The following is a 55,474-nucleotide window of genomic DNA, read 5'->3' as shown; positions in this document are numbered from 1 at the left end:
CCGTTCTCTGGTTTGAACGCCGGAAAGCGGAACCAGGACGGCGGGTGAGTCTGGCCGAACGCCAGCACTGGATCAATGACTATCCGTCAGCGGTCAACGCACTCGGCCCGATGTGCCACTCGATCACTTTCTGGCGTCAACCTTCGTACCGACTTCGTGTCACACTGCGAGGCTCACAACTCGCCAACATCACCCGCATAGACAACGTGCTCAGCGATCGCGGATGGACGCGAGATCTCACCCCTCCGCCAGCAAGTTTCGACCAGCGGCCGCCGGAGACAGGGTTAACGCCATCATGAGCGACGACGAACACGACGCCTGGCAACTGCACCACCACGGAGCCAGCTGGGACGACATCGGCACCGAAATGGGATGCAGCCCCACCGCCGCACAAACCCTCGCAACCGCCTACGAGAAACGCACCGACAACGCCGCAGCACAAACCCAAAACACTCTGTTCTGAACACCCGTCCGTAGGTCCGTGTCGGACCTACCAGGCACAATCGCCGGAAACGACAGAAAGGAACGCCATGAACAACGAGATCGCCACCATCGTTGCCCCAGTCGCAAAAGCAGGAGCCGCGTCAGCAGTAGCCGGATTCGTACTCGGAACACTGATCGGCTGGCTGTTCTTTCCCGACGCAATGAAGCCGTGGCAATTCGGCATGATCCTCGCCCTGGTCACGCTGTTGCTGGTTCTCGTCGCCGCCACCCCCTACGTATGGCGCCGGTACAGCGGGCAAAGCTAGCAGTGCAACCCCTCGCAGACGCCCCCCTCGAGGAGCGCACCGACAAGGCCGCCGCACAAAACCGAAACACCCTGTTCAGGCACCGCTCCACAACCGTTGTTGACCGCAGGAAACAGGCAATGATCAGGTAGAATAGACAACGGTGCGCAGCTCCCCTGCGCACCACCACACTCGCCCGAGTCGACGAAGGAGCACCGGTGACCACTGCACGCAACGCACAGTCGCACATGACCGAAGCCCAGATCGACCGAGCCATCGCCGCCGCCACAGCCGGACACCGCATGGCCGGCATGGAACCCAGCGCCACCGACGTCGAAATCGGCCGCCGGCAACTACGCGGAGAAATCACCGGCGACAAAGCCGTTGAACTCGCAGTCGCCGCAGCACTCGCCGAATACGAGGCAGCACAGCCCGAGTGAACGACCCCTACGAGATCGCCCCAGGCGTCCTCAAAAACAAATACGGCATCACCGACCCCGCGAAACTCGCAGTAGTCGAACGCGCAGCCGCCTACCAGCGAATCCTGCAACTCGAAACACAGCCCATACCAGGCAATTTCGACTTCGACCACCTCAAAAAGATCCACCAATTCATCCTGCAAGACGTCTACGACTGGGCCGGCACCCTCCGCACCCGCGACACCGGCGCAGTCGGCATGAACCTCCCACACTGCCGACCCGAACACATCGAAAACCAAGCCGCATTCATCTTCCGCGGAATCGCCAAAGACAACTTCCCCCAAGGACTCCCGAAAGACCGCGCCGTCGACCGACTCGCTTACCACTGGGGTGAAACCACTACCGGTGGAAGTGGATTATTCGATAGGGAACTGTTCACTCTGATGTGAGCGAAGCGCGGGGTAGTCGCCGCGATTGGCGCCGGCGAGACGCGCATAGGTCTCGAACATCGTGACATTGAAGTCGAGCATGTCGGCCAGCACTTTGGCGGGGACGGCTCCGGCGAGGCGGAAGCGAGCGGTCTTTTGCAGCGCAGAGATACTTGTGCCGAGCATGCGCAACTGACCGGTGAGATAGAGCGGATGTCTCGGTCGGCCGGGTTGCCGCCCTGGGAACAGCCAGTCCTGCGGCCCCGCGTCGGGGTGCCGGGCGAGTTGGGTTCGAGCTAGATCCGTCAGCGGTTCGGGAAGCCGCAGCGGCCGGTCACCGACGTGCAGGTCGACGGCATCGCCGGTGTCGTGGAGGTGTGCGTGTTGCAGCGTGAGAATTCTGGCCGCGGTGAAGCCGTAGACGGCGATGAGCAGGCAGGGAAGGCGGACATCGACGGGGATGGTGTCATCACGGACGAGCGTGGCGATGGTCTGTTCGTGATCGCGTTCGGACGCGGTGATGTTAGGCAGTCCTGGTACGAGGGCGGGAACCTCCAGCCGTGGCGCGACACCACGCTCCTGCGCCCAGCCGAGGAACTGAGGCAGCCAGCGTTGCGCGGATCGGACCGCAAGGAACTGCTCGACCCGTCCTTGCGTGACAGCGTCGAGAGGAGTGTCGTGCTCGTCGAGCCAGGTGAGAAAGGCGATCAGTCCGCGGGTTGCGGCCTTGACATGGTTAGCCGCGCCGGGAGTGATATCGCCTGTGCCGCAGCCTTGTTGGGCGCGGCGTAGCAAAACCCACCGGGTATAGGTTGTCAGCACCCGGCGGTGCCCGGCGGGAGCGTCGCCGATGGTGCGGGCCGTCCAGGCTTCGAGGAGATCGGTGTTTGCCCGATCGCGGGGAATCGCTCCGGCGTCGACCAACAGGGCGTGGAGGTAGTCAAGGCCTTTCCCGCCGTGTGTCTGGACGAAGGACACGGCGATCAACGGTGTTCGCCCGGAGGCGATCTCACCCAGAAGGTCGATGTGCGGGCCGTGGCGGAGCCATTTGATGATCTGCGCCGGCCGGGGTCGTGCAAGCAGATGGTCGCGTAGGGCGCGCATCGGCTCACTCAACGTCCCGTCCGGGCCGGCCAGCAGTTCGGTGCAGCGGTCCTCGAGGGTGCAGCGGCCGCAGAGCCTGCCGTAGTAGTGCTCCTCGCCGCCGCAGCGGCGGCAGGCGTAACGGGCCGGCTGGCCCGCGCAGACCGCGCAGACCGCCTCAGCGGTGTCGTCGAGGAACGCGAGGATACGTACTTGGTCGCAGCCAGGACATGAGGCGGGGTTGCGCAGCACACGGTTGTGGCAGGCGAAGCAGTGTGGCCCGGACATGATCACTACGGCGATCTTCTTGTCCTTGCCGCAGGACACGCACCGCCGGGTGGGTGTGGGGTAGCAGTTCAGACAGTGCCACCGGCCGTCGACGTGGCTGGCGACGGTCACGTTCTTTCCGCAGGCGGTGCACTCGAAGGTCGGGACGCCCTCGGGGCCGCAGCGTTGGCAGACCGACCGCCCATCAGGTCCGGTGGCGATGAGCTTCTTTCTCCGCAGACAGCACGGACATTCTGCGTAGGCGGGCAGTTGAGTGCATCGGAAGCAGATCCGTCGGCCCTGCTCGTCCCGTGCCTTGACGACCTTGGCGGTGCGGCAACTGGGGCAGATCGGTAAGCCGATGCCGGTCGCACCGCGGTGAGCGAGGTGCGCCAGCAACTGTTGCACCACTGTCGGTGCGTCCGCGGGGATCCGGGACGGGGTGAACGTGTCGCAGGTCAGGAGCCGAAGCGTCCCGTTGCGTCGGGGCGCAGGGATGATGCGCTCAGCTGCCGCGACCACCATCGGCTCCGGCGCGTGCACCCCTTTGCTGGCCAGGGCCTCGGCGACCCGGACACCGAACTCGCCGTCCGGCTGCGGGGTTCCCCGTCGAATCGTCACGAGTGTTTCGGCCGGTGGATCCGGGCGGGGACTGGCCGCAGATCGCCGATCCTGTCGATCGGGCCGCCGGTGCCGGTGTCCTCGACGGGACGCTGATCTGTCTGTTCGAGGACGAGCAGATCGTTGGGGGTGCAGCCCAGGATCGTGCACAGGGCGGCGAGGACCTCCACGTTCAGTCGTTGCGGGGTCTGGGTCACCAGGCGGAACACCTGCTCCCGGGACAGGGGCACGCCCTCTGCCTTGAGCGGTTCGATCAGGTCGGTGGTCTTGAACATGCCGCGCTCTGCCATGAGGGTCCGCAGCCGCCAGGTGATCGTCTTCGTCGTCATGTCGGGTTCTCCTGAGCGAAGTAGAACTTGTCGATCGCGGCCGTCAGGACGCGGTTGCGGTAGTCGTCGGTGACGGAGGTGTAGATCGCGGTCGTGGAGGCGTAGGCGTGCCCGACCTGGCTCTGCACGAATTGTTCGGCATATCCGAACTCGATCAGGTGCGTCACATACGAGTGTCGCAGGCTGTGCAGCGTCAGCTCCGGGGCCAGGCCGGCCACCTCCCGCAGCTGCGCGAACCGTGTGTCCAGATACCGGTCCCCGACTCGGGTACCGCGTTCGGTCGGCCACAACCCCGGGTTCGTGCCGGGACGGAACCGCTCCCGGACCTGCTCGACATAGACTCGCAGGCCCTCGATCGCCCACTCGAACTCCGGCAGCGACAACACCGAGCGACGTTTGGGGATACTGCCTTTGGACGATTTTCCGTGCCGAACATGCACCAGCGCGAAGCTGCCCCATTGCGGCGCTTTCGCGTTCGAGCGCAGATCCGCCAGGTCCAAGCCCAGTACCTCGCGACGCCGCAGACCCCACGCATAGGTCGTCTTGAGCAGCTGGGCATCCCGCAACGCCGCCAACGCGCCTTTGCGTCCCTGCCGCACCAACTCGTCCACACGGCTGTCCGCGGCCGCGAACAATGCTTCCAACTCGCCGTAGTCCAGCGGCCGACGCCCTGGGCGGCCCTCGAAGTCGGCGGTGTGCGCGACCGTGTTCCACTCGAAACACACCTGTGTCGGCACCGACCCGAACCGTGACCGGCACTCCGCGACCCAGTCGTAACGCTGATCGGTCACGAAATTCAAGAAGGCGCGGATCGTCAGGTGATAGCTCCGCACCGTCGACCGCGCCAAGGGGCGACGGCCACTGAACAGGCTCGTGGTGAAGTCCTCCACGTCGCCCGGTAGCCATTGCCACGGATACGTATCGGTGAACCGCGCAAACCGCTCCACCTGCCACCGCCGGACCAGGATGGTCTGGGATGCCAGCCCCCGGCTCGTCTGCTGTCGCGCGAAACCGTCAAGCATCGCCCCGAACACCGCAGCTGGCTCGTTCAGCAGTGCGACGCCCCGTGGCCGCAGGCTCAAAACCTCATCCTCGGTGTCCACTGCAATATAATTGCATTAGATGCATCAGTTTGTCGAGGTTCGTTCGTTCTTCGATTGCCGAAAATGGCCGTTCTGCGCCCGTCCAGAGCTGCAATCGGTCCCCAATCCGGTCTCGTCTGCGGGTCTCGCTGGCCTCGGAAACTACACTGGAACCTGTTGGAAACCGGCTATACTCGCCTGAGCAGGCCTTCCGTGCTGTGTTGCATCGGATCGAAAAATTCGCAGTTCGTCCTGCACCCATTCCGAGACGGCAACTCCCGCACACAACGAGTCTTCTTCGACGAACTCCTCAAATCCTCCGGCTGGACCATCGACTGGCAAAAAGTCCACGCCTCCGCAGTACAAGCAGCCCGCTACGTCGCCATGGAAGCAACCCACACACCACTTCGCGACGTCCTCGCGGTCGGCGTACACCGCAACAACACCGAACCACCCACCCTCGCCAGCACCCAAGGCAACGTCATCCACCTCGAGGTGGCCGAGCACCACAAAGCGATGATCGAGCATCTACGCAGCGGAAACCGCGAACCGTACAACCCCAACGAACTCAGCGACCTCATGCGCAGCCGACTACTCGACTACCCGTCACAGCCACCGACGGGTTCACGGGAATCAGGGACGACCGAGCCGGAAACCTCGCGGACCCAGACACCGAAACGCGCCCACGACCTCGGCCGCGACTGAAACTCCAAACAAAAGCGGATTGACCAGCACAAATGCGGCCCGTGAATTGCTCCTACTGAAACTTTTCGGCGGGATCACTCAACAGCCGAGCAAGAGCCCGAACCGTTTTCGGGTCAGTCATATCGCCGCCCCGCGCGCAACCGATCCTCGCACCGGACGCCGCCTCCGCAGCCTGCAACTCCCGATATGCCTCAACAAGCTCAGCACTGGGATTCGCCATCAGCTCCGCTTGACGCTTCTGCTCAGCGTCGCGAGCAACGCGTATCCGCGCCGAAAACTGCTCCTCGCGCCAGATTCCGAAACGGCGACGTTTCCACAGCCCACGAACGTCCGCGCCGGCCATCCATGCCGCGAACTGCTCCTTTTCTCGCTCCCACTTCCGCGGCCGAAAATCCGGACTCCAACTATCCATCAACTTTTCCCCCACCTCGCTTCAACCTGTGGACACGCCCAAATTAGCAGCGTTCAACCACCAAGCGCCGCCGACGAAGATCCGAAACGCACGTCCGACCAGCCGAAACGCGACCAAGCCTCGACCCCCGACGGACAACCCCGGACAGAGAAATGGCCCGACTCAGGGTCGGACCATCCTCATCTCCATTTGCGATTAAGGGCCTACGAACAGCGCCTTCACGCTCTTCGTACCCATCGAACCAACCAGCCCACCAGAATCAGCGGCAACGCCAACGCCACAATCAACACCCGACGCACCAAACCTTTGAATCCAGGGATCCAAACTGCCGACTTCACAAATTCAAGCGCAGCGGGATCCCCAAAAGGAACCTCATACCCCAGCCAGCCTACGACGCGAATCAGCAGGAAAACCACGCTGATCAGACCCCAAACGGCATCCGCTGCCTTGCCGATCACCTGCATGGACCGATCGCCGCGCCACACCTGCGTTGCCAAAGACTCATCCGACCACCAACGAGATCGAGTCCTTTGTCCAGATGCATTCTCTCGACTAGATCCGTTTTCCTCATGTAACTCATTACTTCTATTCATGTGAGTGTCCTTTCGTATCAATTCACATATGTCCCCTTTGAATCAGAATTTCCACACACTTCTGGTGCACTTCCGTTCTTTCTGGGATTGCTGGCCTTCCCGATTTTTCGAGAAGGTAGAGCAATCGTACCAGGTCACACCGACAATCTGCGAGCTTCCCGGAGTCGCGAGACTGAATTGATACACCCGGCAAGAATTGGCTCTCAGCTGCCCGTACAGACACGATAATAATGCTCCGGCACTCCAAGCTGGGTGCATCGTGGCGTATTTACTAACAAGGGCTAAAAGATATCCCCTCTTAGAATACGAGCGAGTTTAAATAGGCCGTTCCTCTTCAGGGAACTCACCGCGAGAGCAGAGCTACCGCGACACCACACGTGGCCGGCCTCCGTCGCTCCCGCACAATCACCCCGCCAGCGCACCGAGTGGGAGGTGCGAACGCCAGGCCCGTTGCGGCGGTGTGTTGGCGCCTGCCCAGCGGCCGGCCACCTTCGGTGTCCTCCGAATTGAGCTCCGCTGCGCTCCGCACCAGCGAAAAGCGTTGATTTGTTTGTCCTTCTGGCCTTCCGATTCTCGTCGGCGGTGACCTGCGCGCAACCCCTGGCGGCGATGCCGGCCCGAGGGCTCCGAGAAATTTTCTCAACCCGCACTCGCACGCTCGCAGAGAAATTTTCCCGGCCCAGGGGTGGCACTCCGGCCCCCTCATGCCGACGCGATTCTCCTTTGCCAGCAGGGCAAAAAAATTGGCGGCCACCGAGCAGGGGGACGCCACCGGATCAGCGGAGGTTCCAGTTATGAGCGCACAGGCGAAGACCACGGCGGACAAGAGCGCAGCGCGCCGCGAGCAGGCCGCCGCACTGCACGAGAGCATCACCGCGAAGGTTGCCCAGCTCACCGACACCGATGCATGGGCCGCCTACCTGACCGCCGCAGCAGCGTTCCACGCGTACAGCTTCAACAACGTGATGTTGATTTTCTCGCAGGCGCCGGACGCGAGCCAGGTCGCCGGATTCCGCAAGTGGCAGGAACTCGGACGCCAGGTCCGCAAGGGCGAAAAGTCGATCAAGATTTTCGGCTACTCGACCAAGAAGATCACCGAAACCGACACCGAGACCGGCGAGGAAACCACTCGCCGAGCAGCACGGTTCCCGATCCTGTCCGTGTTCGACATCGCCCAGACCGATCCGATCGAAGGGCACCCCGCAGCAGCAGCCGAGACCATCACCACCCGACTGCAAGGCGAAGACCCGGCCGCCATCTACACCCGCATCGCACAGGTGATGACGGAACAGGGATGGACCGTCACCCGCGAGCACATCGCCGGAGAATCGAACGGCCGCACCAGCCTCGACGGATCACGCCGCATCATCGTCGACGACACGATCAGCGACGCACAAGCCGCGAAAACGATGATTCACGAAGCCGCTCACGCGCTCATGCACGCCAGCGGAGACATCGACCCCGCCGAGCTGCACCGAGGCCGCGCCGAAGTGGAAGCCGAATCCGTCGCCTACGTCCTGGCCGGATTACTCGGACTGGATACCACCGATTACAGCATCGGCTACATCGCCGGATGGGGAAACGGAGACCTCGAGGTCATCACCGACACAGCCCGCGCAGTCCTGGCGACCGTCCACACCCTCGCCGAGGCACTCGAACCCCGCGCCGACGACGCCGAGGACACCGCAGCCGCATAGACGGCAGCACCCCGCAAACGCAGTGCGACACCGGGCGGTAAGAGGCCGCCCGGTGTCGCACCCGAAAGTCTACGAAAGGGCAACGACATGAGCACCACCACCGACGAGCTGCGCGCCGACACGATGTACAGCAACACCATCGACGCCGCGTACCCCGCGATCACACCCTCAGGAATGACGGCCGCCGAGATCCTCGAGACACTGACCGCAAAGATCACCGCCGCCACGAGCGCGGTAGGGATGCAAGCCGAAATCGGGTGGCTCACCCTCGCGCACGAAGTGAGCGCCCGCGAAGCCGTCGCCCTGCTCGCCGTCGCGACCCGCCGCGCCTACGACGCCGGACAGATCGCACCCTCACGCGTGAATCGGGTTTACGGCCGAGTCGAGCGCGCCGCCGCACCGCACGGAATCCGGTTCCGGTGGTGAGCGCCCCGAAGGCAGAGGCGATGGTGGATCCGCAGATGTTCACCGGATGCGTTCTCGCGGGATGCTCGAACATCGTGGCCGAGGACGGAGAAATCTGCTCGCAGTGCCGTCGCATCTTCGGCGACATGATCAGGCCCGTATCCGAGCGAGAGCGCGCCGAGACCACCGAACCCCCACGGCCCGCCGCGACCGGACCGCAGCAGTTGACCCGACGCAATCAACGATGCTGGCTGTGCGAGCAACGCCGCACCTGTACCCGCGTCGGTGGTCAGTGGGAGTGCTGCGACTGCGCGCGGCCGGCGCAAAGGTGACGCCTGCCCGGCGGCCGGCCACCTTCGGCGTCCCCCGAAATGAACTCCGCTGCGCTACGTCCTGATGAAGAACATCTTTTTGTTCTCCTTCTGGCCTTCCGATTCTCGTCGGCGGTGACCTGCGCGCAACCCCTGGCGGCGCAAGCGCCGGCCGATGGCTCCGAGAAATTTTCGTCACTCGCAAGCTCCCGCCGAAATTTTCTCGGCCCAGGGGTGGCACTCCGGCCCCCTCATGCCGACGCGATTCTCCTTTGCCAGCAGGCGAAAAAAATTGGCGGGGCACCCGGCCCGGTCACTTTCATCAGCGAGGGGAACGACATGCAGCGCATCCGTTTGAACACCGCCACCGAGGTACTCGCCTCCATCCCCACCATGCTCGGATTCATCCCGACCGCATCGGTCATCGTGATCATGCTCAAAGACGAAATCGTCGACGGCCGAACCACCAAACAGATTGCCCTTGTCACGCGCACCGACGCCGCCACCGGCGAGGGTGCCGAATTCGATCCCGCACCGTACCTCCAAGCCGCCGCACGCGCCGAGACCACCGCCACGATCTGCGTTGCCGTCGCCGAAGACGCCGCCGCAGTCATCGCGCTCGACCAGATCGCGATCCTGCGCCAGGGATTCCGTGACGCCGGAATCCACGACATGCTCGCCCTGCACGTCACCGCGCTCGAAGCCGGAGCGTTGTGGACCGACCTCGACACGTACGCGACCGGACTCACCGAAGACCCGAACGCCTCAACGTTGAGCATTCACAACGCCGTCGAAGAGGGCCGCAGCACCGCAGCCTCACGCGAGGACATCGCCGCCCGCTACGCCGTCACCGTCGAAGCGGACACCGCACCCGCACACGCAGCGCTGCACGCACAGGGACCGGACTTCGTTCGCCACACCGTCACCGAACTCGTGACACTCATCCGCACACGCGGCAACCCGGACGCCGAGCTGGCCGGCCGTGTCGGACTGTGCGCCACGATCAGCCCCACCGCACGTGATGCCCTGCTGTTCACCGCCAACGGAAACGAGCACGCAGCCGCCCATGCGTTCGCGACCATCGCCCGCCAGGTACGCGGCAACGCTCGAATTCAGATTCTCACCGTCGCGGCGTACTGCTCATACATCAGCGGCGACGGACCCAGTACCGGTATCGCGCTGGAGGCTGCGCAAGCCGCAGTGATCGAAGGCAACGGCGAGCACGACACCCCGCTGCGTAACTTGCTCGACTTTGCACTCGAGCACGCGGTCTCGCCCGCCGCAGTCACCACGCAGCTGCACGCGATCAGCGCGGAGGCAGCGCGATCCTTCGGCGTCGGCGTCGACAACCTCGACAGCTGAAAAACGGCAGCGGCCCCGACTTCGCGAAGAAGTCGGGGCCGCTCCCGTATGCGGTGGCGCTTGTTCGGGCATCGAGCCCGAACAAGCGCTGCGCCAGTATCTCGGTACGCCACCATTGCAGCGCGGCGCACCGGATGTCAGTTGAACAAATGCTCCGTGTTCCCCGGTGGTGGAAACGCAATGTCGATCGGCACTGCCGATTCAGATTCAACGGTGTGACCGTCGACGACGGCCGCGAGATCCGCAGCAGTGATCACACGCAGATGCTTCGTTGCCTGATACAGCGTCGACTCCAATGCAGAGCGGGTACTGATGGTGTGCTCCTCAGCCATACTCAGATCCTTTCGATTCGTTTTCGGTCGTACATCAAACTCCACGTGAAGATCGGGCAGTAGTCACATCGTCAGATAGTTCCCGACCATGATGATCGCGTTGTAGACGCCGTGCGTTGCGATCGCCGGCCATAACGAGCGCGTGTAGAGCGCGATGGCCGTAAACGCTATTGCGTTCACACCAGCGTTGACGACGTTGCCGGTACCGAAGTCTGAATGAACGAGCGCAAAAGCCACCACGGTCAGCAGAGAGATCCCTGTCAGGAGGACCCAGTTCCGGGGTCGCGCACGCTGCACCGCCAACACGACTGACCGGAATATGACTTCCTCCGCGAGTGCCGCACCGATGAACGCTGTAGCCAGTGCTGTGAGGATTCCTCCTCGCAGGTACTGATCACGTCGCTGCTGTCTCGCCGCAATCTGTTCGGGATCGGTCACAGTGAACAGCTCAGGATCGAGGGACCCGATCGCGAACCACATCAGAAACAAGCCCAAACCGAGAAGCGAAGGGACGAGCACACCCCACACAGCTACTCGCACCCACACTGGAGAGCGCGAAGACGGTCGGGGAACCACGAACCCGAGCCACTTCAGAGATCTCCGAACCCCGACCCACATCCAGCGGCCTGTTCGAGACCATTCACCACGATCAAACTTCGGTCGTCGGGATCCAGACTTTCGCGACTCCCAGACGAGAACAGTGAATACGACGCCGCACAGGGGCAGCAGGATCATGATGTCGATCTTCGGATTGGCGACAGCGGTAGCGGACAGCGCAATCGTCACGCCGAGCGCGACACCAATAAAACAGCGATCGAAGACACGCCCGGGAAGTACTCGCTCCTGCCAGAGATGTAGCGCCATACGGCGCGACGGCCGCGGGGGCATCGAACTGCGAGAGCCAACCTCATCTTCGGCGACTCTCGGCAGTCCGCCTGTCACTCGTTGCTCTTCGGGCTGACTGCCGGTGCCGCGACCGCCGAATCGGCAGACTTCTTCGACGAAACCCTCTTCGTGCTCGACCGCCTTCCGGCAGTCTTACGGTCACCAGTGACACGCCACTGCTTAATCGAGGCTTCGGTGAATCCGACGCGCAGCGCTTCGGTCAAGGCCGCATCGAGTTTCCCGGTATTCGCGGCGTCCTTGCGGGCGAACTCCTCGCGCGTATCGAGCAGTTCCTTGTGTGCGGTCGCCACCACACGGATGATCTTCATCTTCTCTTCGGCTTCCGCCTTGATAGCTGCATCGAGTGCGTCGAAATCTGGTGTGTTCGGTGTCGTGTTCATGCGCTACATCGTAGGAGAAATCAGGCCCGCCCGTGCACCACTGAACGTGCGCTAAGCGCAACTCGCGGAGACTCGACCCGTTGTCCACGGGTGGGTGTCCGGGGCGGCGTTGTGTGCACACCAGACGCGGAGCGGAGGAATCTGGTGTGTGCCCAATGCCGAGAACGCCGGTGCCCGCCTGTGGGCAACATCAACCACCCGAAATGCGTATCGACGCGCTCCGCGCGGCGCATCTTCATTTTCTCCGAGATTCGACCACAGGTCGGGACTGCTCCGATCCTCATATGGATGCCCGAGATTTCCCTCTCCGCTCCGCTGCGTCTCAGGCACCCACAATCGGGACCAGCCCCCAAATGGGGACGAATTCGAGACCAGAGGAACTCGCAGGCTCGTCCTGGCGCTTTTGAGATTTCGGGGACGAGACTCAGAACGGAAGTGACCCCGAAATCTGAGCCCCGGCAGAGCAAGATAGTAACTTAGGTGCCCTAAGTTGGGTCAGGTCTTGCCGCTGCGCTCTGGACCTGAGACACTGGCGTGTAGCCCCACGTGGTGGGGGCGCTGCGCTGGGCCGAAGGGGGGCACGACGGACATGAGTGAAGACGAGGTCAGTCGACCCCGCCGGTTCCGTCGTGAACGCCGGGAGAATGTGCCGGGCGGTCGAGCTGCCCGGCACGTGGTGAAGGTGACTCCCGAGGAGGAGTCCGAGTTGCTGCGCCGTGCGCAGGAAGCGCGCATCACTGTGGCGCGGTTGATGGTCGAGTCCGCTCTTTCCGACTCCGGGGAAACTGCCACCGATCGGCGCGATCTTGCCGCGGAGTTGTTCTCCGCGTTTCGGTTGCTGTCGGCGATTTCGATCAACATCAACCAGATGGCGAAAGCTACCAATGCGACCGGTGAGGTCCCCGCCGAACTGAACGGCGCATTGGTCAGTGTGCGTCGGCTGGCGGACCGAATTCACGGCACGCTCGACGAGATGTCCGCGCCGTGATCGTCAAGATTTCCCGCGGCGCCAAAGTCACCGGCCTGATGTCGTACCTCGCCGGTCCGGGCAAGAGCAACGAGCACACTGACCCCCATCTTGTTGCCGGTGACTACGCGATCATGGCGTGGCACGACGACAACGAACTCAGCGGTGTCGACGCTCTCGCGATCGGCAAGCAGATCGACCAGCCCCGCAAAGTGTTCGGCACCGAAATCAAGATCCCGAACTACCTGCGCGACGATGCCGGCCAGGACGTCCGCGACAGTCACGGCAAGAAGGTCCGCGATCCGATCGACCCGTATCGCGACGGCAATGTCTGGCACTGCTCACTCTCGCTCAAGGCCGACGAAGGCGAGCTGACGGACCAGCAGTGGAACAAGATCGCCACCGAGTTCATGGACGAAATGGGTTTCACCGAAAACTCCGGCCGCAGCCCCTCCAGATGGGTCGCCGTCCGACACGGAGTGTCCGCGAAAGGCAACGACCACATCCACATCGCCGCATCCGCCGTGCGCGAAGACGGCACCAAGGTCAACCTCTACCGTGACTGGAAACGAGCAAGCGACGCGGCCGCACGCATCGAACGCGAACACGGCCTCGCTGTCATCGAATCCCGCCAGAGCAAGACCGGCGAACGCGGCTACCACCGAGCTGAAAATGCGCGCGCAGTACGCAACGGGCAGACCGAACTCGACCGCGATCTCCTCGCACGCCGCGTGCGCGCCTGCGCAACATCGTCGAAGTCCGAAGCGGAATTCGTACGTCGACTTCGCGGGCAAGGATTGATCGTCCGGCCTCGCTTCGCCTCCGGCCGAGATGACGTCGTAGTCGGCTACAAGGTCGCCGTCAGACCCGACCGCGATGCCACCGGAACCGATGCCAAGCCCATCTTCTACGGCGGCGGACACCTCGGTAAGGACCTCACACTCCCCCGCCTCCGAAAGGAATGGGAAGACACACCCACCAGCTCCGGTGAAGCCGTCGCAGAATGGCGCGCAGCACGGCGAGAGAAGCCCGCAGTGCGCAAGGGACGCGAGACCGTCGTCGCCGATCCCGAACTGTTGGCACGCGCCGCGCAAGACATCGAGCAGTGGAACAAATACCTCACCAGCCTTCCGGTCACCGACCGAGCACAATGGGCACGCGCCGCCGGCCGAACCGCAGGTGTCTTCGCCGCGTGGTCCTCCCAAGTCGAAGCCACACCAGGACCGCTCGCGAGAGCGTCCGTCCAACTCGCACGGTCCGCGCAAATCCCCGCACACCAACACGCCCCGAAGAAGGCCGGCATCGTCTCCGCGGGCGGCGCGGCGATGATCGTCATGCAGTGCAAGCCGGGACTCGACGCGGCCGCCGGCTACGCATTGCTGCTGCGGCAACTGATGAAGGCGACCGAAGCGATCGCTGCATCATCGCGCGCGGCCGGAGCCGCTGCCTATGCTGCCCAACTCGAGACCGTCAGCCGAGTGCAACTCGAATCGGTACACCGACGACTGAACGCCGCCGCACAACGATCTGCCGAGATTGGTTCCGTCGCGGTCATCGAACGCGACGAACCCGCCCACGAGGTCACCACCACGACACCGACGACGGCACCCGAGTCCGTCGAACGGACCTACACCGCCGAAGAGCAAGCCGAGATCGACGCCGCCCAGAAGTCCTTGCGCCTGTCGTACCCGAGCAGCCCGACCGAAGCAGTCCGCCCGTCACCGCTCCCCCCGAAGCTCGAACCCAAACCGCGCACCGCCGCACAACCCAACCAACGCCGGGACACCGGACGAGACGTGTAACCAGACATTGCCGCCGCCGCACAGAATGCGAACCGGTGTCGGGCTGTTGTGCTCAAATGTGCCGTGAAGAACTTCTGGTCGCAGATTTGGAACGCCGAGTGGATCGCGGACACCGGGCTTCCGTTGCTCCTTTCGCTCATCGCTTTGTACGTGGCGTACCGATTCCTCAAAGCGCAGTTCAAGCACGACCGGAACCTGATCGCCGAGCAGTTCGCACACGACCGCCTCCTGGTCGCAGAGGAACGCCGACGGGCATTCGCACGGAGATTTGTAGAGGACGCCCGCCAGGCGATGACAGAGCTTGTCGAGATCAATCGCTCGTACGGCCGAGATGGCACCGACGAAGCCAACTTCCGGGCGATCTTCACCCGATCCAAAGAAGTGTTCGAGAGGCTCTCACGGTCGGCCCGTGACCTCCAGATCGCACTCGGACAATCGCATCTGACTCTCGCCGCGAGGTCCGTTGCCACTTACCACCTACTTCGCATCTCCACCTACGCCGAAGCTCCCGAACTGCGGCGAGATTCCGTGCCGCTTTCTTTCGTAGGCCGCGAGGCGATTGCGCGGCAGACCCTGACCGAGCAGTGGACGTCGCACATACAAACTCTGGCAGCAATCCTTGATACCTGGGAAGGAACCGAGCCGTTGCCGCCGCTGGTCGGCACCCTCGCCGATGTGGAATTGCTTCCGCTGGGGCCGATTGACACCACTCCCGAAGCATTGGTCGGATATGTCGAAGCCGTTGCGCTTTGGAACGCCACATGTCGAGGCAAGTTCAACGACGAGATTGCAGGGCTCGTGCGGATGAGCCCATCCTGACGCTTGCCTCGACCAAAGGCGTAATTGAAAACCGGACGACCAGTAAGATCGTCGCGTGTCGACACCTTCACCCGCGAGCCCGGGCCACGTGTTCTTTTCCTACGTTCGTGAGGACTCTGCCGTCGCTGACGAGCTCATATCACTGTTGGAAGCGGAAGGGCTGACGGTGTGGCTGGATCGAACGTCCATATCTGTGGGTACACGGTGGAAAAGGACGATCGAGACAGCACTTCGAGATAGCGCCGTTGCCGTGATGTGTTTCTCCGAGAACGGCGAAAGCAAACGCTCCAATGGGCAAAATGAGGAGTTGAACCTCGCATCGATAGAACTGAGGAGACGCCGCCCGGAGGATCTGTGGCTGTTCAATGTTCGGTTCGACGAGTCGAAAATTCCGAGCTACGACATTGGAAGCGGCGACTATCTCGGTGCCATCCAGTTTGCAGACTTCTTTGGTGCAGACAAGATCAAAAACGGGCAGGAGCTTGCTAAAGCCATCGCGCGTCGAGTGGACGAACTGCACCAGCTAGACACTGCTCGGGCTGCTCGGCTCGCGGCCGCACCAGCAGGTATTGATTCGACTGCGACAGTCGGGGCGTTGTCAGTCCGTCCCGCTGAGTCGACGGCAACTGTCACTGCAACGCCGTCCGTTGAGTCTCGTATTCACGAGTTGGAGGACATGCTCAGTACAGGAGGCCCGCAACCGCGAGTCGATCGCGCCGTACGGGAAATCCTGCGACCGGTATTCGCCGGACTTCAGGACATCGACAAGTTCCCTCCCGCATTCGTTCCCGGAAGCGACTCCGCGAGTCGGGTAAGGCAGATGGTAGAGGGTGCCGAGACCTACCGCGACTTGGTCGATCCGGCAGTTGACCTCTTCATTCGAGGGGGCCTGTGGGGTGTGGACTATGTTCCGGTCTTCCGACGAGCGCTCGAGGACATCGCAGCGACTCGAGTCGACGCGTCGAAGCCTGGATCGATTATCCAGCCAATGCGCGCCGAATACTTGACGGGCTTGGCACTGTTTCCGACGACACTTTTGATGTACGCCGCCACGATCGCTGCCCTTCGCGAGGGAAACTATCGAATGATTCAGACCTTGAGCTGCGAGGCTCAGCTTGATGTGTCAGAGCAGTTCGGAGGAGTTACCTCCCATCGCCCCATGATCGTCGGTGCTTCTCCGTACTACTCTCTTCGCACCGCGGAGATCACTCAAACGCTGTTCGCGCATCAGCAAGGATTTCTGACGGATGAGATGCTCGGGGCGATTGTGTCAGGCCGGCTCCGCCAAGGAGTCCGGTTTCCCGCATCTCGGTACTTGCGAGAGACACTGCGGCGGAACTTCGACAGCGCTGGGGTTTCCTCGTCGGAGTACGAGAAGCTGTTCGATCAAGCAGAGGTGCTCTTCTCGATGATTACCGTCGACATCAAAGACAGCGGTCGTGTTCACGCCGATCCATGGCTGGGTACATTCGCGCAACGCACCGCCGCCTTCGATGAATCGAATTCCGTGTGGTCGAGATACCTCGATGAATGCGAGAGAGCCGGCGGCGACTGGTTGCCGTTGCACAGTGGGTTGTTCGGCGGTTCGCCAGACCGCGCAAAAGCCGCCTCGCAAGAGGTCAGACGATTGACCGAGGATCACCTGATGCGTAACCGCTAGCAGTCTCAGTACAGCCCGAGAAGCACGCCGACAACGCAGGGCCGAGGCAGCAAAGTCTACCTCGGCCCTGCGTCATCTCAGCTCTACAGCCAGTCAACGACCAGCATGTTGACGGTCGCGCCCCTGCGACTTGTTCGGCTTCCCCTTCCACGCGACCAGAGTCTTACCCGGCCCGGCCCCGGTTCGGACCGCATCGCAAGCGGGACGGCCTCGCGCCCGGGGCTGATGCCAAGCCGATCTTCTACGGCGGACGCCTCGGTAAGGACCTCACACTCCCCCGCCTGCGCAAGGAAAACGGGAAAACACCCCCACCAGTTCGGGAGAAGCCGTTGCGGAATGGCGCGCATCACGACCGTGAGATTGAACGCGATTTCTGACGCCGACCAGGTGTCAATGAAATGGGTTTCACCGTAGGAGCGTCGCTTAGTCTTTGTGCCATGGCGAACAGAGTTTGTTGGCATTGTGAAAAGTCCTCACACATGACGCTCGTTTACACGCAAGTGTTGAATCCCAACGGTGAGCGGGAGGGTGACCCCATTGCGGGTTTGTATACGTGCGATAACTGCAAATGGCCCAGTGCGGGTGTAGGCGGGACCGCAACGCGGGGTGTGTCCGCCTCTTCGGTCCACTCCACTGCGGACATATCGGTCTGGTACCCGGAACGTGCAAGTGGTCGAGACTTCCCTGATGTACCGACGCATATCGCCTCCGCGGCAGACGAGGCCTACCGGTGTCGAAGTTTCAATGCCCTCCGTGCCGCCGTACTGATGTCTCGATCAGTAATCGAAGCCACTTGCAAGGAGAAGGAAATCGTCAAGGGAAATCTGGCGACCAAGATCGACACCCTTGCTGAACATGGCCACATCCGGGCGAGCATTCAGGAAGCCGCACATGAGATTCGATTTCTGGGCAATGACATGGCCCACGGTGATTTCATCGACGATGTGATCGCGGAAGAGGCCGACGAGATCCTCAACATGATGTCCATCTTTCTCGACGAAGTGTTTCAGACGCCGAAACGCATCGAACGAGCCAAAAGTGCACGCGAGGCCAAGAAGGCTGCTTCGACATAAAATCCGGCCGACGGCCAGTGCCTGATCGGCAAGACGATAAGCGCCACCGCTAACGGACTACGCGGAGAGCAGGTCTCGTATCCGTTTCACCGAGGATGTTTGCTAGGTGGCGCTGAGTCCAGCACAGCTCTTCCGCGAGATCGGCACGTGAGAAACCCATCTGCCCCGTCAATTCCAGCGCTTCGTGTAGAAGGCTGGGCATCTCACCAGGATATGAGGTCAGCGGTTCTTCTCGCCGAAGGCCAGCCATCTCAGCGAGACGCTGATGGGCTCGGCGGATTGACGCGTCCCCTACTAGCTGAAGTTCCCCCATCCTGTAGATCAACGACTCAACGGATACGCCCCATGTTCCGCTTAGCTGTTCTAAGGACGCGATACGAGCAGTCCTAGGCAGCAGCGGCTCTATCTCCGTCCGTGGGGTGAGAAATTCGGCAGCGAATTGATCCGCTTCACGCTCCTGCTGACGATCCCCAGGAAGCGGGCTGGGGTGCATGAGTAGATGGCCGATCTCATGAGCGCATGTGAATCGGTATTCGTATACGGATTTGAAGCGCTCAGGAGTAACAATCACCAATGGGCGGCCCAGTGTTCTGGTGGAATATGCTTTGACGCGGCTGACTGATTCGTTGGTCAATGGGATGAGACATATTACGAGACCGCGTGATTCCATCGTGGCGGCGAGGTGGGGCACGGGGCCTCGCTGGACCCTCCAATGCTGACGTAAGAGTTGAGCGGCGTAGACCGGCGAAGTCCCTTCCTCGATTTCAGGAAGATCTAGATCGGGGAACTTCACACGCTTTTCGAGCGCATGTGTGAGCTCCCAGAGTTGTTCTGCGTGTGCGGCAGCTTTGGCTCGATCCTTCGCGCGGGTAGACCGTAGGCTCCGAAAATGCGCATCGGTTGTATCGAGATGCCCAAACGGGCGCCCTGTGGCGAAGAACTGCACCGGCACTGATAGGGATTTGGATAGGCCGGGTAACAGTTCCTGTCGCGGTTTGTTGATACCGGACTCGTACTGCCCAATCGCTGCCGCCGAAACGCCCACCGCATCTGCGAGCTCTGACTTGGTTAGTTCAGCCAATACCCGGGCTTGGGTGAGTCGCGCTGGCTCAAATGCGTCCGCTATGACAGCAAGCTCGGATTGGACATCCCGGCTAAAGAGTGAGAGTTCCGGTTCACGGTTGCCGGTGTCAGCCATCGTGTGATTCGCCTGACCTCTCTACTGGATTCCGAGGGAACTTTGGGGGCAATGCTCCTGACGTGAAAGTCCGTGTTGGTGTGATCGAGACTGGTTTCGTCTGCTGAACCGGTAGCAGACTTTCCGTGAAATCCATCCACTCAACGCAACGATTCGCGCGGAGCTGGACTTCCCCCCACTCAACTGAGAACAAGCCGCGGCTAGAACTGGATACTGCGACGACCACGAGGCGTCCCGAAGGTACGGAGCTGTCATCTGCGATTAGCTGGAACTCTTCGAGCATTGCCCTGTCTGATCCCGAAAGTCCGGCATCAGGCAGGTTCAAATCCAGCGCCCCTTGCGTTGCAGGAGTAGGCAATTCAGTCATTGCAATTCGAGCTTCAGAAGTGCCGAACGGAATCTCGCCGAGACCAGTGTCCTTGTTGTTGGAGAACCGCCATGGGAACAGTGCGACACCCTTGATCACTGGAATTTTGTATGGGGCCCGACCTGGTCGAACGAGTGCCGCGTCGGGCAACTTGCCGAAGGTCTCGAAACGCTCGAGAACGCCACTCCAGAACTCGCCGTAAACCCTCTTTGATCGGTGTCCGGATGCTTCCTGCGCATCCAATGAAGCCTCGTGTTCACTGCGAATGTGTTGGGCAACTTGCTCCCTAATATGGGGGCCGTACTCACCGAAAGTCTCCAGCGCCCACCTACGGCCAGCATCCACAGCTCCTCCTAAGTCTTAGTCCAGAAACCTATCATATGACTTTAGTTTTGAACCACATATGGCTACTTGACTTCAGGTTTGGGTAGTTGATTCCGAGTTGGTCCGCAGCCGGGATTACTCGAGAAGGTCTGCCAGGTGTCGCCCGTCATCGCCGCCGACCAACCGAAGGTTGAGTAGGGCGCGTGATGCTAAAGACAGTGGATCAACCCCATCGTTCAGTGAGGCGTGGATGATTCGGTCAAGTCCAGCGCCGACTAAAGGTGCAGCTGTTCGTAGGGTGGCTTGCAGGGCAACAGAGTTGGTGGAACCCCCGTGCATCAAGAGGTTGCGTTGTCTGTACAGCCGCCGAAGTGCTGTCGTGACATGTTTCGTTACGTCGCCAAGCGTGCTGCGCGGATTGTTTACCAGGCTCTGCATCCGTTGGGCTGCTGCGATGTCAGAGGGTCGTGTTAGCTCGAGTGAACGACCTGATTTAAGTGCATCAGCGACCAGTACGGCCCGCTCGCGATTGGTCGAAACATTCCCCAGTTCTAGCGCTAGGCGATCTGGCGTGTTGGGGGCATGTTTGTGAGAGAGCGATGTCAGTTCACCTCTTGGCCAGGAGCAGGACACCAAGGCGGCCATACGATCAGCCGCGACGGCTCCACGCCCTTCTTTGGTGTCCTCGTTATCCCCGGGCGCGATGAGGAGTGCCTCAATGGCGGCCCACCCTCCTGAGATCGCTGGCCCAGGGGATCCGTAGTTCAGTGGAGCGGCGAGTTCGAGTGCGTCATCCAGTGCGGTAGGACGAGAGACGTTGTAAACCTGTTTCTCGGTCTGTAGAGAGAGGACGAATGCGCCGCGCCCGGGCGGCTGCAATGCGACCTCATGGCATTCGCTGCCGTCCCAGACCCACACGTTCCCAAAAGGTTCGGGGATCTTGGCGCCGCGACCAGTCTTTCGGGTGTAGCTGCTGCGAGCGATGATCCTGTCGATAGTTTCGTTGGTGGCGTCACCGGCCCCAAAATGATCCCTGGCCTCGATCTTGTACAAAAATCCCCCGCACATAGGAGTGTTGGTCAGCTTGGCCGCTCTCTTATGGGCCCATTCATTCAATGCGCCTGCGTTGCGCCACTCGGGTAGGGCTTCGGCAAGTTGCATTCCCGGTAGGGAGATGAAAGGAACCATCACCTCGAATTCCCGAACTTCGTGTTCGGAAAGTGACCCAGCGGAGTCGAGCAGTTCGCCGAGGGAGTTGTTGGCGTACACATTGCCTGTGACCCATCGGTGTAGGAAACGCATGCTGTAGCCACAATCTAGGAGGTGGGATGCGAGAGCTCGGGAGAGTCGTTCCGGCGACGGTCGAGATGGGCCGCCCACGGCAGCGCCCCATCGGCCCACATAGCCCACCCGCACCATGTCAGTTATTTGCCTGAGAGTTCTATGGTTCCGGCTCCCATGGGGAACGCCAGATTTGAGGGTGCTGGTCAATTGTGACCGCAGCTCGCGATTGCCTACTCCAATGTCTTTGCCGGCTAGGCGAATGATGTCGGACGCCAGCCAATTCACTGCACCTGATGACAGCACGCTTTTGGCCCGCCAGCTCGATGCCTCGTCCAGCTCGCACAGTGCGGTGACGGTCCCGGTATCCCAGAGTCTCCGCTGCCATGGAGAGGTATCGCCAAAGAAGTCCAGGAGTCGAGTGGTGATGTGCTGGGCGTATGGATCGGTTGTGAGATCCAGCGTTGCGGGATCGATTTCAGGTTTGCTCACTTCTGCATCATCGCGTAGTGTCATACACAAGCGGAAACGCTGACATCTTGAGCTGGGGAATGACTTTCGAGTTATTCCCCGCTTTTTTATCGATTGAATCGAACATACGTTCGATAAAAGCTTCTCCTCTAGAGGTCCAGAATCTGTTGGGTGCAGGTGGGGTGAAGCCTCCAGGGGCGGATTTCAGGGGCGGGATTGGCGCCCGACGACTTACCTGGTCCGTTGCCGTACTGCATCACGCGCGGGGCGGCTCCTGCGTAGAAAGCTCGCAGAAGTTCTTGCGGGCCGTTGTGCTCGTTACGGTGCTCGCGCAACACCGGTTTGGGGCACGTCTCAGGTTGCCCGGATTTTCCGTGCCCGACTCCGTGAAGCGATCTTCGCGCCACCGGAGATACGCATGCGCCACTGCGCCATCTCCAGGCTGACGCCGTATTGCCTCGCCACTGCGTCCGGGTTGGCGCCGCGTATCGCGTGTTGCAACGCTTGGTCAGCGGGAATGAGAAGCGCTCCGGCGAGTTCATTTGCCTCTCCCTCCTGCTCTTTGCTGGTGCCAGCGCACCTGCTCTGATCGACCCACGCTGCGGAGATGGTGTGTTCGGCAACGAAATGTGCGACCTCGTGCGCCAGGTTGGATCGGATTCGGGCCGGCGTGTGCGCGGGGTTGTAAATCACGACATGACCCGTTCCGTTCTGAACGAGCGCGGCGGACCAAAGTTCCGGCGCATCGACGATGAATCTGCGTCTCGCTTCCGCGGGCAACGGTACGTCGTGCAGGGAAATGAACGGGACCCCGTACTCCTGTGCCCAAATGTGCGGGTCGAACGGATCGTGCCGACTCAATCCGAGTTCTGCTCTGACTTCGTCGGCGAGTTGTCGAAGAGCCTTCTTTGTCGTTGCCATTCGTCGCTCAAGATCCAGCTTTGCCCGCACGTACGTGCGCCAACGTCAAGCGGAAAATGTCCTCCAAATGCTTCTTGTCCTGTTCGTTCAAATCTGCACGTGCTCGGAGAAGTGCACTTACTTCTGTCTCGAGTTCCCGTTGGTCGCTGTCGTCTCCACGAACTGAATGTGCGGGTTCGGCGAGGAAGTCATCGGCGGACATATCCAGCCACCGCACAATCTTGGCGTAGGACTGCAGATCGGGTTGAAGACCGTTTCGGAGCCGAGACAGGAGGGCCGGGCTCACGCCAATCTGGCTTGCGGCCGTTCTCCATGAAATGTGTTCCGCCGTGATTCGCGAATCCAGAACACCTACGAGTTTCTCCAGTTCTACAGCCTGTGTCATTGCTTTTTTCCTCTCACTCGGCAATCCTAACGCCTCAGGAGACTGTTTCAGTACCGAAACGTAATGTGGTACGATATCGATACAGTGTTGTAATACTGCAACACTGTAGATCGTGAACAGGAGTTGAGATGGCGAAGAACACGGGGCGCGGACATCGCGTCGGCGCAGTCAAAAGCCGCAGCGAATTCAAGGTCGGGAAGACCTGGTTCAAACGCGACACATCCACCGGAAAGATTCTCAACGGAAGCTCGCAGCAGCACAAGGGCGTCCGGAACGAAAAATGAGTGGTCGGCCGATGCTTGCAGGCGTCTGCCGACCACCCGCATCTAACTGTCTCGATCCTGAAACGTCAGGTCGAGGCAGGACCGGCCCGAGGGCGCGGCGATGACTTTGGAGAGTCGGCGTGAGCGTACAGGAGTTTCCTGGGACAGGTAGTCCCTCCTCCTCTTTGGGCCACAACCTAAGAAGGGGGAGCCGTGGCTCTCATTACCGATTACTACGGGATCTCGGATCCCGTGCCTTTCCTTGACGTTGACATCTCGGTCGACAACAGGATGTTCGTCGACCCGTATGCAATTCGGCTTGCCGGCGGCACGGATCCAATTGCTGCACAGGCAAATCAATGTACTGAGAGTTTCTTTGCTGAAGTTACTCGATGCGTGCTCACTCCTGGCGGGGTCGCACGTCGACAAGGCCTCGAACTGTTGCAGCGGTTCGTTGAGCCATGGGAGACACGACTTGGATTGGCCGCCAATAGTTTCAGTGGCCACGGTGGGGCCGGAGAAGTCGGGTCCTGGATCTGGACGAGCCTTAACACTGAACTTGAGGCGCTGATCAGGGTGAGTGTGCTCCGTCAGATCGAGGATCTTCCACTGTTTGTCGAGGGTATCGATCGCGACATCACATCAGACATCACCACGAGAATTGTATTTGAACCGCTGGCCAATTTCACTGCCGAGATGGTCGAGCAATTTCCGCAGTTCCGATCTGGCCGACATCGTGTCGAGAGATTCACCAGGCAGGTGTGGGATCCCCATGCGAGAGGGTGGACGGACAAGGTGCTGATGCTGCCGGTTGCGGACGGAAAGCCGCTTGTCTTGGTTCCGCGAGCGTGGGCCCGCTCTACGCTGTTGATGTCTGCGCGTCGTTATTACGAAACGAGCGTGCTCAGCTACGCACAAATGGAGCGTGCGGTGGTAGCCAGCGACGGTAAGGTCCTGACGTCCCCGAAGGATGTTCTCAAAATTCAGCCCGGGCTGGAACGTGGTCGCGCCACGAATATCAGTATGACCCACCGAGCGCATGCCAAGGACGACGACCTGCTTGATCTCTTCCGGCGCTTCGTCCGGGCACGGAGAGCGTCGACCGAAAGTCACCAGCGCGTAGCCTGACTTCCTTGGTCGAGAGCACGGAAGGCCCCGCATAGATTGTGTGCGGGGCCTTCGTGCTTCTTTGGATTACCTGCCTATCGGCCGGCATGTTGGCGGTCGCGCCCCTGTGACTTGTTCGTCTTCCCCTTCCGTGCGACTGGCGGCTTGACCGGTCCGGTTCGGACCGCATCGCGGGCGGGGCGTCCCTGCGCAGTGTCGGCGGACATTCGAGCTGCGATCGCTTCGGAGTCGACGCCGGCCGCGTGCATGCTGTTCGCGAACGTGGTCCGCCGGTCCGCGGAGTCGTACTTCTCGACAGCTTCGCCACGTTCATCGTCACCTTGAGCGCGGTTGCCTTCCTCGACTGCCGTCGACGTTTCGGGCTGTGACCGCTGCCAGTCCCCGACAAGCTCTTTCTCTGCGTCGCTCCGTTCGTCCTTCCCCGCCTCCGGGCCGTACGTCTGCTCCCAGACGGCGAACCACTCTGGAGTGTTCTCCCGCGCCCACGTCTTCGCTTCTTCGAGCTCGACCGCCGCGCGTTCTGCTTTATGGTCGGCGCTCTCGGCCGCGGTCATCGCAGCACCAGCTTCGACGCGATCCTGAGCGGCCTGCTTCTGCTCCGTACCTGCGACGTCCTTGTACGCGCGGCCGTACGCGAGGAACTCCCGTGCCGCCTGATCGTTGTCGACGTCGAAGCCGTATCGCTGGTGGACTTCGGAACGGATCTTGTGCGCAGCCTGGGCTGCGATCTCCGATTCAGGGCTCCACGCCTTTGCCTGCAAGTAGGCGTCGGTGATCGCCTCCGGCTTCGCCTGATCCCACCACTGCTTCTCCGAGACTCCTCGCAGCTGCGTCTCGGCGGCCGTCCGTTCGACCTTGAGACGTTCGGCGTACTCACGGGTTGCCTGTTCGCTGCGATGCTGTGCATCGCGCATCCGCTGTTCGCGGGAGCGTGCCATCTGCTCGGCGAGTCGGCTCATCACCTGCATCGCCACGCGCATCGCCATGCCCACTTCGCGGCTGATCGTGCCTACTTCGTCATCGGACATCTGCTCTCACCTTTCGTCGAACCGGTCCGCCGGGTGCGGGCCGAAAGAGCGGTTTCGCGGAGGTCACGCCTCGCGCTGATCAGGGAACAGTGCGTCCGGAGCCTTGTCGGTAGGCAGCGGCTTCACGGAACCTTTGTGGCCCCGCTCGGCCGAGCACGCCTTGAAGGGGCCATCGCCCGCGAACAGCTTTTCCATGTGGTGATCGGCGTGATCGCGCCACCACACACTCATGCCGGTCTTCGCATCCAGGCGCAGGTACTCCCACGCCCGCCAGAGAGCTTCAACGCGGTTGACCGCTTCCTCGTGCTTCCACCACTGCGGGCACCACACACGCGAAGGGGTGTCCATCACCTGACGGCGGTACGTCGGAGCGAGCCAGTCCCGCAGGAACTCCTCCGCCGAGCCGAACACCATCTGCGGTTCCGGCTCAGGTTCGACTTCCTCCGGGACCTTGAGCGCCGCCGCGAGCTGCGCGACGAGGCGCGCTTGTGCAGCTTCTTGGAGTTGGGTGTGCAGTTCGGGAGTGAGCATCTCCTCGAACTTCGCCGCCGCGATCGCATCCGCTTCCTGGCTGATCCGTTTGTCCATCGCCCGCGCCACGAACGCTTCCATCTGCGCACTGAGCGCACTGGCAGGTTCGGCCGGCGCAGCGATGCCAGGATCAACAGCCGGCGCGGGGTCGTCGATCGGTACCTCGTCGATCGGTACCTCGTCGTAGGCGCCTTCCGGTGGCGGCTCGAAGTCGTCGGCGAATCCGGGGAAGTCGAAATCGGTGCTCATGCGACCAGCTCCACTGCGTCGACGGCGCCGACCTTGGTGACGGCCTTCGCCAGGGTCTTCTCCGGTTCGGGATCGTGAACCTTGATCGAGGCCACGACAGCGTCCTTGTTCGGTCCCTCCCACCAGGGCACCGTCTTCACCAGCGTCGGCGAGTTACCCGAGGAACGTACGACCGCGCGGCCGCGGGGTAGCGCTTCGAGTTCGGCTTCGGTGAGGGTGCGTTCCTTGCTGCGATGCTTGGACACGCTGCGACCGTTGCCGCTGTTGGAGACGGAGCCGGTGATTTCCCAGTGCTCACCGATCGCGGTGGACATGTCCTTGAGGAAGTTGCCGTCGTCGACTGCGACGCCGCCGCCGTAGACGCGCACGTTCGAGGCGGACCACAGTTTGCTCATGCCCTTCGCGCCCCACACGTCCTCGCCCTGTGACCAGGACTGCAAGATCGCCATGATCAGGATGCCGCGTGAGCCGTAGTGGCTGTAGAGGCCGGGGAGCTTCGTCCAGCGAACCACGTTGGCGACCTCGTCGAGAGCTGCAATCAGCGGCTTGGGAAGACGGCCCTTCGGTGAGCTGGTGGCCAGCTGCTCAGCGGCGTCGATGATCGCGACCGTCAGAGCTGTGACCAGCGGACCGGCCGAACCGTTGCCTTCTCGCGAGAGGCTGTACATCGTCTCGTCGTTCGCGACGAACGCCCGAGGATCGAAATGCGGGCGGTTGTCGCCCGGACCCATCGGTCGCACCCATGGATGGACCGCGGAGAGCTTGAGCGAGCGAATCATCTTCTTCGCCGTGGTGAAAACACCGGATCGCTGTTTTTCGGTCTGGTTGTACTGCGCCGCCAGGCCGCTCGCCTGCATCGCGTACTTCCCGCCGGCCGCCTCCTTCAAGATTGCGACAGGTTCGTCGTTGGTCTCCTGTGTCGCCCAGAGGTACACGTCGGTGATCGGACGGTTGTCGACGGCGGCCGCGAGGAGCAGCCCGGCGACCAGGTCTTGCCCTTCCGGGTCGAAGAACGGGTCCTTTTTCGCCTCGACTCCGTCGTCACCGGCAGCGAAGTGTTCTGCCAGGTCAGCGGCCTTGACCTCGTCGGTGACCCAGGACAACGGATTCCACCACCACGTCGGTTCCTCACCGGCGACGCCCTGCGGATCGAACACCCACACTTTCCGCGGAACGAGGGTGTTCACATGCACTTTGCCCTTTGCGACGGGCTTGGCCGGGTCGCTGTAGGTTCCCCAGTCCACCGACCGGGCCTTGACCGTGTTTCCCTTCTCCTGGTCGATCAGTCGCACCGACCGCCATGCCCGAGTCGCGTCGACGACGTCACGTTTGTTGGACGTGGTCAGCACCGCTCCCAGCGCCGACAGGATCGCCGGAATGACCCGGGAGGAGGACTTACCGGTACGTGGTCCCCAGATGTCGCAGTGAAGATCCTGGTAGCTGCCGCGCAGCATCCGACCGGTGAGCAGGTGCTTTCCGATCTGCACCCCGACCGCTTTTGTTCGGTCCTTGAGCTCTTCTTTCATGCCCAAGCTCTTGTACGCGATCGAGCGGCATTCCTTTTCGGTGATGCCCTTGATGTCGCGGCCGGTGCCCATGACCTTCGCTTTCGCGTCGATGCGGGTCTTCTCCCCCTGCACCCGCCGCACCAGCACGGCCGTGGCAACCACGAGAGCGATCACTGCTGCCAGGACCAGAGCAACCACCAGGGTCGACCCGGTCTCCCACACGAGTTCACCTCGAATCAAGCCCTTGACGATCGCGATCGGGTTTCCCGGCGCGGTCTGGTCGGTCCCGAGGTGGATACCTGCCCACACGCTGCCGCCGACCACTGCCACCAAACCGGCGATGAGAACGGCCGGCAACAGCCCGTCCGAGGCTGATGGATCTTTCACTGTCCTGGTACTCATCAGTTTGCCTCTCCGTTGCACGGCGGACCCCAGAGTCCGATTCCTGCCGACCGCGCATCCTCTTGCGCCTCAGCTATTTCCGCGGTCTTCTCGATAGGTGTGTTGCCGTAGACGTACGCCCGCGCCATGCCCGACCGAGCTGCAAGTACGCCGTAATCGGTGCCGTCCGGCAAGGTCAGGTAACGCAGTGATCGGCCGTATCGGTCGACGTCGTCGGAGCGAGGATCGCCCGTCAACGTCACCGCTGCATCGTCGAGCGTCGTGTGCGCCCAGGCGCTTGCTTCCGGTCCCCAGCACTGCACCGCCGCATCGGGTTTGACAGTCTCCGGAGTGTCGATCCCCAAGATCCGGACCCGCAGATCCTCGCCGGAATCCAAACGGACATCGGCAGTGTCGCCGTCGACGACCCGGACCACCTGACCCGACGTCGACGCCGCGGAATCGGTGACCGGTGCGATCAACTCGCGAACAGTGACCGTTCCCCAGATGCCGGCCCCGACGACCGCGAGCGCAACAGCGCAGTTCAGCAGCCGGTGCGCTCCCCCGCTCATGAGATCTCCACGACGGTGGTGACTGTGGCGATGTAGCCGGGGCGTTCGCTGCGCATCATCCCTGGCTGCTGTACTGATGTGGGCGTGATGGTGTGCGAATGTCCCTGCACGACAACGAAAGTGTTGTTCGACTCCAATTCGCCGAGAAGCTCCTGCAAGGTTTCGAGGGCGATGCCCAGTGCCGCCGCCGGCTCACCGGCAGCGGTTCCGGTCGCGTAGAGAAGTTCGTGGCTCATCGCACGGCCACCGCACTCACGCGCCAGACGCCGAGTTTGGTCGCGCTCATGTATGCCGCGAAGGTGGTGCTGCTCAATGGTTTTCCCTCCGGTGTGGTTGCTGTTTGTGTCACGGCGAGAACGCGGGAAACTTTCGCCGGCTGATCGGCCGGGTGTTCGTCGCTGGTCACACTCGCCGATGCTGTGACGATCGCGCCCTCGTTCGCCCAGCTCTGCCACTGTTTGCCGGTGATCGGGGCGAGGGCGATGAAGGAACCGGAGTTCTCCGAGTAGTACCGCTCGTCGAAGAGCGGCGCGGCCCGCTGCGCTGCGGCCAGCTGGTTCGCATCCTCGGCGGGGGCGTAGGAGAACAGGGCTTGCGCTGCGCCGACCATGACCGATTCCGGATCGTTCTGGTCGACTCCGGCGAACGCACCCGGCAGTGGCGGCGGGGGCGGGGTCGTCAGTGAGCTGTCGGCGGGGCCTCCCTCGTCGAGGGGATGATTGTCGTGCCCGTCACCTCCGGAACCACATCCGGCGAGCAGAAGCGCCCCGGCCAGCAGGGCAGCGGCCGCAGTGTTGCGTGTGCGAGTCATGATCGTGTTCTCCCTTTATCCGAAACGCTTGACGTACATGTCTTCGCCGGCCCAACCCGAGAGCGGCATGATGGAGACGGTTTGCCCGGACTGCGGGGCGTTGAGCAGCATGTCCTGGCCGTTTTCGTTGCCGTAGTAGATGCCCACGTGGTGGGTGTCCCCGCCGGCGCCGAAGTAGATCAGGTCGCCGGGTTGCTTCTGATCGAACGGAATGTCCTGTCCCCGAGCGTCGTACAGCTGCCCGGGGTTGCCGTGGCTTCCGGTGAAGTGTGGAAGCAGGATTTGTCCGCCGGAGGCTTGGAACACCGCGTACAGCGTCAGGCCGGAGCAGTCGAAGCCGACTTTGTTCGGATCGCCGTTCGCATCTCCGGCGCCGCCGCCGTCGCTGATGCCCTTGGTCGGTCCGTTCTGATCGCCGCCGCCCCACGCGTACGTCGTACCGATCCACCGGGACGCGGCCGCGATGACATTCGCACCGAACGGTCCACCCGGCTTGAACTGCGGGCCGCCGGAGTTCGAGGCTCCTGGAGTGCAGACACCGACACCGCCGTCGATGACCGCGGTCGCAACACCGACCTTGGCGATGTCGGCCAACTCTTGCGGCGTGAGGTCCTTGCCGGCGCCCTTGAACTGGGCGGCGAGCTGACGGGCGAGCGGCTCGTCGTCGGCATACGCCTCCGGGTGCGCCGAGCCTTGCACCGTCTGAGCAGCCACGGTGACCGGCATGGACTGCCACCCCGACACTTTGAGCAGGGCGTCGTAGAACTTCACGTTCGCGGTCACCGGGTTCATCAGCTCTTCCGCGGTCCCCCAGATGGTGACCTGCTGCTGGTACTGGTTGACCGAGAGGTGATCCGAGCCCACACCGTCGTGCGGGTATTGCAGCGATTCCGGGACGTTGGAGCTGGCAAGCATCCGGTACGTGCTCTCCTGGCTCATCGTGGCCAGGGCGACGACGATTCCCTGATCCGGAACTCCGATCGACTCCCCGACGGCCACCGCTTGCTTCGCGAGAGCGAGCTGACTGGAATTGAGGCCTCCGGTGCCCGGCTCAGCCGGGTTGCTCGGTGCAGGTTCCTGTCCTGGTGCGGGAGCCGGGGCGGCGGCACCGGGTTCGGCGGCCTTGTCGACCCAGGGCGCCGGATCGACTGCGGTTCCGGCACCGTCGGGCAAACGGCCACCGTCCCACACCTCGAAATGCAGATGCGCGCCGGTGGACTCGCCGGCGTTGCCGATCATGCCGATTTCCTGACCAGCGGAAACCTGGTCACCGACCTTGACCAGAACGCCGTCGTCGAACATGTGCCCGTAGACGGTCGAGTAGACCTTCCCGTCGATCTGGTGATCGAGAATGATCCAGTTGCCGAATCCGGCGGCGGGGCCGGCAGCGACAACGCGGCCGTCGGTGAAAGCGTAGATCGGTGTTCCGACGGGACCGGCGCGGTCGATGCCCTGGTGTTGGGTTCCCCAGCGCGCACCGAATCCCGACGTGTCGGTGGTCTCGCTGCTCTTGGTCGGCTTGACCAGTGAGCCGGCGGGAGCCACCGATCCGACCCGGCCCCCGCCGGGTACGCAATCGGGATTCTCCGTGGCCGGGCCGATGATGACCACGACGATCATCACCAAACCCAGCAGCGCGGCGCCGCAGAATGCGCCGATCTTTTTCACGTCCATGACCGAAGTGACCTGCCCCTACTGCCTGCGGCCGTGGAGGTGATCGGAGAGTTCGTTGATCAGTTCCGTGGCGGCCGCGAGCTGGACCCGGTGCTCTTGTTCGAGACGAGCGGTGTCGACGCGCCGGGTCGCGGCCATCTCCGGATCTGCGTTGACCCAGTTCCGGAGCGTGTTCGGATGTACTTCCAACGCTTCGGCGACCAGCACGATCGCCTTCCACCGCGAGGACACCTTCGTGGTCAGCTCGGCGACCTTCTTGACCGCCGCTGCCCGCAATTGCGGGGTGAGCGACTTGTACTTGCGTTCGGCGATCATGCCGCGCCCTCTCCTTCAAAACCGTCGTCGTCGCTCATGCCGTCCGAGGTGAGGTCGCCGTACCGGGAATTAGTGTCGTGAATTCCGGACGCGATTTCCGACGGGGTGAAGATCAGCTGCACAGGGATGCCGGGAGTGCGGGTCTCACCGACCTTGATCAGGAACTTGCCCTGACCGGGCGGCGGCTCTTTCGGCTCACCTTCTTTACGCCGCTCACCGGTGCGAGCAGGCGGTGAAGACCAACCGGTGACCATGTCGGCTTCGGTGCCGGTGAACTTCACGATCCGCTCGAGGCGGTCGATTTCCGCTTCCGGAACAGCGCCGATGACCTTCACGCGGGCACGTTCGATGAACGTCTTCGCTTTGTTCGCCGCCGACACTGAGCCCATGGCTTCGAGGTCGGTGATCGTGTGCGTGATCATCCACAACGCGGTCGCAATCGTGCGGTTCAATCGGGTCAGCGAGTTGACGCGATCGACCATGAACTCACCCAGCCCGAGCACCTGCCAGAGCTCGTCCATGACAGCTTGAAAGCGGCGCTGCGGTCCGAGGCCGGCATCGGCGAGGGCGTGGGCGGCATCGATGGCGGCGAAGCCGTCGGACCAGCACACCAACATGACCGCGGCCTTGAGGCGGGTGTGGCCTTCGGGGATGTGCGAGACGTCGATGCAGATCGCCGGGGCGTCGAGGTCGATTTCGGTGGTGGTGTGGCCGTTGAAGATTTCACCGAACGAGCCCTTGACCAGGCCGCGCAGAGAACGTTGCAGATCGCGGGTCGCTTCGCGGTACTCGTGCTCGCCGACGGCGGCCGCGTTCTCCATCAACTCCGGATGGCCTTCTTTGACGAGCTTGTACATGTCCTCGATCAACGGCGGGTTCTCCGCGGTGAAGCCCTTTTCGTTGTAGAGGATCTCGATGCAGGACGAGATGATCGTTTCCTCGTAGTCGCGCACCGCACTGCCACGGGAAAGTTCGATCAGTCCGGACATGGTCTGCAACTGGCGTGCCCGAAGCTCAGTGAGCATCTTGCGGGCCAGCTCCGGGAACACCGCCAGCCGAGGCAGGATCGAGCCGAGGACACCACCGGCAAGAGGGTTGACCCGGCCGTACCCGTATCCGAGGTCGATGACCTGACCGTCGACGGCCTCGATCAGATTGCGGTAGTCCGGCTTCACGTCGGCGAGAACGAGGGTGGTCACCTTCTGCGCGACGCCGCCGAGCACCATCCGGCGCACGAACGAGGACTTGCCGTATCCGTTGAGTCCGAGAACGAACCCGACCGGGGCGGTGATCAGGCCTTCGACGAACCAGGACAACAGGTCGAACAGGACCGGGGCGCCGGTGAGCAGATGACGCCCGACCGGTGTCCCGATCAGCGGAGCACCGGCGCCGACGGCCCACGGCCACATGCCGGCCGCCTGCGCCGAGGATGCGCGGTATTCGACCTGCCGGCCGACCGAGGCCATCCGGCCACCGCCCGCACCGCGATAGCCGCGGTCGGAGAGCTTGAGGGCAGGCAGGAGGAACCCTTCTTGTTCTTCGCTTGCCTTCTGTGCCTCCAGGTTCCGGCGGCGTTTGTCGTCCATCTTGAGGTGATGACGAGCCAGGACACCGGCCAGGGTGGGGCCGTGGGAGCGCGCCAGCATTTGCCGGCGCTGTTCTTCGGTGAGGAGTTTGACCATGATCGTGCCCCCTATCCGGCCATCGCCGACGGCATGGAGGCGTGCTCGGGCAAGATGACGCCGATGCCGAGGGAGCCGTAGAACCCGGCAGCTTGGTAGCGGTACGCGCGGCGCACCTTCAACCGCGCCTGCACGGACAGGTCCTTGATGATCGCGTCGATCGCCGGAATGTCCCCGTCGAGAGGTTCGGTGATGGTGATCAAGATGCCGAACCGCACCAGGCCGTGACCACGCGCCTGTTCCTCACGGGCACGGGCGGTCGCTTCCACCTTCAACGTCGCGGTGACCGAGCCGATGCCTTTGCCGCCCTGTTCGGCGATCAGCGCGTTCTTGTAGTCGTTGTCGACGATCTTGACTGCATCCGCGGCCGTGTGCGGGCGGTAGACGATCGCGACCCGCTTACGTGGGATGTCGGGGTTCGGCGCGAGGATGCGGCGCAACACGCCTTCGTCGACCGCGCCGGTCGGCGCCATCTCCATTTCCCAGGTCACCGAGCGGGCACCGTCGTGGATGTACTGGTCGAAGCGTTCTTCATGCGAGATCGGGCCGGCATCGGACCAGTCCAAACCGTGTCCTTCCACCGTCGCGTCGGCGCGTTCGATGTCTTCCTGCGAGGCCGGATCGGTGGAGCGGCGAACGAAGGAAATGACGTCCGAGGCTGCCATCGGGCGGACGCCGACTCCGGCGGAGCGCATCGCGGCGCACAGACCGGGAAGCCTGCGACCGATTTCGACGGCCTGCTCCGAAGGGTCCTTCTTACGAGCATCGGTGGTCGCACGGAACGTGACCGCCAAACGGGGAAGAAGTTGAGCCTGCTCGGTGGCGAACAGTTCAGCCGCCTCGTAGTTCGAGTCCTGCGCCAACTGCGGTGCATCCGGTTCGGTCTGACGAATGACCTCCGCCAGCAACCGGTTTCCGGTCTCGGGAACGCAGTCGATCACCGGGACGACCGAGACCACGTCCGAGGTCTGACCCATCGAGGCGAGGACGACACCCCACTCCCCCACCCATTCGTTGATCATCGACTGATCGACCGCTTCATCGCCCTGCGGCCACGCCTTGAGGACCACCGTGTACAGGTGAAGTTTGGGCATGTGGATCATCCCGAACCGGTACCCGGCGGCGTCCTCACCCTCGTAGAGTTTCGTGTCCGCGGCCACGCCGGGCAGAAGTGCCTTCCCGCCGGGGATTTCAGAGAAAAGTCCACCGCGGTAAATGTTTTCGCGCCGACGGCGCGTCCGGAGCCATTGCATTCTCAATACCGTCATTTCGTATCCACTCCGTCCGTCCCTGCCCCACACCAGCGGGGCAGCAACGACGACGGAAACCGCCAACACCGTCAGGCCGACCTTGAAACCACCGACCAACATCGATCCCATAACCGCGATCACCAGCACGAAGCAGACGATCGTCGTGCCCCACGTCAGACCGAACAACCCGGAATTACGTGGCTTGGTCCAGCCCGTGTAGAGCAAACCGTTCTCGTTTGTGGTGCTCATCGCCGTATCGTGTTCCTTCCCAGATCGGTCTGACTACTCGAATACCGGTCCCCGGCAAGGTCTCCCGCGCCGCGATCGGAGGACTTCGCACCCGAGCCGACTGCGCCGATCGCCTTACTCGCCTTCGATCCGCCGCCGGATCCCTTGCCGCCACTGCTCGCGCTGCGCGATCCGCTGGCACCTTGAGAAGTGCGGCCAGATGCCGGAGAGGTCCGCGTGTTCGGCGGCTGACCGAACGCTCCTCCGCGGCCGCCGCCGCGTGAACCACCGCCGCCACCGCCGCCGCCTCCGCCGCCCGGACGACCGCCACCTGCGAAGGACCCGCCACTGTTTCCGCCGCCGGGTCCGCCGCTGAACGCGCCCGCAGACTTGCTGCCTGCGCCGGCCGACTTACCGGCCGCCATCGACTTGCCACCGGTAAATGCCGCAGCACCAGCCATCAACGCCATGCCCGTCGCCGCCGCGCCCGAGCCGCCGGACCCCACGGCCGCGACCGCCGGAGCGATCAACCGCTGCAACGCCGGCAGAACCGCAGCCGCGAGCGCGAGCAAGATGATGCCGATCAAGGACTGCTGGAACTGATCCGCCGTCGGCGTCTGCCCTTCGGTGATTCGCGCCGAGTCCTGAGCGGAAAGGAATGCCATCGCATACACCAGCGCGCCGATGGGCTTGAACAGCAGAAACGCCAGAATCCAGGACACCAACTTCTGGTACGACTGCGATCCCGTACTCGTTCCGGACGCAGCGGCCGCAACCGGCACAGCCGCGACAGCGACGATCAACAAGCCCTGACGGACCACGAGCAACGCAGCTTGCGCCAGCGCGCCCAAGATCCCCACCAGGCCGATCACGAACAGCAGCCCCGGAGAAGCACCGGTGAAGGCGCTGACCGCGAGCATCGAGTTCACCATCCCGATCGGGTCCTTGTTCGAGGTGTCGTCGACAATCCACTCGGCGAACCGGTCACCGGCAAGAGTGGCCAACGCGATGATCGAGGCGAACATCGTCGTCGCGAACACCGTGCGCGCCAACGCCTTGTACGTCTCCTCCGCTTCGTTGAGCAGTGCGTGACGTTTCGCGGCCGCCAGTTTGATGGCCATGAAAATCACCGACGCGGTCAGCAACGCCAACTGAATCCAGCCGGTGTACTCCGTGATCGCCTGGAGCGGCGTCGAATTCGCCAGATCCGGATTCGGCAGCTTGATCCACCACGTCATCGCCATCGTCAACACCTGAGCCATAGCCTCGAGGAACGACTTGACGATGTCGCCGAACTGCGAATCCCACATCTCGTTGACTTTGTCGCCCGCGAAGTTCGTCACCGCCGTGACCGGATTGCCGCCGGCCTCGCACAGCCCACCCGCCGCGTCACCCAAGAAGCCGCCGAGGACGGGGATCGCAGCTGTAGCTACCCCGGCCGCGATACCGCCGACTACATCGCACGTTCCGTTCGACTCCTCCTCCGCCTGTGAATCGCCGGGAGGTTGCGGTGCGTCCTGCGCCGAGGCGACAGAGGCCCCACCGAACATCACCAGCAGTGCGAGGACGAGTGCGAGAACTACTTTCCTGGCCATCGCGTCCACCCCGCTAACGTCGGAGTCGACCCCAGATCGCCCGCCGTGCGCGGAGCGATCTTGACGAACCAATCACCGTCGCGCCACACGAGCTCAAGAGACGCGGTGGTCCATCCGTTTCCGGCGACGTTGTTAGCCGCGTACTCCACTACCGCGTAATCCGGCGACCAGTACTTGAGTCGGTACGCTTCCTGCCGAATCAGCGGCGCACCCAGAGCGCCGGTTCGACCATCGGCAACTGCTTGGCGAGCATCGACCAGGCTTGAGTTCCGCTCCGCTTCCAATTCGGGAGTGGTAGCCACTGCCCGGCGTTCCAAGAATGCGACGGCGCCATGATAGCTCGACTGGGCGCGGTTGACGGTCTGGAACCCGGCCAACGCCGCTCCTTGCGGTGTCTGCGCGAAACCGGTGGCCAGAGCCCCGTCAACCTTCGACGGGCCATCCGAAGTGGAGAACGGCATCGGGAAGTTCTGCACCTTCTGCCACATCACCCCAGCGGGCGGAAGTGCTGCGTAATCAGCCGCGCCCCGGTCCGGTTGGCCGGAACGATCCTGATCGAGAGCGACACCGTTCGGGTTCGGGGGTACTTCGACCCGGAATCCGAGTTCGTCGATGTACGGCAATCCCCAGTCCGAGCGGTCTTGCTGAGGAGAGATCGTCGCTCCCGGCTGAGGCTGCGCGGTCGGTTCGTCGGTCTGACTGCGATTGATCACCACGGCGATCACACCGCCCACTACAACGACGACCACGATGATCAGCGCAAGGTAGAACGTCCATTTGCGACCGATGAAGGACTCGTCCTCGCTGCTCTGCGGCTGCTGCTTCGTGGCCCTCATCGGTTGGCCGCCAATGCAATCGCCGACGACGGAAGCCCGTCGACCGAACTCACCCGGCCGCTGGTCTCGTCGTCGCCTGGGAGCAGTAGCTTCCAGTCCTCGCCCGACCACACCACCGTTACCTGCGATGCGGCGAACGACTGATCGGGGAACGAGGAATACACCGTCACCGCAGCGTTGTCGGCGTTGTAGTCGGTGACCTCGTAGCCCACGATCTTCGGTGCCTCCGCCGGAGCAGGCGGGGCAGTGAACGAGAGCAACTGTCGGCTGATCGCGAAATCGTCACGAGCAGGACCAGGCGCAACACCTGCGGCCACGACACCGGGCCACTGGTGATCCGGAGCGACCGAAAGCCGCACCGTCTGCTGAATCGCAGCGAGCGCCGCGCCCTGCGGATCGTGGGTGAAGCCGCTGACCGGGCCGGAACCGGAGTTGGTTTTCGGTCCCTGATCGGCGACAGGCAACGCGATCGTTTGGTAGTCCTGCCACCGGACGTTGCTCGGCGGTGCCGACACGTCCGGAGCGGCGGTCGTCGCCACGTCAGCGGGAGTATCGGAGTCGTCGGACCCGCATCCTGCCCCGACCGCCACGACAGCGGCAGCCATGACGGCGAACCCTATGCGTTGGGTGAGTTTCATTGGAAGGAAATGCCTTTCGTCAGATGAAGGTCAGAACGACAACAGGGCGGCAGCGATACCGGACGCACCGGATGCCATGACCGAAACGATCAGGATCACGACAATCGTTTGGGCGGAATCTGTTTCGTGTGGTGACTGTGAGCGGGTGTATGCCAGCCGTCCTGCCGCCCAGATCATCGAGATGGTGAAGATCGCGAACGCGAACCACAGCAGGTAGCGCAGCAGGGTCATGATCGGGTCGGTGACTTCCGGCGGGGGCGTCTTGAAGGCCAGAGCCGTCTGTGCGGCCGCCAGTGTGAGGTTCACCATGGGGAAACCCCGCTAGCTGCGGAGACTCCCGCGGTGACACTCAGGACACCAGCGCCGGCCAGTGCACACCACTGCGCCCGATCCGAGCGAGAGCACGGGGTGTACCCCCGAAACCTCTCCCATCCTGTGACCGCAGCCCCGCCGACCGTCGCGACAACCGCGACGATCATGACCAACCACAATGCCCACTGCGCCGCGCTCACTGGATCGGACCCACGAACAGGAACGTGAGCAGCGCGATCACGACAACGACGATCCCGGCGACTGCCAGCAGAAAGCCCCTGTCCAGCACGCGCATACCCGTGGCCGTCGGCCGACCGTTCGCGTAGTCGTCAGCCGCCTTCGCATGGCCCTGGGTGCAGAGACGATTGCCGTACAAGGCGAGCGTGCCGCCTCCGAGTCCGACCAGGAGCATGATCACGCTGGCAATCACGACAACACGACCGTGTTCATGATCGTTCCTGCGCTGGTGGCGATCACACCGCCGATGAGTGCGCCGACGACGATCTTCGGGGATTCGAGCTGGCCGCCGGAGTACTTTTCCCAGCCGAACTTTCCGCCGGCATAGACGAGTGCGCACACCCCGGCGAGGACGACGCCCCACAGCAGCCACCGACCGAGTCGGAGGAATCCTTCGGACTTCGGAGGCGCTTCGGGAGTGAGGTCGATCTGAGCGAGAATGTCGATGCCGGTCTGGAGCGTGTGAATGACCATGTGGTGGGCAACCTTTCAACTTTGTTGGGTTTTGATGCGGGCGATGATGGATTCGCGTAAGGCCTTGCCGAGTTCGGCGATGTCCGCCGGAACGTCGTCGGGGCCACGTTTGCGTTCCGGTTCCGGATCGAACGGTGACCACACCTGCAACGAGGTCGGGTCACGTACCAGCGGATACTGTTCGATCCACCCGACCCGCCACTGCGCCGCTGTGAGCGAGGTGACGAGGTCGAGAGTCTGTTGAATCGGCTTGGGCACCTTGCGCCCTGGCCGATCGGCGACGGTGATCAAACCGACGACCTGGCTGGGTCCGCCTTTGCCCGCCGCGTGCTGACGCAGCAGCTCGTGAGCGCGCACGAGACCGGACACCGTCTCGCGGGCGACGACGGCAACGAACGGACTCTGCCCGCCGTGACCGCCGGGCCACCGGCGACCACATTCAGCGGCCGGCGCGAGAACCTGCGCCAGAGTCGAAGTTCCGGCTCCGCCGTGAGCGCCGAGCAGCCACACCATCGGCTTCGGCGCACCAGGCGGCAGCGGGATCGGTTCGTCCCAGATCGGGGCCACCGCATCAGGAAGACGGACCGACGCATCGGTGAGGTCGACTCGGTGTCCCGTTTCGGCGGACAAGCGTTGCGCGCCCATCAGCGATCACTCCGGCTGTCCGCTGCGCGCACACTCACACTGCGGATCTGCTCGTACGCGGCAGCGGTGTCGGGTGCGAGGTCGGTCGCCGAAATCGTCAACCCCGACGCAAGGTGCTGGTCGTACGGGATTTCCTCGACCGCGAAGACCTTGCCGGTCAGGTGGTCGCGGAGCTGCGAGACATCGGCAGCAGCAGGGCCTGCGGTCTGGTGCGAGATGACCACGATCGTGCGATCGAGTGCCTTCTCTCCGGCGGTGAGCCGGATCGTCTCGAGGACGGCTCGCATCCGGTTGAATGCGTCGGCGCGGCACGGGACCGCGACAACGATCGTCGACCACGGTTCTCCCCGGAGCGACTGCGCACTCTCGCGGCCGAACGCTCGGTGCCCCAGGTCGTAGACCGTGGTGTCGACCTGGGCGCGGACGTACCGATCGACCTGCCGGAAGTCGGGTTCGATGGTTTCGAGCCAGTGGCGGCCGAGGACGTGGGCGCCGGCCGAGGTTGCCGAGGTGGACGCGCTGAACGACTCGTCAGCGTGCAGCGTCTCGGAGGATCCGAACATCGTCTCGATCGAGGTTTCCGAGACGGTCGAATCCGCTCCGCGCTCGACCAGGTCGCCGCCGCCGACCGTGGCATCGACGACAGCACTTGTCGCACCGATGGTCGACCACGCGTTCGCGAGACCGATCGCCGTGGTGGTGCTCCCCGCTCCCCCGCACGCACCGACGACCAACGTCATCGGCGGGACGGGATCGAGAACCTGGGCAGCGGCGGTGGATGTTTTGGTCGCAGAACTCTTCGGTTGGGGAGCGACGAGCGGAAACACCTGGGCTACCGGTGTTTCCACGACCTCCGGTTCCTCACCGAGCCAGCCGAGCCAATCCTGAGAGTTGTCGTTGTCGGTCACGATGCTTTTCCAATCGAGGTGATGAGCGTGCGGCCACCGACATCGGTGACCTTGACGATCTGACGGCCACTGACGCGGGAGCCGTCCAGATAGCGCTGCTCGAGGGTGACGGCGAAGGTGTTCGGTTCGGTTGCGCGGATCTCGACGCAGTGCTCGGTACCAGCGGGAACCGTGTCGATACCGGCTTGCAGTTCTTCGGCGGTTGCCGACTTCACCTGCGCATCGGAGACAAGCAGTGCGCGGGCCTTGGCCCCGTTGCGTTCGACGTAGTAGGCGTGATCGAACGCGAGAATGGCATCGGGACCCGAACCGGTTCCGCCGGGGCCGGACCCGCGAACGACTCCGGCCTCCGTCGACGGCGAGCACCACGACTGCGGAGCCACCGAGCTCGGAGTCTGCGAGGTGGTTGCCGTGCTGGTTGTTGCGGGAGCGATCTCCGCGACGTTCATCGGTGCGTCGTCGTCACCGCTGCCGAGCGCAGAAGCGGCGATCGCACCCCCGCCGATCACAAGGACTGCGACCGCTGCGACCGCGCCGATGACCGCAGCGCGGCCACGCAGGCGCTGCGAGGGTGAAGCCGAAGTAGCAGCCAGGGGCGGCGGTTCGGCCGCTGCCTGGTCCTGCGTGTACTGCATCGCTTCCCGCAGCCACGCCGCGCCGCTGTCGTCGACAGGGACGTCGTTGGAGTCAGCAGCAGCGGCTACAGACGGCACGTGAACGGAATCTGGTTCCGGAGCGGCTGGAGATGAGTCGTCGTCGGACGCGAGGTCCACGACCGGAAGCGGTTCTACCGGCGCAGAGGTCTGCGCTCTCCCGTCCGCCGCAGGCGTGAACGGTGGGAACCACTGGTCGAGAACGGGATTGGAAGACTTGGGATCGTCATTGTTGTTATTTGTCACCATCGAGTCCTTTCTCCGGAGGTCCTGGTGCGGGGTACGAACACCCCGCACCAGAACGCCCGATCAGTTCGCCGCAGCAGTCGGCGTAGCGACCGCCGTGGTCGAAGTGATCGAGGTGGAGGTGCTGGTCGGACGGGGACTCGTCGTCGTTGTCGCCGAAGAAGACGAGGACGGGCGAGTCGCGACCGCCGTGGACGTGGCCTTCGTAGTGGAAGAAGGCGATCCACCTGCACGATCTGCCAGGTCCTTCGCCAACGCGACGAACCAATCGGTGACGAACGCCGTCGCCGATGTCCCGGTCGCCGTGGCCGGCACCGAGCCGTAACCTCCGTGGGCGGCCACCGTGGACGAATACTTCGTCAGCGTCGCAAGGTTGAGCAGATCCTTGTTGTCACTGACGTTGTCCTTGACCGCCGCGAACGCCTGCGTCGTCAACCGAGACGTGGTGGCCGGGGGAATCAGCTTCGTTGCCGCTCCGACCAATTTGGTGCCCAGAAGAGCAACCGCGCCAGCGGGATTGGCCAGCCCGACCGTCGCCAACTCCGCGATGTTCGCTGGGGTCAGAACTTCCTTCGCGACAGTCTTGACCGCGTTGAAGCCGATCGTGCCGACCTTCATGATCGCCTTGATCGCATCATCGGTGGACGGCAACGGAGTCCGAGGATCGGAGGCCACCGCAAGACGCTCGGACAGCGACTTCTTCGGCGCGATCGACAGATTCGCCAACGTCGTACCCGAGATGTCCTCGTTGACCACGGTCACCGCAGTCTTGATCGACGTCATCGCCAGAGCGTCACCGACCGAGGCCAACGACCGAATCGGATCACCCGAGGACAGTTCCGACTGACCGGCAATGTTGGTCACCACCCGCAGGATCGGAGAATCCGGCGGAGCATCGCACGCGAGGTCACCGGACTGGCAGAAGCTCGCCACCCGTCCGGTCAGCGAGCCGTAGTTCTCCGCCACGTCCGCGACCGGCCCGATACCGCCACCAGCAGGAGGGACCTGATCGAGAGCGGACACCTTGGACACCTCAGCGCCGTCTGTTCCCGGAGCAGGCTTCGGGGACGTCTGACCGGGCGAGCCAGGAAACAGCGGTGCACCGGCAGCGCGGGTCGGGTCACCGAACGTGGCGACACCGACAACCTTGTCCGCAGCGATCACGCCCGAGCCCTTGCCGACTTCTTCGGCGAACAGTGAAACCACATGTGCGCCTTGGCTGTAACCGGCCAGGGTGAACTTCGTGTCCGGGCACGTAGCCGCGACCTCCGAAGCCATGTCCCGCAGATTCTGCAAGCCGCCCTCGACGGACTGTGAATACGGCACGTTGCCGCCGGGGACAGCGCCGCCGAACCCGGCCTCGTATGGCACGTACGCGCGGCCGGCCAATTCCTTGTCGCCGTCGACCGCCTTCGCGATCATCGGCATGAACACCTGCGACAACATGCCGGTGTCCGTCGTCGGCGCTGCATCCGGAGCGGACTGCCCAGTTCCCTGCACTCCGAGGCTGAACAGTGCGGGGCACTCCCCCTTCACCAGATCGGTACCGGACGCGGGAGCTGCGTTGGCCAGCGGAGCAAACGAAAGGACCACGGCGGTAGCGCTGACCAGCGACAGGCCCACTACCGCCGACCTGGCACCGGGACCAGCAGTAGAGCTGGTCCCGGTGCCAGTCGAACGAGAACGAGTGAACATCACATCAGATCCCTTGATCGAAGTTCAGAGCAGACAGCGCGCCCACCCCGGATGGACGGTTCACGCCGGGATACCGGCACCGATGGCGTCGGCGATCATCCCCAGCGGAAGGCCGGGCACAGCGGTGTTGGCCTGGAAATCGGTTACAGCCTGGTCGAATGCTGCGACCGCACCTTCGCCGCCGGGCAGCGAGGTCACCGCGTCGCGGATCTGCTGATCGACGACAGGTGCAGCAGCAGCGGTGTTGCGGACTGTGTCAGCGGCCGCGGTACCGACAGGCGGGTTAGCGGACCACTGATCGAGTGTGGTTTCGGTCTGCTCGGTGATGGAGGGCTGGTCGATGTCCGGGATTTCGAAATCGATCGGCTGACCCAAATCGCCTGCACCATAAGCAGATGCGGCAAGAGCGCCACCGGCGCCGCCGACGACCGCGCCGCCGATAGCGGCAGGTACGCCGAGTACAGCTGCACCGATGCCCGCACCCGTTGCCGTGCCGACGACCCCAGCCGGAACGGCGCCGATGGGAGTCACGATCGGAGCGAATAACGTCAGCGCCGAAGTCCCGCCGATGGTTCCGCCGATCAATGCGCCGACGGTGGCGGCCGGGACAGCGGCAGCGGTTGCACCTGCGAGCGCACCGGCAGCGGCGCCGCCGACCTGAGCTGCTGCGAGACGTTCGGCTTCGTCGGCCTCGAGGCCGGTCGAGCGCCAGAAGTCCGTCACCTGAGCTTCGATGACAGCGGTCTGACCGTTGGTCTTGTCCGCGGTGTCCTTGGCGATCCAGTTGGGTCGATCAGCGAGGTAGCGGCCGAAACGGATCTTGTCTTCCGGAGCCTGAATCGGTGCCGTGAACGTCTCGAGCTGCGTCGGGAGGTGAATCGACGTGTAGTCGATCGGCGCAACGTAGTTGTCGCTGGTGTTGGTCGGCGGTGTGTATTCGTTGGTGTTGTAGTCCCAGTTCGGGAGCGGCTGCGCAGGCTGCTGGTATTCGACGGGAGTCGGAACCCATGTCTGCACAGGAGCGGGTTCGGGCGTCGAAGGAGCAGGTGTGGTCACTCCCGGCTGGCTCGGCACCGGAACCTCACTGGTTACGCCAGGCTGATCGCCCGGAGCAGCCACAGCAAAACCAGCCCCTCCGAACGTTGCCACCACCACAGCGGCAAACGAAACCGTAGCGACCGCAGTAGTGGACGGGGCGCGATGACGACCGCCCGAACGTGGCTTCTGGAAATGCTTCATGAGTGCCCTTTCAAACTTGTTGTGGTTCAACAATTGACCGGAATGGTGGACGTGCACGGCCGCACAAAAAGCGAGAGCTACGCGGCCTGTGATCCCGACGCAACAGCGTCGGGAAGTTCGATGGAGCGTGAAAAATGCGCCATGACAACGGATCCCGTGGGAATCAATGAATGTCCGACCGGGCAGAGTCGGGCGCCGACCACGAGGGCGGGTACACATGTGTGCCCCATGGCCCGGCCGGCGCACGGCACAGGTTCGATAACGCGATATGAGGAGACGACGAAGTACTCAGCCGTGCTCGCGTGCTCGCGTTTGCCAGCAGGAACTATCCCGTGGCGATCATTTTCAACGGAAAGCCTTGCGGGATTTTCCATAGTTGCCTCCGGCTGGTTGCGGATTCAACGACACCGCATAAGCTCGAAAGCCTGCGGTCCGGACGCCCTGATGCGAATGGTGTCGCAGGCAGAAGAGAGCCCCAGGGACGGGACCGGTCGCCAAACAGGAGTCCGTCCCTGGGGTCTTTCGCGGTTGCGTATGTGTGGCACGCGATTCGGCATAACCTTGCGCCAGCAACCACCGCAGTCGCATCTATAGCCAGGCGAATTGGCTTGCCTGCGACTGAGCTTTGTCGAGATGCGCAGAGTAGGTGCGTCGATGAATTCGTCTGCATCTCGGCCCTTTCCCCCTTCTCGCCACGCATCTTCGTACTTTATGATCTGATTCTAAAACAGGATGTTACCACCGATGTCCATTGCAGGACACTGGGACGGCATAGATTGGGGTCAGGCAAAGTGATGGCTCATGTGCGGGTGCGAGGAATGAGCCGACGAATCTTGAGGGGGTTTTCGCCCGCTTCGTTGGAAGCTGCACGTAAGGCGAAAAAGCTCACCAGGGGGGAGCTCGGGAGACTTGCAGAAGTAAGCCCCGCTGCTGTGTTGAGTTGGGAAGTGGGCAAGGCTTCCCCGCAGGTCGACTATCTTGCTCGGGTCGTCAATGTTCTCGGTATCACCATGGATGACGTAGTGCTCATCCCGCGAAATGAGAGATATTTGGGAGACCTCAGGGTCTTTCGGGGTCTGACGCAGCCTCAGTTGGCCAAGAAGATTGGAATGTCCACGACCGCTCTGGCTACCGTCGAGCGAGGGCATTCTCGACTGAGGGAAGATGTCGCCGAAAAATTGTCCCAGGGACTCGACGCCACGGTGGACGAGGTTAAGGCTGCATATGAGCGAACCCGTACCCGGCCTCCCCATACGTCGCCGTGAGTTCAACTCCATCCTCGCCTCCCCTGTGTGGCCGCCCGCAAGTAACTCAAACGATCAGTTTTGATCGACTACGCAATCAGAAGTAAACAGCTTCGGGCGATTGTCTGCAACATCCCACGCGCTTCTGCTATGTGACTTTGGTCCGATTCGCGGCGCTGCGGAGTTGAACCATCAGCTCGCCACAGGCCCTCGCCTGGCAGACTTCGATGGCATGAGTGCAATGGACGACCCTCAACAGCCGACCGTCACCTGTGGAACCAGAGTCCGTAGCCAGCACGAGTCCCACCAACGTGCCGGCCGACTTGCCGCCGCGATCAAGGCGCGAGGAATACAGCCAGGGGAACGTGTAGCTCTCGTAATGCGGAATGACATCGAGTTTCTCGAGGTTTCGCTCGCGGTGGCCAGCTGCGGCGGAAATCCGGTTCCAGTCAATTGGCACTGGACTGGCTCAGAGATCTGTCATCTCCTCGGCGACAGCGGCGCGCGACTGGTAATCGCGCACACCGAGTTCATCAGTAGCGTCGAAGATGCTGTTTCTCAGTTGCAGAACCCCGTCGACATCATCGAAGTAGCTATGCCTGGTGAACTGCTCGCAGAGTTGGGAGTGAGCAGTGAACTGGCGCGCCCTAGCGGCAAATACGTCACGCTCGAGGAGTTGCTCAGAGAAACCGAAACGCCATTACCTCATCAAGAGGGTGCCATCGTCGACTCCATGGGAATGGTCTACACCTCCGGAACAACAGGACTACCCAAAGGGGTACTGCGAGAACGGATGTCCCCGCATCAACTTCTGTCGATCGCAGGCGGAACAGCGACAAGAATGGGCCTTACGCCCGGCGGACAGATGTTGGTCGCAGGTCCGATGTACCACACCAGCCCGAACGCGCTTGCTGTACTTGCGTTGCGGATGGGCACGAACATCACGATCATGCCCAGGTTCGATGCCGAACGCTTCCTTCAGCTCATCCAAGAGCACCGGATCGAGCAAGCCAAAATTGTCCCCACCATGCTCTCTCGCTTGCTCTCACTGCCTGCTGAGACCCAATCTCGGTACGACGTCAGCAGCCTGACACATTTGATTCACTCGGCCGCGCCGTGCCCGCCCGAGGTGAAGCGCCGTTCGATCGAATGGTTCGGCAATGCTCTCATCGAGTTTTACGGGTGCTCCGAAGCCGGCACAATTACCTGGATTAACGCAGAGGAATGGGCTCAACATCCAGGTAGCGTTGGCCGGCCGGTTGACGGGGCTGAGGTTCGAATTGTGTCTAGTGATGGCGTCGTGTTGCCTGCGGGCGAAGTTGGCGAGGTGTATGTGAAGGGAGCCGACTACTGGCCCAAGTTCTCGTACATCAACCATGACGCCGCCGACCGCAGTCCACTCCCCGGGTTCGTCACGGTTGGAGACCAAGGCTATGTCGATTCTGATGGTTTCCTGTATCTGACTGGTAGGACCAGCGAGGTCATCATTTCCGGAGGAGTCAACATCTATCCGGCCGAGGTCGAAAACGCAATCATGAAGCTCACGACTGCCGAAGACGTCGCAGTGTTCGGAGTTCCAGGCGGAGAGTTCGGTGAGTCCGTCGCCGCTCATGTCATCGCGAGGCCAGGAAGCAAACTGACCATCGAAGGTATTCGACAAGCGCTCAGCACAGAATTGGCGAAGTACAAGATCCCCACAACACTTGAGATCGTCGATTCACTACCTCGCGAAGATTCGGGCAAGATTTTCAAATCTCGACTTATTGCTCAGTATCTCTAGGGGATCGGTGCCTCGCGTCGTCGATCATTCGCCGCCACCCGTAGCGGAGCAGAAGATTCACCTGCTTCGCTACGCGGCGCACGGTGAAGACCGAGAGACCGCTGACGACGAAGAAGCACGCGGTCAAGGCAAGGGCCACGCTCACCGGCGATTCGATGTTGATCCGGTCGTAACCCACTAGGTGTGCGCCGACACCAATCAGCTTCCATGCTCCCCATGCGACGCTGACTCCGCAGCCAATAACCGTCAGAGACCTGCCGAAGTCATCGGTATGTTTCCAGGTCAGATAGCCAAGGAGTCCGAAAGGAACGACCATCCAAAGCACGAATACGAGTTCGTAGACCATGACCGCAGGGTCTGATCCGTATTCGTTGAGGAAATCCGTAGTCGGGGCATATCCGCCAGACAAAGCCACCCGCAGGATGAATGTGCTGGCCACGGCCGCGATCGCCAGTACCGCGAAATCGCGTTTTATTGCTGGCTTAGACCAATCCACCTCATTGGTGCGGTACGCATGGATCGTCGCCGTCATCAACGTCAGCAGCGCCCAGCCGCCCATCACGGTGAACGTAGCTCCCCAGATACGGTCCTCGGTTTCCAACGGGGTTCGGGTTCCGATCGGCAGCAGCGGCGCGTAGGTGCGCAGCGCAAGTGCGTAAAAAATGAACCCAACTCCAAGCAGTGACCGCTCTCGGCGTTGGAGGATCAAACCCCTCAAGAGAAGGACAATGCCGGCGGCAAACAAAGCATAGGAAGCCCAGGAGGCGATCACACGCGGCCTGTCATCGCGGCCGCGAGTCAAACGCAGAGGTCAACAAGTGGGTTGGAGCCGGCAGCCTGCCCGCCGGGCGCAGCGATCGGGTTGCTGCCAAACCGACCTTCCACGCAAAGACTTCGCACTCCAGTTCCCGAAATACCCCAGCCAGCCGCGCAATCGGGGTGAGATCCTCCCGATGCTTCGTGCATCGATGGCCTTTGATCAGGTGCCACACTTCGTGTGCGAGAACGTACAGCTGGTGATCTTCGGGACTCTCGTCCGGCCCGCTTACGAAAGCCGCCCCGCCCCCACCGGTCAGCTCTTCGAGTGCCACGCCCGACAGGCGACTCCCTGCGGGCAGTCCACTTAGTCGATGAACGGGACGGCCGAGCTCGTGCGAAACATTCTTCAGAAAGGTCTCGATGCTGAATGGTGTTCGCACAGTCACCCGGACGTATGAATCCATGCGCCGGCGGGATTGCGCGCTCATGAATCCTGCGCTTCATCGCGTTTGAGGAGATCGTTCGCCTCCCGCACCAAGCGAGCGAGCTGGAGACGGTCCGCCTCTGTGAGCTTCTTCCCTCTCAACCCTGCAATCTGCATTCCGCTCTCGGCTAGCGCTCGATCAAGTTCGTCGGCTGGCGGCGTCGGCTCGCCCGAGAAGTAGTCCAGATTCTTGTCGAAGTATCGACCGATCGCTTCCAAGACAGGGACGTCGACTTTCCTCACACGTCCCGTGCGGATGCGGTAGATGTACTGCCGATCGATCGGGCGTCCCACGGCTCTGCTCACATAGTCAGCGACCAAGGCGTTCGCCACCTTGTTTCCGCGTGGCCAACGGTCAGTGAACAGTTCTTCGACACGAGTGGCCAGCGGAGTCGCGCTTCGTCCCATGAGCAACATTTTCTCACGCCCCGTCATCTCAGCCAGAGGATCTGCGGTCTGTTTTAGAGTCAGGCCTTACTATAGTCAAGCCGTGAAGATTTTTTGGACCAGGAATCGGCGCGCCTCCGCAGAGTGCCAACGTTACAGGTCCAGAATTAGCGGAACCGCGGACAGGGAGGAAGCCATGCCGAGCAAGGGGACTCACAACAAGGTCGGACGCCCGAGCCTTGGAGAACGTAAGCGGCTTGGTCGGGTGCCTGACGAGCTGTACGAGCTCTTGGAGATCGAACGGAAAAAAGCCGGCGTCTCTTCAGTGAGCCAGTACGTTTCCGACTTGCTCTGCCTCCGCGCTGATCGCCCTGATCTTGTCCGCGAACTGAATCCGAATCAGGAGGTGCTGCCGCTCACAGCTGCGTAGTCGCCACTACAACATCTGAATAGCTAGAGCGCAGTAGTACATCTACATACGACAAAACCCTGGCTCTCATGCCGGAGAAACCAGGGTCCGTCCTTGTAGATAGCGAGTTCGCCGCTCGCGACTACTGCATCCCCGAAGGGACTTACCGTGCTAGGTACGTCTCAGGGTACATCGCGCCCTGATGAAGATTCAACAACTCAGTTTTCGCGAGTCGCACTGTTTGATGCGGCCGCGACCGTACAACGTCCGTATTGCGGTAGCAGCCCTACGCGGCGCCGCTACGGAACAGCTCGTACTCCTCGCAGAATGAGGGGCCATCTGTACGGGCACCAGTGCCATTCGCTGACCCCTGCGTACCTCAACGCGCTAGGGGGCCGCGAAGCAGCGTGCCGCCGCTACTGCCAAGTTCGCCTTGAACTTGACGAGGGCGCGCACGCAGGTCTTGCTTACTGGCAGGGGCAGCAGCACTGGGTCGAGGTTTGTGTCCGAACGGCGTACACCGCGGAATACAACACCATCCGCCCGCAGCTCGTCGCCAACACCGGTGGAGGCATCAGCCTCAAAACACTCCTGAACGTCGCAGCTGCAATGGCCGGCGCCGCCGACTTCAAAACCGGACGCAACAGCCGCCTCACCATTGCGACCCTCGTCGAACGCACCGGCCTTGGCGAACGCACCATCCAACGCGCCCGCGAGACCCTCAAACTGTTGCGTGTGGCCACCGAAGTACTCCGCGGCCGACTACGCCGCAGAGGCGAACGGTTCGGCTCCCATCGCTTCCAAGACCGAGGCCGCGGCTGGGCATCTGTCTGGGCATTGCATCCACGCAAGCCTGTGGATAACACCCGCATCGTCGTCGACGGATCTATACAGATGGCACCCCACCCCCGCAGGGGTCAGTTTTGTATCCCTTCCTCTCGTAGAGAGGTTCTAACTACTAAACGATCTGTGGATAAACGAGCCGCTCCGCGGCGCAAGGAGTCCAAGGCGGACGTCGAGAAGGCCGAAGCCATCAGGAAGGGCTTGTTGCTCGCATCCAAATGGCTCGGAAACCCGCGAACTCCCGCTTGGGCGCGCCAGCACACCCCCCGAGGATGGGCACCCGCACTGACCGACCCAGCTGCACACGGTTGGACGGCCGCGGATCTCAACGACACGATCGACGCCTGGAGCAAGGCCACACGGATGGCACCAAACCCGAAGCACCCCATCGCGTTCATGCGCTGGCTCATGAAGCAGCAGGATCTCGCCTTCGCCCCGCACGTTCTCGCTCAAATCGCCGCTGACCAGGAAAAAGCCGAACGGGAACGACAGGCAGCAGAGTTCGAGGCGGAACGCACACGCTACGCATCAGCCGCGGCCGAGGACTCCCCCGGCCGCCAAGCGGCACGTTTCGTCGCCCGCCGAGCCACCGACAGCGCCCGCATCCGAAAGACCCAAGCATCCGCGCGCGAGAATGAAAACTCGCCCGTGTGGATCACCCATCTCTCAGATCGGGGTAAGCGATGAACGGAAAACGCCCGTCCGCAAAGCCGCCCGTCAAACGCCGGCCGCTCTCCCCCTGCCAGACCGTCCCCCAGATCCACGAACGGTTGCGCACCGGCGCAAAGACGATCGTCATCGACCACCGCAACGACGAACCCCTAGAACTCACCGACGCCGAGCTGCCCGACGGCATCACGATCCGCATCGTCGGCGTCTCACGGGTCATCATCACCCGCCTGACGCCCGAAACGAAGCGCAGTGCCCAGATCGTGGCCACCGACGCCGCACGATCCCAAATCTTCGGGCACGCAACTCTCTTCGCCTACGGGAACGCCCATACCGACGCATTCGACACCACACGCGTTCGCGCCACCAACCGCGCCACAAGCAACCTTGTCGACGACTCCTTCGGCGACGTCGGAGAAGACACCGCCACCTATGCCTACGACAACGCGACCGTGCACTCCCACGACCAAGCCGCAGTGCACGCAACAGACCGGGTTTCACTCGTTCACCAAAGCTCGACGCCGGCCGAGGTCGAACACGGAGTGACAGTCTTCGGTCCAGCACGAAACAACATCCGACTCCGGGCGAAGGAAACGTGAGCCGAATGATTGTTCATTTTGCATCTGGCGCCGTGCGTCCGGAGCAATGAGATGGCTCTGCGGAAGGACGCAAAGCCTGGCTGGTGGCGCATGCAAAACTGGCAAACGCGATCCGAAGTTGAGGACCCAAGCCCGGCGAGCAACCGCAATAGCCTTCCCCTCCCCTATCCACTTTGAAGGTAGAGCGGGACATGCACCCACCGTGCGGCGCCACGGCTCGGCTTCGCAACCTGCAATTTTGCGTGATGACGGCGGCCCGAAACGGAAGTAGCGCCACCCCGAGCGCAAAATGTCAGCATTACTGCCAATAGCAGCAAATCGTGTTTGAGTGAGGGTTGGGCCCCACGAGGCCCGTAATGGCAGGAATGACAGTGATACCAGTATTCCTGCTTTCGGCGGCTCGCCTGGTGGATTTTGCCGGCAACGAGGACCCTGTCTGGCTCTAATGCTGGTAATGCTGCTATTAGCAACATGCACGTCAGTGAGGTTTTCGTGACATTTTGCGAACGTGCCAGTAATGCCAGCAATACTGGCATTGGGTCCATTCCGCCGCAGCCATATTTGAGATTTCCAACGGCTAGCAGTAATGCTGGCATTACTGCTATTGCTTGCATTACTGGTTATCGCGTGGAATGCTGTCAATACCGTCAAACGCGCCAATGCTGTCGAAGGAGAGCAATGCAGACCGACTTTCGCGAAACACGTAAAAGGGTGATCGCCGTCATCAACGGCAAGGGCGGCGTCTTGAAGACGACCCTGACAGCCAACGTCGGCGGAGAATTGGCAGCCTCTGGTCAGAAGGTTCTGCTCGTCGACCTCGACCCTCAGGGAAACCTTGCCGAAGACCTCGGGTACACCAGTGAAACCGGTGATGATCAGGGGAGATCGCTTGCCAGCGCAATCGCATTCGGCGGCGACGCAAAACCCATCGAAAATGTCCGTGCAAATCTCGACGTCCTTCCCGGGGGAGTGCACCTCGAACAAGCGACAGCCGCTCTAACCGCTATGGCGTCCAAAGATCCAGATGGAGCAAAGCTCGCCCTTGCAAGGGTCCTTGCTCCAATGGCGGCCACCTACGACATGGTCCTCATCGACTGCCCGCCCGGCGACGAAACCTTGCAGACAGCAGCGTTAGCGGCCGCAAAATGGGCATTCGTGCCCGTCAAATCCGATGCATCCAGCCGAAAAGGAATGGCAGCCGTGGCGCACCGTATCGACGCCGTCGCTGCTATCAACCCCGACCTGGATCTACTGGGCGTCGTTCTCGTAGCCGTGGGTACATCAGCGAAAACCGTGCTCAAACAAGCAAGGTCTGCGATTGCAGAGGCGTTCGGCAACGACGACGTCGTTTTCACGGCCACCGTTCGTCACTCCGAGGCCACCGCCCAGGCAACACGAGAGCGGGGCATGCTCGCAGCCGAACTCGATGCAGTCGTCCGAAGCGGTCCGAAATGGTACGACGTCATCAAAGGCAACGCCGAGCCTCAGGCTCTCGCGCCGAAATCGTCCAAATCCGTTGCAGACGACCTCTTTGCAGTTGCGCAAGAAGTTGTCACCCGCGTTGCAACAGCGGAAAGAGAGGAAGCACGGGTATGAATGACCGGCCCGACCGAAAGCTCACGGCGCTACCTCCGCGGAACGTGACTGGTGACCTGTCTCGAATGCAGAGATCCAACCGCACTCCCGCGCCGGTCGCCCCGCTTCCACAGCCCACACCGTCAGTGGTGGAAAAGCCTAAGCCCAAACGTATTACGGTTTACGTCGACCAAGAGGTATTCAGTCGCGCCCGAGGTGCTTACCGAAACACAAGCCACCTCGAGGACGACAAATCCTGGTCGCAATTCGTCGAGAAAGCGCTGGCGGCAGAGGCGGAACGCCGGGAGACAGTGCACAACAGTGGCAACCAATACGAAGCAGAAACCGGCGCACTTCCCAGCGGCCGCCCAATCTCAGACGACTGACCTACACAACGAAGGAGCCCCGCCGGATGCAACCGGCGAGGCTCCAGACCGGGAAACCACTTGAAGGAAGAAACCCGATCATGACCGACTTTAGCCTCAGGGCTGCCCGTATTCAGCTAGGCGCATTGCTCGCCGCACTCGCACTCGCAATCGTCATCGCACTCGGCATCACCACCGGCGCATTCATACTCTCCTTCGCCGTGCAACGAGACCTCGCCCGGCAAGCACTTATCCCGGAAAATCTGACCTGGATTTTCCCCGCGATCGTCGACAGCGCAATCCTCGGCTCCACCATCGCCATCGTCATCATCAGCAAGCTCAAGATGAACCGACGTGACAGAGGCTTCTACATCGCCCTCGCAGTCAGCGTCGTCGTGATCAGCATCCTGGGCAACGCGTACCACGCCTATCACGCAGCAATCGCTGCACAGGAGTCAATCGATGGTGGGGGAGACCTCGGGTTCATTCCACTAGCGCCGGCCATCGCAGCGGCCATAGCGATCATTCCGCCGGCCCTGGTCCTGGCATTCACACACGGCATCACGATCCTGGTGAAGGCAGTCGGAATGGCATACGCCGCCTACCGTGCGATCGTCGAAAACGTCACCGACAGTGAGCATGCAAAGAGCATTGCGACTGATCTGACCGTGAGCCGGGAACCTTTCCGCGACTCCACCTCTCGCGGAGAGACCGATCCCAATGTTGCAGAGCTGGTCGAAGCGGAACGAAACGAGGACACGACAAACACGGTGACACAGATCGACCGGGGAGACGATCTTGCGGACTTTGCAGAACCGTTTTTCGCCGACGCAATGATGGCTGAACGTCACGACGACTTCGACCCTCAAGAAACCGCGACAGAGGCACTGAACCGTCAAGACACCGAAGAGGCCCAAGCCGCCGACGGCGACACCGCAATGGACGACCTCATGGCGTTCATCGCCACCTCGAATCTCAAGAAGGACGTGAAGGACACCGCAGTCCGCAAGCTCACGAACCCGAACCTCACATGGGAGACCATCGCGATGGAATCGAAACCGCCCGTCGCAATCTCGACAGCGTGGCGCCGGTACGAGAAGTTCGATATCGCAGCCCGGGAAGCAGGATTCACGAGCCCGCCACTGCCCGACCTCCGGTCCTCAGAGAACACCACCGACCGCGAACTCGCAGCAGCGCACTGACACCGGCGAGGCCCAGCGCCTCAGCAGCCCCACCCTCAAAAACAACAGAGGTCCTGGCAGTGCAGCAACACCACCAGGACCAAGCCACAGAAAGCACCTGTGACCATGAGCAATACTATTCGGCCCCACATCGGCCGCCCCACCGGCAGCACCGCACGCACCACACAAGCCCGAGCAGTGCGAACACGAGAAGCGATCGTCTCAGTAGCCGCACAACACTTCGACACCGACGGATACGGCGCCAGTAGCATCAATGCCATCCTCGCTACCGGAGCATTCACCAAGGGCGCCATCTACTTCCACTTCCCGTCCAAGGAAGCCATCGCAGGGAGCCTCATCGCTGATTGGAACCGAACCGTCAACGAATCCATCAGCGAAGCAACAGCCACCGGCCCGAGCACCACAGCGGGGGAGAAGCTGACAGCGATCTTCACGTCCCTCGCACATCAAATCGCCGAGAACACCAACCTGCGCGCCGGGATGAAACTCACCCTCGAACCCACCATCGACAACGGCGCAGCCTTCGCTTACTGGGTCGATGCCATCAGCGACATCATCGAAACAGCCCTCACCGAAGGTGAACTCACTGACACCCCCACCACACACCGACTCGCATGGAACCTCTGCGCCGGCACCATTGTCGACGGCCATCGTAAGCTCCCCACTGGCGGCCATTTATGGCGCATTTTGTGGCCATGGTTTCTCCCCGCGTACGGCCAGATAGTTCCCCAC

The 55,474-nt window shown here is 62.3% G+C and carries 61 protein-coding genes (1 of these 61 cut by a window edge); 25 read left to right on the top strand and 36 right to left on the bottom strand.

Annotated elements, in window-relative coordinates; genetic code table 11:
* From ACZ3J7_RS35895 to ACZ3J7_RS35875, 5 genes are all read left to right on the top strand, one after another.
* A protein-coding gene (locus tag ACZ3J7_RS35895; RefSeq protein ID WP_219468622.1) for a hypothetical protein crosses the window boundary here: on the top strand, positions 1–299 show its 3' portion. Its footprint begins 40 nt before the window's first position; 299 of the gene's 339 nt are visible here — the last part of the coding sequence; its start codon lies off the left edge, out of view; it ends in the stop codon at positions 297–299.
* A complete protein-coding gene (locus ACZ3J7_RS35890; protein WP_219468625.1) occupies positions 296–463 on the top strand; it encodes a hypothetical protein in 168 nt (55 codons plus the stop codon). The genes ACZ3J7_RS35895 and ACZ3J7_RS35890 overlap by 4 nt, the downstream gene beginning before the upstream one ends.
* A gap of 67 nt (positions 464–530) precedes the next feature.
* A complete protein-coding gene (locus tag ACZ3J7_RS35885; RefSeq protein WP_219468629.1) occupies positions 531–749 on the top strand; it encodes a hypothetical protein in 219 nt (72 codons plus the stop codon).
* Between the two features lie 197 nt (positions 750–946).
* Positions 947–1,168 carry an antitoxin VbhA family protein gene (locus ACZ3J7_RS35880; protein WP_219468632.1) on the top strand — a complete coding sequence of 74 codons (222 nt, stop codon included), beginning with the start codon at positions 947–949 and terminating at the stop codon, positions 1,166–1,168.
* Positions 1,165–1,596, top strand: coding sequence for a Fic/DOC family protein (locus ACZ3J7_RS35875; protein ID WP_311052699.1), 432 nt, complete (start codon positions 1,165–1,167; stop codon positions 1,594–1,596). The genes ACZ3J7_RS35880 and ACZ3J7_RS35875 overlap by 4 nt, the downstream gene beginning before the upstream one ends.
* Here the strand turns inward: ACZ3J7_RS35875 and ACZ3J7_RS35870 are convergent.
* The 3 genes from ACZ3J7_RS35870 to ACZ3J7_RS35860 are packed head-to-tail and all read right to left on the bottom strand — an operon-like array spanning position 1,564 to position 4,978.
* A complete protein-coding gene (locus ACZ3J7_RS35870; RefSeq protein WP_311052702.1) occupies positions 1,564–3,546 on the bottom strand; it encodes a hypothetical protein in 1,983 nt (660 codons plus the stop codon). The genes ACZ3J7_RS35875 and ACZ3J7_RS35870 overlap by 33 nt on opposite strands.
* Positions 3,543–3,875, bottom strand: coding sequence for a helix-turn-helix domain-containing protein (locus ACZ3J7_RS35865; protein WP_311052704.1), 333 nt, complete (start codon positions 3,873–3,875; stop codon positions 3,543–3,545). The genes ACZ3J7_RS35870 and ACZ3J7_RS35865 overlap by 4 nt, the downstream gene beginning before the upstream one ends.
* On the bottom strand, positions 3,872–4,978 hold the full coding sequence (locus tag ACZ3J7_RS35860) for a tyrosine-type recombinase/integrase (RefSeq protein WP_311052705.1): 1,107 nt from the start codon (positions 4,976–4,978) through the stop codon (positions 3,872–3,874). The genes ACZ3J7_RS35865 and ACZ3J7_RS35860 overlap by 4 nt, the downstream gene beginning before the upstream one ends.
* Positions 4,979–5,134: 156 nt before the next feature.
* Between ACZ3J7_RS35860 and ACZ3J7_RS35855 the strand changes: the two genes are divergently transcribed.
* Positions 5,135–5,662, top strand: coding sequence for a hypothetical protein (locus ACZ3J7_RS35855; protein ID WP_311052707.1), 528 nt, complete (start codon positions 5,135–5,137; stop codon positions 5,660–5,662).
* 52 nt (positions 5,663–5,714) lie between these two features.
* Here the strand turns inward: ACZ3J7_RS35855 and ACZ3J7_RS35850 are convergent, their stop codons facing one another.
* Together ACZ3J7_RS35850 and ACZ3J7_RS35845 are read right to left on the bottom strand one after the other, a co-directional pair.
* Positions 5,715–6,089 (bottom strand): hypothetical protein, encoded by a 375-nt coding sequence (locus tag ACZ3J7_RS35850; RefSeq protein ID WP_351645575.1) that lies wholly within the window; start codon positions 6,087–6,089, stop codon positions 5,715–5,717.
* 203 nt (positions 6,090–6,292) lie between these two features.
* Positions 6,293–6,571, bottom strand: coding sequence for a hypothetical protein (locus ACZ3J7_RS35845; RefSeq protein ID WP_243621720.1), 279 nt, complete (start codon positions 6,569–6,571; stop codon positions 6,293–6,295).
* Positions 6,572–7,461: 890 nt separating this feature from the next.
* On the opposite strand from ACZ3J7_RS35845, the gene ACZ3J7_RS35840 reads away from it, so the two are divergent.
* The 4 genes from ACZ3J7_RS35840 to ACZ3J7_RS35825 all read left to right on the top strand — a co-directional run bounded on the left by ACZ3J7_RS35840 (position 7,462) and on the right by ACZ3J7_RS35825 (position 10,442).
* Positions 7,462–8,364, top strand: coding sequence for an ArdC-like ssDNA-binding domain-containing protein (locus ACZ3J7_RS35840; protein ID WP_311052708.1), 903 nt, complete (start codon positions 7,462–7,464; stop codon positions 8,362–8,364).
* Between the two features lie 87 nt (positions 8,365–8,451).
* The gene (locus ACZ3J7_RS35835) at positions 8,452–8,790 is read left to right on the top strand and encodes a hypothetical protein (RefSeq protein WP_311052709.1); all 339 of its coding nucleotides are present in this window, start codon (positions 8,452–8,454) and stop codon (positions 8,788–8,790) included.
* Complete coding sequence (locus tag ACZ3J7_RS35830; RefSeq protein WP_243621718.1) at positions 8,787–9,101, top strand: hypothetical protein; 315 nt, start codon at positions 8,787–8,789, stop codon at positions 9,099–9,101. The genes ACZ3J7_RS35835 and ACZ3J7_RS35830 overlap by 4 nt, the downstream gene beginning before the upstream one ends.
* 39 nt (positions 9,102–9,140) lie before the next feature.
* A complete protein-coding gene (locus ACZ3J7_RS35825) occupies positions 9,141–10,442 on the top strand; it encodes a DUF4192 family protein (RefSeq protein WP_219468648.1) in 1,302 nt (433 codons plus the stop codon).
* A 137-nt stretch (positions 10,443–10,579) separates the two neighbouring features.
* Here the strand turns inward: ACZ3J7_RS35825 and ACZ3J7_RS35820 are convergent, their stop codons facing one another.
* The 3 genes from ACZ3J7_RS35820 to ACZ3J7_RS35810 form a co-directional block, all read right to left on the bottom strand.
* Positions 10,580–10,774: a hypothetical protein gene (locus ACZ3J7_RS35820; protein WP_219468651.1), complete on the bottom strand. Its 195-nt coding sequence runs from the start codon at positions 10,772–10,774 to the stop codon at positions 10,580–10,582.
* A 63-nt stretch (positions 10,775–10,837) separates the two neighbouring features.
* Positions 10,838–11,560: a CPBP family intramembrane glutamic endopeptidase gene (locus ACZ3J7_RS35815; RefSeq protein WP_353799029.1), complete on the bottom strand. Its 723-nt coding sequence runs from the start codon at positions 11,558–11,560 to the stop codon at positions 10,838–10,840.
* Positions 11,561–11,712: 152 nt separating this feature from the next.
* Positions 11,713–12,060 carry a hypothetical protein gene (locus ACZ3J7_RS35810; RefSeq protein WP_219468657.1) on the bottom strand — a complete coding sequence of 116 codons (348 nt, stop codon included), beginning with the start codon at positions 12,058–12,060 and terminating at the stop codon, positions 11,713–11,715.
* Between the two features lie 589 nt (positions 12,061–12,649).
* Between ACZ3J7_RS35810 and ACZ3J7_RS35805 the strand changes: the two genes are divergently transcribed.
* The 5 genes from ACZ3J7_RS35805 to ACZ3J7_RS35785 all read left to right on the top strand — a co-directional run bounded on the left by ACZ3J7_RS35805 (position 12,650) and on the right by ACZ3J7_RS35785 (position 18,381).
* Positions 12,650–13,048 (top strand): plasmid mobilization protein, encoded by a 399-nt coding sequence (locus ACZ3J7_RS35805; RefSeq protein ID WP_311052714.1) that lies wholly within the window; start codon positions 12,650–12,652, stop codon positions 13,046–13,048.
* A complete protein-coding gene (locus ACZ3J7_RS35800) occupies positions 13,045–14,829 on the top strand; it encodes a relaxase/mobilization nuclease domain-containing protein (RefSeq protein WP_311052715.1) in 1,785 nt (594 codons plus the stop codon). The genes ACZ3J7_RS35805 and ACZ3J7_RS35800 overlap by 4 nt, the downstream gene beginning before the upstream one ends.
* A gap of 63 nt (positions 14,830–14,892) precedes the next feature.
* Positions 14,893–15,648, top strand: a complete 756-nt coding sequence (locus ACZ3J7_RS35795) for a hypothetical protein (RefSeq protein ID WP_311052716.1) — start codon at positions 14,893–14,895, stop codon at positions 15,646–15,648.
* Positions 15,649–15,703: 55 nt separating this feature from the next.
* On the top strand, positions 15,704–17,308 hold the full coding sequence (locus ACZ3J7_RS35790; protein WP_311052717.1) for a toll/interleukin-1 receptor domain-containing protein: 1,605 nt from the start codon (positions 15,704–15,706) through the stop codon (positions 17,306–17,308).
* 479 nt (positions 17,309–17,787) lie between these two features.
* A complete protein-coding gene (locus ACZ3J7_RS35785; RefSeq protein ID WP_353802432.1) occupies positions 17,788–18,381 on the top strand; it encodes a DUF4145 domain-containing protein in 594 nt (197 codons plus the stop codon).
* Positions 18,382–18,430: 49 nt separating this feature from the next.
* On the opposite strand, the gene ACZ3J7_RS35780 is transcribed toward ACZ3J7_RS35785, so the two are convergent.
* The 5 genes from ACZ3J7_RS35780 to ACZ3J7_RS35760 all read right to left on the bottom strand — a co-directional run bounded on the left by ACZ3J7_RS35780 (position 18,431) and on the right by ACZ3J7_RS35760 (position 23,328).
* Positions 18,431–19,579, bottom strand: a complete 1,149-nt coding sequence (locus ACZ3J7_RS35780) for a helix-turn-helix domain-containing protein (RefSeq protein ID WP_138874145.1) — start codon at positions 19,577–19,579, stop codon at positions 18,431–18,433.
* On the bottom strand, positions 19,572–20,045 hold the full coding sequence (locus ACZ3J7_RS35775; RefSeq protein ID WP_465627504.1) for a hypothetical protein: 474 nt from the start codon (positions 20,043–20,045) through the stop codon (positions 19,572–19,574). Before ACZ3J7_RS35775 ends, ACZ3J7_RS35780 begins: the two co-directional genes overlap by 8 nt.
* 360 nt (positions 20,046–20,405) lie before the next feature.
* The gene (locus ACZ3J7_RS35770) at positions 20,406–22,043 is read right to left on the bottom strand and encodes an integrase (protein ID WP_311052720.1); all 1,638 of its coding nucleotides are present in this window, start codon (positions 22,041–22,043) and stop codon (positions 20,406–20,408) included.
* A 333-nt stretch (positions 22,044–22,376) separates the two neighbouring features.
* Positions 22,377–22,973 carry an ImmA/IrrE family metallo-endopeptidase gene (locus ACZ3J7_RS35765; RefSeq protein ID WP_396316437.1) on the bottom strand — a complete coding sequence of 199 codons (597 nt, stop codon included), beginning with the start codon at positions 22,971–22,973 and terminating at the stop codon, positions 22,377–22,379.
* On the bottom strand, positions 22,951–23,328 hold the full coding sequence (locus ACZ3J7_RS35760) for a transcriptional regulator (RefSeq protein WP_138874149.1): 378 nt from the start codon (positions 23,326–23,328) through the stop codon (positions 22,951–22,953). Before ACZ3J7_RS35760 ends, ACZ3J7_RS35765 begins: the two co-directional genes overlap by 23 nt.
* A gap of 128 nt (positions 23,329–23,456) precedes the next feature.
* Between ACZ3J7_RS35760 and ACZ3J7_RS35755 the strand changes: the two genes are divergently transcribed.
* On the top strand, positions 23,457–23,612 hold the full coding sequence (locus tag ACZ3J7_RS35755) for a hypothetical protein (RefSeq protein ID WP_185993519.1): 156 nt from the start codon (positions 23,457–23,459) through the stop codon (positions 23,610–23,612).
* 192 nt (positions 23,613–23,804) lie between these two features.
* Positions 23,805–24,719, top strand: coding sequence for a hypothetical protein (locus ACZ3J7_RS35750; protein ID WP_311052723.1), 915 nt, complete (start codon positions 23,805–23,807; stop codon positions 24,717–24,719).
* 74 nt (positions 24,720–24,793) lie between these two features.
* Here ACZ3J7_RS35750 and ACZ3J7_RS35745 read toward each other — a convergent pair whose 3' ends face one another.
* The 21 genes from ACZ3J7_RS35745 to ACZ3J7_RS35645 all read right to left on the bottom strand — a co-directional run bounded on the left by ACZ3J7_RS35745 (position 24,794) and on the right by ACZ3J7_RS35645 (position 44,456).
* Positions 24,794–25,747, bottom strand: a complete 954-nt coding sequence (locus tag ACZ3J7_RS35745) for a hypothetical protein (RefSeq protein ID WP_311052724.1) — start codon at positions 25,745–25,747, stop codon at positions 24,794–24,796.
* 63 nt (positions 25,748–25,810) lie between these two features.
* Positions 25,811–26,527, bottom strand: coding sequence for a DUF4913 domain-containing protein (locus ACZ3J7_RS35740; protein WP_311052725.1), 717 nt, complete (start codon positions 26,525–26,527; stop codon positions 25,811–25,813).
* Positions 26,524–28,437 (bottom strand): type IV secretory system conjugative DNA transfer family protein, encoded by a 1,914-nt coding sequence (locus ACZ3J7_RS35735; protein ID WP_311052726.1) that lies wholly within the window; start codon positions 28,435–28,437, stop codon positions 26,524–26,526. The genes ACZ3J7_RS35740 and ACZ3J7_RS35735 overlap by 4 nt, the downstream gene beginning before the upstream one ends.
* Positions 28,437–28,988: a thermonuclease family protein gene (locus ACZ3J7_RS35730; protein WP_311052728.1), complete on the bottom strand. Its 552-nt coding sequence runs from the start codon at positions 28,986–28,988 to the stop codon at positions 28,437–28,439. Before ACZ3J7_RS35730 ends, ACZ3J7_RS35735 begins: the two co-directional genes overlap by 1 nt.
* The gene (locus ACZ3J7_RS35725; protein WP_019749775.1) at positions 28,985–29,224 is read right to left on the bottom strand and encodes a hypothetical protein; all 240 of its coding nucleotides are present in this window, start codon (positions 29,222–29,224) and stop codon (positions 28,985–28,987) included. The genes ACZ3J7_RS35730 and ACZ3J7_RS35725 overlap by 4 nt, the downstream gene beginning before the upstream one ends.
* Complete coding sequence (locus tag ACZ3J7_RS35720) at positions 29,221–29,799, bottom strand: hypothetical protein (RefSeq protein WP_311052729.1); 579 nt, start codon at positions 29,797–29,799, stop codon at positions 29,221–29,223. Before ACZ3J7_RS35720 ends, ACZ3J7_RS35725 begins: the two co-directional genes overlap by 4 nt.
* A gap of 15 nt (positions 29,800–29,814) precedes the next feature.
* On the bottom strand, positions 29,815–31,473 hold the full coding sequence (locus ACZ3J7_RS35715; protein ID WP_311052731.1) for a peptidoglycan DD-metalloendopeptidase family protein: 1,659 nt from the start codon (positions 31,471–31,473) through the stop codon (positions 29,815–29,817).
* An 18-nt stretch (positions 31,474–31,491) separates the two neighbouring features.
* On the bottom strand, positions 31,492–31,788 hold the full coding sequence (locus tag ACZ3J7_RS35710) for a transposase (protein WP_138874158.1): 297 nt from the start codon (positions 31,786–31,788) through the stop codon (positions 31,492–31,494).
* Complete coding sequence (locus ACZ3J7_RS35705; RefSeq protein WP_311052733.1) at positions 31,785–33,470, bottom strand: hypothetical protein; 1,686 nt, start codon at positions 33,468–33,470, stop codon at positions 31,785–31,787. The genes ACZ3J7_RS35710 and ACZ3J7_RS35705 overlap by 4 nt, the downstream gene beginning before the upstream one ends.
* An 11-nt stretch (positions 33,471–33,481) precedes the next feature.
* Positions 33,482–34,969 (bottom strand): SCO6880 family protein, encoded by a 1,488-nt coding sequence (locus ACZ3J7_RS35700; protein ID WP_030537673.1) that lies wholly within the window; start codon positions 34,967–34,969, stop codon positions 33,482–33,484.
* Complete coding sequence (locus tag ACZ3J7_RS35695) at positions 34,966–36,552, bottom strand: TrbL/VirB6 family protein (RefSeq protein WP_185993520.1); 1,587 nt, start codon at positions 36,550–36,552, stop codon at positions 34,966–34,968. Before ACZ3J7_RS35695 ends, ACZ3J7_RS35700 begins: the two co-directional genes overlap by 4 nt.
* On the bottom strand, positions 36,528–37,379 hold the full coding sequence (locus ACZ3J7_RS35690) for a DUF8175 domain-containg protein (protein ID WP_311052734.1): 852 nt from the start codon (positions 37,377–37,379) through the stop codon (positions 36,528–36,530). The genes ACZ3J7_RS35695 and ACZ3J7_RS35690 overlap by 25 nt, the downstream gene beginning before the upstream one ends.
* Complete coding sequence (locus tag ACZ3J7_RS35685; protein ID WP_353799026.1) at positions 37,376–37,984, bottom strand: DUF8175 domain-containg protein; 609 nt, start codon at positions 37,982–37,984, stop codon at positions 37,376–37,378. Before ACZ3J7_RS35685 ends, ACZ3J7_RS35690 begins: the two co-directional genes overlap by 4 nt.
* A 63-nt stretch (positions 37,985–38,047) precedes the next feature.
* Positions 38,048–38,326, bottom strand: coding sequence for a hypothetical protein (locus ACZ3J7_RS35680; protein ID WP_019749784.1), 279 nt, complete (start codon positions 38,324–38,326; stop codon positions 38,048–38,050).
* Positions 38,327–38,525: 199 nt separating this feature from the next.
* The gene (locus ACZ3J7_RS35675; RefSeq protein ID WP_142006908.1) at positions 38,526–38,759 is read right to left on the bottom strand and encodes a hypothetical protein; all 234 of its coding nucleotides are present in this window, start codon (positions 38,757–38,759) and stop codon (positions 38,526–38,528) included.
* The gene (locus ACZ3J7_RS35670) at positions 38,756–39,040 is read right to left on the bottom strand and encodes a hypothetical protein (RefSeq protein WP_019749787.1); all 285 of its coding nucleotides are present in this window, start codon (positions 39,038–39,040) and stop codon (positions 38,756–38,758) included. The genes ACZ3J7_RS35675 and ACZ3J7_RS35670 overlap by 4 nt, the downstream gene beginning before the upstream one ends.
* 15 nt (positions 39,041–39,055) lie before the next feature.
* Positions 39,056–39,685: a DUF6668 family protein gene (locus ACZ3J7_RS35665; protein ID WP_231783613.1), complete on the bottom strand. Its 630-nt coding sequence runs from the start codon at positions 39,683–39,685 to the stop codon at positions 39,056–39,058.
* Positions 39,685–40,593: a hypothetical protein gene (locus tag ACZ3J7_RS35660; RefSeq protein WP_138874165.1), complete on the bottom strand. Its 909-nt coding sequence runs from the start codon at positions 40,591–40,593 to the stop codon at positions 39,685–39,687. The genes ACZ3J7_RS35665 and ACZ3J7_RS35660 overlap by 1 nt, the downstream gene beginning before the upstream one ends.
* Positions 40,590–41,495, bottom strand: coding sequence for a DUF8176 domain-containing protein (locus ACZ3J7_RS35655; RefSeq protein ID WP_311052737.1), 906 nt, complete (start codon positions 41,493–41,495; stop codon positions 40,590–40,592). The genes ACZ3J7_RS35660 and ACZ3J7_RS35655 overlap by 4 nt, the downstream gene beginning before the upstream one ends.
* 60 nt (positions 41,496–41,555) lie before the next feature.
* Positions 41,556–43,115 carry a cutinase family protein gene (locus ACZ3J7_RS35650; protein ID WP_366054178.1) on the bottom strand — a complete coding sequence of 520 codons (1,560 nt, stop codon included), beginning with the start codon at positions 43,113–43,115 and terminating at the stop codon, positions 41,556–41,558.
* Between the two features lie 132 nt (positions 43,116–43,247).
* Entirely contained in the window at positions 43,248–44,456 is a 1,209-nt protein-coding gene (locus ACZ3J7_RS35645; RefSeq protein ID WP_366054179.1) for a hypothetical protein, read from the bottom strand.
* Between the two features lie 764 nt (positions 44,457–45,220).
* Between ACZ3J7_RS35645 and ACZ3J7_RS35640 the strand changes: the two genes are divergently transcribed.
* Positions 45,221–45,691, top strand: coding sequence for a helix-turn-helix transcriptional regulator (locus ACZ3J7_RS35640; RefSeq protein ID WP_351636435.1), 471 nt, complete (start codon positions 45,221–45,223; stop codon positions 45,689–45,691).
* A 211-nt stretch (positions 45,692–45,902) separates the two neighbouring features.
* On the top strand, positions 45,903–47,450 hold the full coding sequence (locus ACZ3J7_RS35635) for an AMP-binding protein (protein ID WP_260684598.1): 1,548 nt from the start codon (positions 45,903–45,905) through the stop codon (positions 47,448–47,450).
* On the opposite strand, the gene ACZ3J7_RS35630 is transcribed toward ACZ3J7_RS35635, so the two are convergent.
* Together ACZ3J7_RS35630 and ACZ3J7_RS35625 are read right to left on the bottom strand one after the other, a co-directional pair.
* Positions 47,431–48,222: a hypothetical protein gene (locus ACZ3J7_RS35630; RefSeq protein WP_144298320.1), complete on the bottom strand. Its 792-nt coding sequence runs from the start codon at positions 48,220–48,222 to the stop codon at positions 47,431–47,433. The two genes, ACZ3J7_RS35635 and ACZ3J7_RS35630, sit on opposite strands and share 20 nt — an antisense overlap.
* A gap of 471 nt (positions 48,223–48,693) precedes the next feature.
* Entirely contained in the window at positions 48,694–49,026 is a 333-nt protein-coding gene (locus tag ACZ3J7_RS35625) for a hypothetical protein (RefSeq protein WP_465627503.1), read from the bottom strand.
* A 250-nt stretch (positions 49,027–49,276) separates the two neighbouring features.
* Between ACZ3J7_RS35625 and ACZ3J7_RS35620 the strand changes: the two genes are divergently transcribed.
* From ACZ3J7_RS35620 to ACZ3J7_RS35595, 6 genes are all read left to right on the top strand, one after another.
* Complete coding sequence (locus tag ACZ3J7_RS35620; protein ID WP_260684599.1) at positions 49,277–49,510, top strand: toxin-antitoxin system; 234 nt, start codon at positions 49,277–49,279, stop codon at positions 49,508–49,510.
* A gap of 306 nt (positions 49,511–49,816) precedes the next feature.
* Complete coding sequence (locus tag ACZ3J7_RS35615) at positions 49,817–51,019, top strand: replication protein (protein ID WP_311052747.1); 1,203 nt, start codon at positions 49,817–49,819, stop codon at positions 51,017–51,019.
* Positions 51,016–51,600 (top strand): hypothetical protein, encoded by a 585-nt coding sequence (locus tag ACZ3J7_RS35610; protein WP_311052748.1) that lies wholly within the window; start codon positions 51,016–51,018, stop codon positions 51,598–51,600. The genes ACZ3J7_RS35615 and ACZ3J7_RS35610 overlap by 4 nt, the downstream gene beginning before the upstream one ends.
* Positions 51,601–52,278: 678 nt before the next feature.
* Complete coding sequence (locus tag ACZ3J7_RS35605; protein ID WP_083197736.1) at positions 52,279–53,196, top strand: ParA family protein; 918 nt, start codon at positions 52,279–52,281, stop codon at positions 53,194–53,196.
* A 445-nt stretch (positions 53,197–53,641) separates the two neighbouring features.
* Entirely contained in the window at positions 53,642–54,742 is a 1,101-nt protein-coding gene (locus tag ACZ3J7_RS35600; RefSeq protein ID WP_311052749.1) for a DUF2637 domain-containing protein, read from the top strand.
* 105 nt (positions 54,743–54,847) lie between these two features.
* Positions 54,848–55,474 (top strand): TetR family transcriptional regulator (locus tag ACZ3J7_RS35595; RefSeq protein WP_353799025.1); only part of this gene is annotated, 627 nt, incomplete at its 3' end.

This window comes from Kitasatospora sp. NPDC015121 (assembly GCF_055562955.1).
This window is presented reverse-complemented; position numbering and strand designations above follow the sequence as displayed.

Excerpts from the sequence above, each read along its gene's own strand:
- ACZ3J7_RS35890 (WP_219468625.1), top strand. The coding sequence starts at position 296 with ATGAGCGACGACGAACACGACGCCTGGCAACTGCACCACCACGGAGCC.
- ACZ3J7_RS35885 (WP_219468629.1), top strand. The coding sequence starts at position 531 with ATGAACAACGAGATCGCCACCATCGTTGCCCCAGTCGCAAAAGCAGGA.
- ACZ3J7_RS35865 (WP_311052704.1), bottom strand. The coding sequence starts at position 3,875 with ATGACGACGAAGACGATCACCTGGCGGCTGCGGACCCTCATGGCAGAG.
- ACZ3J7_RS35840 (WP_311052708.1), top strand. The coding sequence starts at position 7,462 with ATGAGCGCACAGGCGAAGACCACGGCGGACAAGAGCGCAGCGCGCCGC.
- ACZ3J7_RS35835 (WP_311052709.1), top strand. The coding sequence starts at position 8,452 with ATGAGCACCACCACCGACGAGCTGCGCGCCGACACGATGTACAGCAAC.
- ACZ3J7_RS35825 (WP_219468648.1), top strand. The coding sequence starts at position 9,141 with ATGAACTCCGCTGCGCTACGTCCTGATGAAGAACATCTTTTTGTTCTC.
- ACZ3J7_RS35820 (WP_219468651.1), bottom strand. The coding sequence starts at position 10,774 with ATGGCTGAGGAGCACACCATCAGTACCCGCTCTGCATTGGAGTCGACG.
- ACZ3J7_RS35810 (WP_219468657.1), bottom strand. The coding sequence starts at position 12,060 with ATGAACACGACACCGAACACACCAGATTTCGACGCACTCGATGCAGCT.
- ACZ3J7_RS35805 (WP_311052714.1), top strand. The coding sequence starts at position 12,650 with ATGAGTGAAGACGAGGTCAGTCGACCCCGCCGGTTCCGTCGTGAACGC.
- ACZ3J7_RS35785 (WP_353802432.1), top strand. The coding sequence starts at position 17,788 with ATGACGCTCGTTTACACGCAAGTGTTGAATCCCAACGGTGAGCGGGAG.
- ACZ3J7_RS35780 (WP_138874145.1), bottom strand. The coding sequence starts at position 19,579 with ATGGCTGACACCGGCAACCGTGAACCGGAACTCTCACTCTTTAGCCGG.
- ACZ3J7_RS35760 (WP_138874149.1), bottom strand. The coding sequence starts at position 23,328 with ATGACACAGGCTGTAGAACTGGAGAAACTCGTAGGTGTTCTGGATTCG.
- ACZ3J7_RS35755 (WP_185993519.1), top strand. The coding sequence starts at position 23,457 with ATGGCGAAGAACACGGGGCGCGGACATCGCGTCGGCGCAGTCAAAAGC.
- ACZ3J7_RS35745 (WP_311052724.1), bottom strand. The coding sequence starts at position 25,747 with ATGTCCGATGACGAAGTAGGCACGATCAGCCGCGAAGTGGGCATGGCG.
- ACZ3J7_RS35740 (WP_311052725.1), bottom strand. The coding sequence starts at position 26,527 with ATGAGCACCGATTTCGACTTCCCCGGATTCGCCGACGACTTCGAGCCG.
- ACZ3J7_RS35735 (WP_311052726.1), bottom strand. The coding sequence starts at position 28,437 with ATGAGTACCAGGACAGTGAAAGATCCATCAGCCTCGGACGGGCTGTTG.
- ACZ3J7_RS35730 (WP_311052728.1), bottom strand. The coding sequence starts at position 28,988 with ATGAGCGGGGGAGCGCACCGGCTGCTGAACTGCGCTGTTGCGCTCGCG.
- ACZ3J7_RS35725 (WP_019749775.1), bottom strand. The coding sequence starts at position 29,224 with ATGAGCCACGAACTTCTCTACGCGACCGGAACCGCTGCCGGTGAGCCG.
- ACZ3J7_RS35720 (WP_311052729.1), bottom strand. The coding sequence starts at position 29,799 with ATGACTCGCACACGCAACACTGCGGCCGCTGCCCTGCTGGCCGGGGCG.
- ACZ3J7_RS35715 (WP_311052731.1), bottom strand. The coding sequence starts at position 31,473 with ATGGACGTGAAAAAGATCGGCGCATTCTGCGGCGCCGCGCTGCTGGGT.
- ACZ3J7_RS35710 (WP_138874158.1), bottom strand. The coding sequence starts at position 31,788 with ATGATCGCCGAACGCAAGTACAAGTCGCTCACCCCGCAATTGCGGGCA.
- ACZ3J7_RS35705 (WP_311052733.1), bottom strand. The coding sequence starts at position 33,470 with ATGGTCAAACTCCTCACCGAAGAACAGCGCCGGCAAATGCTGGCGCGC.
- ACZ3J7_RS35700 (WP_030537673.1), bottom strand. The coding sequence starts at position 34,969 with ATGAGCACCACAAACGAGAACGGTTTGCTCTACACGGGCTGGACCAAG.
- ACZ3J7_RS35690 (WP_311052734.1), bottom strand. The coding sequence starts at position 37,379 with ATGAGGGCCACGAAGCAGCAGCCGCAGAGCAGCGAGGACGAGTCCTTC.
- ACZ3J7_RS35685 (WP_353799026.1), bottom strand. The coding sequence starts at position 37,984 with ATGGCTGCCGCTGTCGTGGCGGTCGGGGCAGGATGCGGGTCCGACGAC.
- ACZ3J7_RS35680 (WP_019749784.1), bottom strand. The coding sequence starts at position 38,326 with ATGGTGAACCTCACACTGGCGGCCGCACAGACGGCTCTGGCCTTCAAG.
- ACZ3J7_RS35670 (WP_019749787.1), bottom strand. The coding sequence starts at position 39,040 with ATGGTCATTCACACGCTCCAGACCGGCATCGACATTCTCGCTCAGATC.
- ACZ3J7_RS35665 (WP_231783613.1), bottom strand. The coding sequence starts at position 39,685 with ATGGGCGCGCAACGCTTGTCCGCCGAAACGGGACACCGAGTCGACCTC.
- ACZ3J7_RS35655 (WP_311052737.1), bottom strand. The coding sequence starts at position 41,495 with ATGGTGACAAATAACAACAATGACGATCCCAAGTCTTCCAATCCCGTT.
- ACZ3J7_RS35640 (WP_351636435.1), top strand. The coding sequence starts at position 45,221 with ATGGCTCATGTGCGGGTGCGAGGAATGAGCCGACGAATCTTGAGGGGG.
- ACZ3J7_RS35635 (WP_260684598.1), top strand. The coding sequence starts at position 45,903 with ATGAGTGCAATGGACGACCCTCAACAGCCGACCGTCACCTGTGGAACC.
- ACZ3J7_RS35620 (WP_260684599.1), top strand. The coding sequence starts at position 49,277 with ATGCCGAGCAAGGGGACTCACAACAAGGTCGGACGCCCGAGCCTTGGA.
- ACZ3J7_RS35615 (WP_311052747.1), top strand. The coding sequence starts at position 49,817 with ATGAGGGGCCATCTGTACGGGCACCAGTGCCATTCGCTGACCCCTGCG.
- ACZ3J7_RS35610 (WP_311052748.1), top strand. The coding sequence starts at position 51,016 with ATGAACGGAAAACGCCCGTCCGCAAAGCCGCCCGTCAAACGCCGGCCG.
- ACZ3J7_RS35605 (WP_083197736.1), top strand. The coding sequence starts at position 52,279 with ATGCAGACCGACTTTCGCGAAACACGTAAAAGGGTGATCGCCGTCATC.
- ACZ3J7_RS35600 (WP_311052749.1), top strand. The coding sequence starts at position 53,642 with ATGACCGACTTTAGCCTCAGGGCTGCCCGTATTCAGCTAGGCGCATTG.